This window comes from Streptomyces sp. OfavH-34-F, from assembly GCF_022347745.1.
Taxonomy (GTDB): Bacteria; Actinomycetota; Actinomycetes; order Streptomycetales; family Streptomycetaceae; genus Streptomyces.
This window is the reverse complement of the sequence record NZ_JAKRGC010000001.1, coordinates 1-56676: the sequence shown is the minus strand read 5'-3', so window position 1 is coordinate 56676 and position 56676 is coordinate 1. Positions and strand designations below refer to the sequence as shown.

General features: G+C 70.2%; 58 protein-coding genes and 1 pseudogene (1 of these 59 only partly in view). 12 read left to right on the top strand and 47 right to left on the bottom strand.

What is annotated here, in order from left to right:
* Both MHW47_RS00285 and MHW47_RS00280 read left to right on the top strand, forming a co-directional pair.
* Window positions 1–1041, top strand: partial view of an MFS transporter gene (locus tag MHW47_RS00285; protein WP_239220526.1) — the 3' portion only. 330 nt of this gene lie to the left of the window's left edge; only the last 1041 of its 1371 coding nucleotides appear in the window; its start codon lies beyond the left edge, outside the window; it ends in the stop codon at window positions 1039–1041.
* Between the two features lie 359 nt (window positions 1042–1400).
* Entirely contained in the window at window positions 1401–2354 is a 954-nt protein-coding gene (locus tag MHW47_RS00280; protein WP_239220525.1) for a recombinase family protein, read from the top strand.
* A gap of 144 nt (window positions 2355–2498) precedes the next feature.
* Here MHW47_RS00280 and MHW47_RS35640 read toward each other — a convergent pair whose 3' ends face one another.
* The 6 genes from MHW47_RS35640 to MHW47_RS00255 all read right to left on the bottom strand — a co-directional run bounded on the left by MHW47_RS35640 (window position 2499) and on the right by MHW47_RS00255 (window position 6026).
* Complete coding sequence (locus MHW47_RS35640) at window positions 2499–2621, bottom strand: hypothetical protein (RefSeq protein ID WP_275448668.1); 123 nt, start codon at window positions 2619–2621, stop codon at window positions 2499–2501.
* Between the two features lie 868 nt (window positions 2622–3489).
* Window positions 3490–4074: a hypothetical protein gene (locus MHW47_RS00275; protein ID WP_239220524.1), complete on the bottom strand. Its 585-nt coding sequence runs from the start codon at window positions 4072–4074 to the stop codon at window positions 3490–3492.
* Window positions 4071–4493, bottom strand: coding sequence for a hypothetical protein (locus tag MHW47_RS00270; protein WP_239220523.1), 423 nt, complete (start codon window positions 4491–4493; stop codon window positions 4071–4073). Before MHW47_RS00270 ends, MHW47_RS00275 begins: the two co-directional genes overlap by 4 nt.
* 132 nt (window positions 4494–4625) lie before the next feature.
* A complete protein-coding gene (locus MHW47_RS00265; RefSeq protein WP_239220522.1) occupies window positions 4626–5282 on the bottom strand; it encodes a hypothetical protein in 657 nt (218 codons plus the stop codon).
* 32 nt (window positions 5283–5314) lie between these two features.
* The gene (locus MHW47_RS00260) at window positions 5315–5794 is read right to left on the bottom strand and encodes a hypothetical protein (protein ID WP_239220521.1); all 480 of its coding nucleotides are present in this window, start codon (window positions 5792–5794) and stop codon (window positions 5315–5317) included.
* A 28-nt stretch (window positions 5795–5822) separates the two neighbouring features.
* Window positions 5823–6026 carry a hypothetical protein gene (locus MHW47_RS00255; protein WP_239220520.1) on the bottom strand — a complete coding sequence of 68 codons (204 nt, stop codon included), beginning with the start codon at window positions 6024–6026 and terminating at the stop codon, window positions 5823–5825.
* Between the two features lie 292 nt (window positions 6027–6318).
* On the opposite strand from MHW47_RS00255, the gene MHW47_RS00250 reads away from it, so the two are divergent.
* The 8 genes from MHW47_RS00250 to MHW47_RS00215 all read left to right on the top strand — a co-directional run bounded on the left by MHW47_RS00250 (window position 6319) and on the right by MHW47_RS00215 (window position 15100).
* Window positions 6319–7053: a hypothetical protein gene (locus MHW47_RS00250; RefSeq protein WP_239220519.1), complete on the top strand. Its 735-nt coding sequence runs from the start codon at window positions 6319–6321 to the stop codon at window positions 7051–7053.
* A gap of 41 nt (window positions 7054–7094) precedes the next feature.
* Window positions 7095–7793: a GNAT family N-acetyltransferase gene (locus MHW47_RS00245; protein WP_239220518.1), complete on the top strand. Its 699-nt coding sequence runs from the start codon at window positions 7095–7097 to the stop codon at window positions 7791–7793.
* A gap of 56 nt (window positions 7794–7849) precedes the next feature.
* Window positions 7850–8023, top strand: a complete 174-nt coding sequence (locus tag MHW47_RS00240) for a hypothetical protein (RefSeq protein WP_239220517.1) — start codon at window positions 7850–7852, stop codon at window positions 8021–8023.
* Window positions 8024–8120: 97 nt separating this feature from the next.
* On the top strand, window positions 8121–8456 hold the full coding sequence (locus MHW47_RS00235) for a hypothetical protein (protein WP_239220516.1): 336 nt from the start codon (window positions 8121–8123) through the stop codon (window positions 8454–8456).
* A gap of 987 nt (window positions 8457–9443) precedes the next feature.
* Window positions 9444–11861, top strand: a complete 2418-nt coding sequence (locus tag MHW47_RS00230; protein WP_239220515.1) for a transcriptional regulator — start codon at window positions 9444–9446, stop codon at window positions 11859–11861.
* 5 nt (window positions 11862–11866) lie between these two features.
* Window positions 11867–12439, top strand: coding sequence for a terminal protein TpgA1 (locus MHW47_RS00225; RefSeq protein WP_239220514.1), 573 nt, complete (start codon window positions 11867–11869; stop codon window positions 12437–12439).
* Between the two features lie 37 nt (window positions 12440–12476).
* Complete coding sequence (locus tag MHW47_RS00220; RefSeq protein WP_239220513.1) at window positions 12477–12656, top strand: hypothetical protein; 180 nt, start codon at window positions 12477–12479, stop codon at window positions 12654–12656.
* A 62-nt stretch (window positions 12657–12718) separates the two neighbouring features.
* Window positions 12719–15100 (top strand): DEAD/DEAH box helicase, encoded by a 2382-nt coding sequence (locus MHW47_RS00215; RefSeq protein WP_239220512.1) that lies wholly within the window; start codon window positions 12719–12721, stop codon window positions 15098–15100.
* Between the two features lie 30 nt (window positions 15101–15130).
* Here the strand turns inward: MHW47_RS00215 and MHW47_RS00210 are convergent, their stop codons facing one another.
* The 27 genes from MHW47_RS00210 to MHW47_RS00080 form a co-directional block, all read right to left on the bottom strand.
* On the bottom strand, window positions 15131–15667 hold the full coding sequence (locus tag MHW47_RS00210) for a hypothetical protein (RefSeq protein WP_239220511.1): 537 nt from the start codon (window positions 15665–15667) through the stop codon (window positions 15131–15133).
* Window positions 15668–15922: 255 nt separating this feature from the next.
* On the bottom strand, window positions 15923–19627 hold the full coding sequence (locus MHW47_RS00205) for a LysM peptidoglycan-binding domain-containing protein (protein WP_239220510.1): 3705 nt from the start codon (window positions 19625–19627) through the stop codon (window positions 15923–15925).
* An 8-nt stretch (window positions 19628–19635) separates the two neighbouring features.
* The gene (locus MHW47_RS00200) at window positions 19636–20091 is read right to left on the bottom strand and encodes a pilus assembly protein TadG-related protein (RefSeq protein WP_239220509.1); all 456 of its coding nucleotides are present in this window, start codon (window positions 20089–20091) and stop codon (window positions 19636–19638) included.
* Window positions 20088–20534: a TadE/TadG family type IV pilus assembly protein gene (locus MHW47_RS00195; RefSeq protein WP_239220508.1), complete on the bottom strand. Its 447-nt coding sequence runs from the start codon at window positions 20532–20534 to the stop codon at window positions 20088–20090. The genes MHW47_RS00200 and MHW47_RS00195 overlap by 4 nt, the downstream gene beginning before the upstream one ends.
* Complete coding sequence (locus MHW47_RS00190) at window positions 20531–20938, bottom strand: TadE/TadG family type IV pilus assembly protein (RefSeq protein ID WP_239220507.1); 408 nt, start codon at window positions 20936–20938, stop codon at window positions 20531–20533. The genes MHW47_RS00195 and MHW47_RS00190 overlap by 4 nt, the downstream gene beginning before the upstream one ends.
* Window positions 20939–21169, bottom strand: a complete 231-nt coding sequence (locus MHW47_RS00185; protein WP_239220506.1) for a hypothetical protein — start codon at window positions 21167–21169, stop codon at window positions 20939–20941.
* Window positions 21170–21195: 26 nt separating this feature from the next.
* The gene (locus tag MHW47_RS00180; protein ID WP_239220505.1) at window positions 21196–22092 is read right to left on the bottom strand and encodes a hypothetical protein; all 897 of its coding nucleotides are present in this window, start codon (window positions 22090–22092) and stop codon (window positions 21196–21198) included.
* Entirely contained in the window at window positions 22089–22982 is an 894-nt protein-coding gene (locus MHW47_RS00175) for a type II secretion system F family protein (RefSeq protein WP_239220504.1), read from the bottom strand. Before MHW47_RS00175 ends, MHW47_RS00180 begins: the two co-directional genes overlap by 4 nt.
* Window positions 22982–24520, bottom strand: coding sequence for a CpaF family protein (locus MHW47_RS00170; protein WP_239220503.1), 1539 nt, complete (start codon window positions 24518–24520; stop codon window positions 22982–22984). Before MHW47_RS00170 ends, MHW47_RS00175 begins: the two co-directional genes overlap by 1 nt.
* Window positions 24507–25361 (bottom strand): hypothetical protein, encoded by an 855-nt coding sequence (locus MHW47_RS00165; protein ID WP_239220502.1) that lies wholly within the window; start codon window positions 25359–25361, stop codon window positions 24507–24509. Before MHW47_RS00165 ends, MHW47_RS00170 begins: the two co-directional genes overlap by 14 nt.
* A 1-nt stretch (window position 25362) precedes the next feature.
* The gene (locus MHW47_RS00160; RefSeq protein WP_239220501.1) at window positions 25363–26049 is read right to left on the bottom strand and encodes an SAF domain-containing protein; all 687 of its coding nucleotides are present in this window, start codon (window positions 26047–26049) and stop codon (window positions 25363–25365) included.
* Between the two features lie 28 nt (window positions 26050–26077).
* On the bottom strand, window positions 26078–27073 hold the full coding sequence (locus MHW47_RS00155; RefSeq protein ID WP_239220500.1) for a hypothetical protein: 996 nt from the start codon (window positions 27071–27073) through the stop codon (window positions 26078–26080).
* Window positions 27067–27582 (bottom strand): hypothetical protein, encoded by a 516-nt coding sequence (locus MHW47_RS00150; RefSeq protein ID WP_239220499.1) that lies wholly within the window; start codon window positions 27580–27582, stop codon window positions 27067–27069. Before MHW47_RS00150 ends, MHW47_RS00155 begins: the two co-directional genes overlap by 7 nt.
* A gap of 213 nt (window positions 27583–27795) precedes the next feature.
* The gene (locus MHW47_RS00145) at window positions 27796–28260 is read right to left on the bottom strand and encodes a helix-turn-helix domain-containing protein (protein ID WP_239220498.1); all 465 of its coding nucleotides are present in this window, start codon (window positions 28258–28260) and stop codon (window positions 27796–27798) included.
* 876 nt (window positions 28261–29136) lie between these two features.
* The gene (locus tag MHW47_RS00140; RefSeq protein ID WP_239220497.1) at window positions 29137–30159 is read right to left on the bottom strand and encodes a hypothetical protein; all 1023 of its coding nucleotides are present in this window, start codon (window positions 30157–30159) and stop codon (window positions 29137–29139) included.
* Window positions 30156–30899, bottom strand: coding sequence for an HNH endonuclease family protein (locus tag MHW47_RS00135; RefSeq protein ID WP_239220496.1), 744 nt, complete (start codon window positions 30897–30899; stop codon window positions 30156–30158). Before MHW47_RS00135 ends, MHW47_RS00140 begins: the two co-directional genes overlap by 4 nt.
* Before the next feature lie 140 nt (window positions 30900–31039).
* Window positions 31040–32035: a hypothetical protein gene (locus MHW47_RS00130; protein WP_239220495.1), complete on the bottom strand. Its 996-nt coding sequence runs from the start codon at window positions 32033–32035 to the stop codon at window positions 31040–31042.
* A 97-nt stretch (window positions 32036–32132) separates the two neighbouring features.
* A complete protein-coding gene (locus MHW47_RS00125; protein WP_239220494.1) occupies window positions 32133–32648 on the bottom strand; it encodes a hypothetical protein in 516 nt (171 codons plus the stop codon).
* Window positions 32645–32866, bottom strand: coding sequence for a hypothetical protein (locus MHW47_RS00120; RefSeq protein WP_239220493.1), 222 nt, complete (start codon window positions 32864–32866; stop codon window positions 32645–32647). Before MHW47_RS00120 ends, MHW47_RS00125 begins: the two co-directional genes overlap by 4 nt.
* A complete protein-coding gene (locus tag MHW47_RS00115) occupies window positions 32863–33330 on the bottom strand; it encodes a hypothetical protein (RefSeq protein ID WP_239220492.1) in 468 nt (155 codons plus the stop codon). The genes MHW47_RS00120 and MHW47_RS00115 overlap by 4 nt, the downstream gene beginning before the upstream one ends.
* Before the next feature lie 83 nt (window positions 33331–33413).
* Window positions 33414–34559, bottom strand: a complete 1146-nt coding sequence (locus MHW47_RS00110) for a hypothetical protein (RefSeq protein WP_239220491.1) — start codon at window positions 34557–34559, stop codon at window positions 33414–33416.
* Between the two features lie 125 nt (window positions 34560–34684).
* Window positions 34685–35062: a hypothetical protein gene (locus MHW47_RS00105; protein ID WP_239220490.1), complete on the bottom strand. Its 378-nt coding sequence runs from the start codon at window positions 35060–35062 to the stop codon at window positions 34685–34687.
* 78 nt (window positions 35063–35140) lie between these two features.
* On the bottom strand, window positions 35141–37213 hold the full coding sequence (gene ligA, locus MHW47_RS00100) for an NAD-dependent DNA ligase LigA (RefSeq protein ID WP_239220489.1): 2073 nt from the start codon (window positions 37211–37213) through the stop codon (window positions 35141–35143).
* 882 nt (window positions 37214–38095) lie between these two features.
* Window positions 38096–38371: a hypothetical protein gene (locus MHW47_RS00095; protein WP_239220488.1), complete on the bottom strand. Its 276-nt coding sequence runs from the start codon at window positions 38369–38371 to the stop codon at window positions 38096–38098.
* Between the two features lie 390 nt (window positions 38372–38761).
* The gene (locus tag MHW47_RS00090) at window positions 38762–39157 is read right to left on the bottom strand and encodes a hypothetical protein (RefSeq protein ID WP_239220487.1); all 396 of its coding nucleotides are present in this window, start codon (window positions 39155–39157) and stop codon (window positions 38762–38764) included.
* A 77-nt stretch (window positions 39158–39234) separates the two neighbouring features.
* Complete coding sequence (locus MHW47_RS00085; protein ID WP_239220486.1) at window positions 39235–39708, bottom strand: hypothetical protein; 474 nt, start codon at window positions 39706–39708, stop codon at window positions 39235–39237.
* Between the two features lie 152 nt (window positions 39709–39860).
* Complete coding sequence (locus MHW47_RS00080) at window positions 39861–40148, bottom strand: hypothetical protein (RefSeq protein ID WP_239220485.1); 288 nt, start codon at window positions 40146–40148, stop codon at window positions 39861–39863.
* A gap of 340 nt (window positions 40149–40488) precedes the next feature.
* Between MHW47_RS00080 and MHW47_RS00075 the strand changes: the two genes are divergently transcribed.
* Both MHW47_RS00075 and MHW47_RS00070 read left to right on the top strand, forming a co-directional pair.
* Window positions 40489–40707, top strand: coding sequence for a hypothetical protein (locus tag MHW47_RS00075; RefSeq protein WP_239220484.1), 219 nt, complete (start codon window positions 40489–40491; stop codon window positions 40705–40707).
* 834 nt (window positions 40708–41541) lie between these two features.
* Window positions 41542–42993: a hypothetical protein gene (locus MHW47_RS00070; RefSeq protein ID WP_239220483.1), complete on the top strand. Its 1452-nt coding sequence runs from the start codon at window positions 41542–41544 to the stop codon at window positions 42991–42993.
* A 191-nt stretch (window positions 42994–43184) separates the two neighbouring features.
* Here MHW47_RS00070 and MHW47_RS00065 read toward each other — a convergent pair whose 3' ends face one another.
* The 14 genes and pseudogenes from MHW47_RS00065 to MHW47_RS00005 form a co-directional block, all read right to left on the bottom strand.
* Window positions 43185–44750: a serine/threonine-protein kinase gene (locus MHW47_RS00065; protein WP_239220482.1), complete on the bottom strand. Its 1566-nt coding sequence runs from the start codon at window positions 44748–44750 to the stop codon at window positions 43185–43187.
* Window positions 44751–44844: 94 nt separating this feature from the next.
* Window positions 44845–45423 carry a hypothetical protein gene (locus MHW47_RS00060; protein ID WP_239220481.1) on the bottom strand — a complete coding sequence of 193 codons (579 nt, stop codon included), beginning with the start codon at window positions 45421–45423 and terminating at the stop codon, window positions 44845–44847.
* Complete coding sequence (locus MHW47_RS00055) at window positions 45420–48011, bottom strand: site-specific integrase (protein ID WP_239220480.1); 2592 nt, start codon at window positions 48009–48011, stop codon at window positions 45420–45422. Before MHW47_RS00055 ends, MHW47_RS00060 begins: the two co-directional genes overlap by 4 nt.
* Window positions 48008–49165 carry a site-specific integrase gene (locus tag MHW47_RS00050; RefSeq protein WP_239220479.1) on the bottom strand — a complete coding sequence of 386 codons (1158 nt, stop codon included), beginning with the start codon at window positions 49163–49165 and terminating at the stop codon, window positions 48008–48010. The genes MHW47_RS00055 and MHW47_RS00050 overlap by 4 nt, the downstream gene beginning before the upstream one ends.
* Window positions 49166–49308: 143 nt before the next feature.
* Window positions 49309–49692 (bottom strand): hypothetical protein, encoded by a 384-nt coding sequence (locus MHW47_RS00045; RefSeq protein ID WP_239220478.1) that lies wholly within the window; start codon window positions 49690–49692, stop codon window positions 49309–49311.
* Between the two features lie 36 nt (window positions 49693–49728).
* The gene (locus MHW47_RS00040) at window positions 49729–50844 is read right to left on the bottom strand and encodes a DUF6884 domain-containing protein (RefSeq protein WP_239220477.1); all 1116 of its coding nucleotides are present in this window, start codon (window positions 50842–50844) and stop codon (window positions 49729–49731) included.
* The gene (locus tag MHW47_RS00035; RefSeq protein ID WP_239220476.1) at window positions 50841–51305 is read right to left on the bottom strand and encodes a hypothetical protein; all 465 of its coding nucleotides are present in this window, start codon (window positions 51303–51305) and stop codon (window positions 50841–50843) included. The genes MHW47_RS00040 and MHW47_RS00035 overlap by 4 nt, the downstream gene beginning before the upstream one ends.
* Window positions 51306–51402: 97 nt before the next feature.
* Window positions 51403–52383 (bottom strand): DUF4007 family protein, encoded by a 981-nt coding sequence (locus tag MHW47_RS00030; protein ID WP_239220475.1) that lies wholly within the window; start codon window positions 52381–52383, stop codon window positions 51403–51405.
* A 69-nt stretch (window positions 52384–52452) separates the two neighbouring features.
* Window positions 52453–52704, bottom strand: coding sequence for a hypothetical protein (locus tag MHW47_RS00025; protein ID WP_239220474.1), 252 nt, complete (start codon window positions 52702–52704; stop codon window positions 52453–52455).
* Window positions 52705–53391: 687 nt separating this feature from the next.
* Complete coding sequence (locus MHW47_RS00020) at window positions 53392–53787, bottom strand: hypothetical protein (RefSeq protein WP_239220473.1); 396 nt, start codon at window positions 53785–53787, stop codon at window positions 53392–53394.
* Between the two features lie 177 nt (window positions 53788–53964).
* Window positions 53965–54165 (bottom strand): annotated as a pseudogene (locus tag MHW47_RS36040) (PH domain-containing protein); the annotation flags it as partial.
* A gap of 11 nt (window positions 54166–54176) precedes the next feature.
* Window positions 54177–54335 (bottom strand): hypothetical protein, encoded by a 159-nt coding sequence (locus tag MHW47_RS00015; RefSeq protein WP_239220472.1) that lies wholly within the window; start codon window positions 54333–54335, stop codon window positions 54177–54179.
* Between the two features lie 111 nt (window positions 54336–54446).
* A complete protein-coding gene (locus MHW47_RS00010; RefSeq protein ID WP_239220471.1) occupies window positions 54447–54635 on the bottom strand; it encodes a hypothetical protein in 189 nt (62 codons plus the stop codon).
* Window positions 54636–55200: 565 nt separating this feature from the next.
* The gene (locus MHW47_RS00005) at window positions 55201–55782 is read right to left on the bottom strand and encodes a hypothetical protein (RefSeq protein WP_239220470.1); all 582 of its coding nucleotides are present in this window, start codon (window positions 55780–55782) and stop codon (window positions 55201–55203) included.
* Between the last annotated feature and the right edge of the window lie 894 nt (window positions 55783–56676).

Here is a 56676-nt window from a genome sequence, read left to right as displayed (position 1 = left end):
ACCGTGCTGATCGCGGCCCGCCTCGTCAAGGGCGTCACCGCCGCCTTCACCGCCCCTGCGGCCCTGTCGATCCTGCTGCACACCTACGACGACGAAGCCAAGCGGCACAAGGCCCTCGGGGCGTTCCTGTCGATCTCGGCGATCGGTTTCACCGGCGGCCTGGTCCTCGGCGGCCTGATGGCGGCCGGCACCTGGCGGCTGGTCCTGCTCGTGCCCGCCGTTCTCGCACTGGTCCTGCTCATCCTGGCCCCCATGGTCATCCCCCGCCCCGAGGCGCAGGCCGAGCGCCAGCGCGTCGACGTACTCGGGGCGCTGACGGTCACCGCAGCCCTGATGGCCCTGGTCTACGGTGTGTCCATGAGCTCCAGCCACGGCTGGGGCAGCGGCCTCACGATCGGCTCCCTCGCGGCGGCCGCCGTTTTGGGGACTGCCTTCGTCCAGATGCAGCGGGTGCGCCGCTCTCCGCTCGTCCCGCTGGCGATCTTCCGCAGGCCCGGCCTCGCCCGCGGCAACATCACCATCCTCCTGCTCCAGGGCAGCTACATCGCCTGGCAGTTCGTCGCCACGCTCTACCTCCAGAACGCCCACGGCTGGTCGCCCCTCGAAGTGGGGCTCATCTTCGCGCCGGGCGGATTCCTGACCCTGCTGACCGCGCAGCGCTGGGCCGGCCAGGTCATGCGGCACGGCGCCTGGCCGATCGCGACCGCGGGCATGGTCCTCATGCTCGTCGGCATCCTGTGGACGGAGACCCTCGGATCGCTCGACAGCATCCTGGTCTTCGGCGTCGCCACCGTCCTCATGGGGCTGGGCTTCCCCATGAGCTACGTCGGCGCGAACATCAGCGCGATCGCCGGAGCCCGCCCCAGGAACACGGCCTCGCCTCCGGCCTGTTCATCGCCTCCGCCCAGGTGGGCAGCGGAGTCATCCTCGGCATCGTGGCCACCGTCTTCGGACACGCCGTCCATGCCGACGTGGCGGACTACCGCGCCGGGCTCGCCGTCGCCCTCGCCGCCGCGGTCCTGGCCACTGTGGCCTGCCTGACCGGACTGCGCCGAGGCACCGCCATGAACCAGGCGTCCCAGGTACCCGACACAGTTGACGCCTGACGACGGTGCACCGGCCGGCCCTGGCAACGCCTGGACAGCCCGATACAGGCGCGCTACGGCACACCTGCAAGAGGCCGGCTGAACCTCACCCCCGCCGAACAACCCGCATCCGCACTCCACTGCGACGAGAGGCCCCGCCCACGGCGGGGCCTCTCGCAAACGACCTTTTCCGGGAGCAAGATCGGAAACGGCAGCCAGAGCCGGTCCGGATGCCCGATCGGTTCTCAGAACACGTTCTCACTCAAGTGGCGGCGGACGCCTGTTCTGGGAATGGTTTGTGAGAGAATTTCGGGCGTGACGGACCCTCAGGACACCATCGAGAGCGACGCCGACGACGTCGAGCGCCACGACTGCCCGCGCTGCGGCGTCCAGCCCGGCTCGCCCTGCCGCTCGCGCTCGGGCGCGGTCGCGGGGATCTACCACACCGGCCGATTCAAGAAGGTCGCCCGACTCGCCAAGCTGCTGCGGGTGCCGACCCCCGCCGACCGCGGCCCCGGCCAGCCCTGGCGGCCCGGCACCCCGCCGCCGGCCGCGCCCGAGACGGACACCCCGGGCGCGGACATCCGCATCGGGTACGCCCGCTGCAGCCACCTCACCCAGGAACTGCAGTCGCAGCTCGACGCGCTCAGCGCACATGGCATCCCCCGGGACAAGATCTTCTCCGAGAAGATCAGCACCCGGATCCGAGTCCGCCCCCAGTTCGAGGCCGCCCTCACCCTCGCGCGCGAGATCAAGGCCCACGCCCCGCACTGCCGGGTGCTGTTCACCGTCTACGAGATGAAGCGGCTCGGCCGCGACGCCGCCGAGCTCACCGCGCTGGCCGACCACCTGACCGCCCACGGCCTGGTCCTGGAGATGCTCGCCGGCCCGCTGCCCGGCATCTACGACCCGTCCGGGCCGGGCCGGATGCTCTTCGGGTTCTTCGCCGCGATGGCCGAGACCGAGCGCGAGAGCATCCGCGAGGCCACCCTCGAAGGGCTCGACGCCGCGGCCCGCAAGGGCAAGCACGGCGGCCGGCCGCCCGTCATCACCGACGACATGCTGCACACCGTGCTGCGGCGCCGGGCGGCGGGCGAGTCCGTCGAGCAGATCCGGCCCGACCTGATCATCCCCACCGGCAAGCGCAAGGGGCAGAACCCCGGCCTGGCCAGCATCTACCGGGCGCTGGCCGAGCACGAGAAGCGCCAGGCGTACCCCGAAGCCGTCGCCCAGGCCGAAGCCGACTTCGCGGCTCGCCGAACCGGCTGACGACGGATCGGCCTACAAGATCATCTCAATGTGGGTTTTGCAGGCACCTTGGCCGGACCCCCGGCACACTGCCCGTCACGGCCTGCTCGCTTTCACGCAGTCCGGAAGGTCCGGCCCGCAGGCCGGAGTGCGAGCGTGGACGGGTCAGTGCAGGCTGACCACGCGCACGGCCCTGCCCGAGGCGAGCGCGTCCACCGGCGACGTGACGGCTGGCGCGCCGGCGTCGGGCACGAGGGTGAAGCCGCTGCGGCGCAGGGCGTCGTGCACTCGGGACGGGATCTCCTTGGCGCCCGGCCGCTCCCGGGCGCCACGGTGACCTTGAGGACCACGTCCCCGTCGACGAGCCACGCCTCGACCTCGGGGAGTTGGGGCGGCCCCGGCCCGGTCTCCGAACTGGCTCACTCCCGATCTGCGTGACCATCCGCTCCTCCTGCATCCACGCCTTGCCCAGGCGAACCGCTTCGCCGAGCTCGGCGGTCAGCAGCACGTCCCGGACCTGGTTCGCGCAGCGCCGCAGATGGGCGCTGGCGATCTGTGCGGTGAGGGTGTCGCCGGTCAGGACCAAGCCGTTTCGGCCATCTCGTCCAGCCGCTGGTCGGCCGCCCAGTGGGCGCCGTTCCAGGTGTCGTGCTCGGAGAAGCCCGGCACGCCGTTGCCGCACCACGCCGCGGCCCACCGCTCGCCGCCCGGCTCCCGCCCGGTTGTCGGCGTCCCAGCCCCTGCCGACTGCCGCGTCGGCGAACACGGTCTCGGCCAGGGCCCGGTGGAAGGCGTACTCGGCCTCCAGCGCCAGCGGGTACCCGTAGCTGACCGCCGCGGGCTCGGCGGTGCGGCTCACCGCGATGTACCCGTCCCCGTGGTTGCGCACCTCGTAGGTGACGCCGCCTCACAGTGCCTGGAAGGGCCGGCGGCGCGTGTCGCGCCACAGCGGGGCGTCCTCCAGGCCAGGGATGTCCCCGGCGGGCAGTACCTGGGCGAACGGAACGGGCAAGGCCACCTCCCCATACGCACGGAAGGTGAATATGCAGTTACACACGGCGAGGGATAGTGTTCACTCAGGCGCTCACTTCCGGCGTGGTGAGCTGACCCGACCGACCCGACCGACCCGACCGACCCGACCGGACAGGCGGGTGCGCTAGAGGACGCTGATGAGGACCGGCTGCCCGGACGGCAGGCGGCCGCGGCCGTCGATCCCGAATGGGTCGCCGGGCCCGGTGCGCAGGGCGGTGACGCCGGTCGCGGCCGTGGACATCGCCGCGACGGGGTCGCCGGCACTGTCCACGAGCAGCTGTACCGCTAACCGCCGGGCGTCGTCGGTGATCTCCAGCCCGATAACGTCGACGGGAAGGTCGGCCAGGGTCTGCGCCCAGGGCAGCAGGGAACGAAGGAGCGCGGCGGTGGCCGCCGTCGACGTGGTCCGCGCCGGCTGGTGCCGCCCCAGGGTGGGATGCGTACCAGCGACCAGCATCATTCCGTCAGGCAGGTCAGCGGTGAGGGTGTAGGTGTAGGCGTCGGTCCCGAGTTCGCAGAGCACCGGGGCGGTGCCGGTGGCGGCGGCCAGCCGGTCCACGCTGGCGCGCTGGTCGGCCATCGTGGTGAACTCCGCGAAGGCGAGCTGGACGTCCCGGCCGGAGAGCGCGACGCGTACGGGTTCCAGCGGGCCAGCGTCGTCCAGCAGGGCGGCGGCCGCGCTCAGCAGCTCGGTGAGGTCCGGACTCATGCTCGGTATTGTCGCCGGTCCGACGAGGCCGCCACCAGGCGATCCCAGGATTTCGCCACGGGCCCGGCCGCGGGTGTGGCGGCGTTCCGTGCTGCGAGAGGGGACGGCCCCGTCTCGACGTTGGCGCGGGGGCTGACCTGCTCCTTGCCTTGCCTCTCGGCGTACATGGTGCCCACGTTGAAGCCTTGAGCCCAGATGATCGCCAGCAGACCACGGAGAGTGTCTTCAGGCGTCGAGCTGTCTGCCACTCCTCGCAGCGTGGCTTCGGCATCCAGCGACTGGGTCATGGCGTCGGCTACGAGCTTGATCGTCTCGGGGCTGGCCGGGCCGCCCGCCCAGGCGGCCCCTTCCTGGAGGAGCTGACGGTACTGGAGAGCAATCTCCGCGATCTCAGCGGCTTGATCGAGTTCGCTGGTCATGGATCTCTTCCGGATTCGGTCGTCACCCGGAGCAACCGCTGATGGGAGCAGTCACATCGTAATCGCGCTAATCGAGACCGTCTTGGTCAACTGAAGCAGCACTCGTTGGCGATCCTTCACCATGGTCCTGGTCTAGCCGGTGACATCGACCTGCAGGTCGATGCACGGAACGTATGCGTAGCGGTCGTCGATTTCCAGGTCGCGGGCTTCTTCGGGCAATGATCCGAAGGTGACCCCCGCTTCCCTCAGTTCGTCGACGATCTGGTCCAGGTCGAGCTCGCCCTGCGGGAAGCAGCGCCAGAGGCGGGCCAGTTCATCCGGCACGTCGGGCGTGCGGTAGCCGGGGTCGTCGAACAGGTGGACCGGCGTTCCCTGTGCGGTGACCGCGCGGCGGAGGGTGAAGCTGTCGTCCTCCTCGATGTGCATCACCATGTATGCGGCCCGCGGGAACAGCGTGCGCAGCAGCGCGGTGAACTCCTGCTCCACGGCGAGGGCCTGTGTGTTGAGCCAGTTCTTGATCGCTTGCATCCGCGCGTAGCCGCCGGCCGCGTAGCCGGCGCCGGGGCTCTCCACGGTGTCTTCGGCTTCCTGTGCCATCAGGGCGTGTGCGCGGGAGGCGAGTTCGCGCTGCCGGGTGCTGAGGTCGTCGTCATCTCCGTAGACGGCTTCGGCCGCCGTACGTACGAGGCCCTCCAGTTCGAGGGGGGTGAACGAGGCGCTGATTCCGATCAGTTCGACCAGCTCGACGGTGGCCGGGCCAGAGTGCGGCTGGCCGGGGGTGGTGGTCATGGGCGGATTCTCCAGAGGGTTGGCGGGAGGGGTCAGGTGTCCTGGACGGTCAGGAGCAGCGGGGGGCGGCCGTAGCACCGGGTGAGGGCGTCCGCGACGGTGCGGCCCTCGGCGGTGAGGTCCTGTGGTGTGGCGTTCCAGAACCCGGCGAAGCAGTCGGCGATCGGCGTTTCCGGCGCGGCGCCGGGAGCGCGCAGCGCCCAGCTCGCCCCAGTGGTTCCCAGCAGCAGCACGCCCAGGAGGTCGTCGGACCGCGGCGCGAGCTCGGTGTCGTGGTCGTCGAAGTCGGGGAACGCGGTGCGCCACGGCGCGAGCTCGCCGACGGGCTCCTCCTTCTGCACGGCGTGCAGGAGAAGCCCGCGGGAGCACACCACCATCGGGTCGTCGCCAGCTTCCGGCCACACGGCGTAGACGCTGGTGCCACAGCCGCCGTAGCTGTCCAGGTGGGTGGGCCAGGCGATCAGGGAGCCGGTCATGGCGGTGCGGTCCATCCGCCGCCAGTGGGTCGTCACAGCAGTCCTCCGGGGGTGACGGGGCGGATCATGGGCGGGTGTGGCCGACGAGGACAGCCGAGGACGCCGCTCTCGTGCCGTCGGGGTCGGTGACCCCCTGGTCGGTGCAGAAGTCGGCGGCTGCCCGGAGCGCCGCGAGCTCGGGCAGTGGGCCGCCCGCCTCCCCCTCTCGTGGTGCCGGTCGAGGGCTCGTGCCGTCCGGGGACGGGGAGTCGCTGTTGTTGTCGTGCATCAGGGGTTTCTCAAGGGGTGAGCCCGTCACCGGAGCCACGAAGAGGACCGGGGTGCGCGGCGGCAGAGCCGGAGAGAATGAGTGTCCACCGAGCCAGCGTGTTGCTTAACGATATGAATGTGTGCCTAGTTGGTCAAGCCTGTGCGGCATTGCTTAAAACTATGAGTTCGCATAGTGTGTGTATGTCGCCGAACGCGGCGGCCCCCGGTCGCCACCGACGGACTTCCCCGCGCTGCCTGTCCCGGACTGCCGCGCCCCGTATTCCTGATTCCTCCCGAGGAGCTGACGCCCCGTGAAGCGAAGCATGCGCCGCCACATAGAGGCCGCCATCAACCAGACGTGGAACCCGCGCCGCTCGGAGCGCCGTGGACAGGTCGCCGTCGTGCTCTCCTTCCCCGAGGACGCCTTCGCCGGCGCACCCCGCTGGAGCCCCGGCCCCGACTTCACCCCCACCGCCGGCGAGTATGCGTGGCTGCGCGACAACGGCGACGGCACCAGCACGGCCGTGGTCGCCGGAGTGGGCCCCAAGGAACTGCCTGGTCTGGACGGCGGCGAGTGGGCCGACCCGGAGGTCTGGACGGCGACCGCGCCCAACGACAGCATCTTCATGGACAGCGGCGCCATGTGGGACAAGCCCCACCGGATCACCTGGCTTCTCCGGGAGCCCCGCGCGGTCGTGCACCGCGAGCTCTACAGCACCCACCCGTCAGCCGATGTGCACGCGTACTGGGAGACCTTCGAGGAGCGGTGGGGGTTTTTCCCTGGGCGGATGCACCGGGGTGAGTTCCCGTTCGCCGACCGTCGCCGGTTCGTGGTGCTGCACACCGAGCCGGGAGTCGCGGCCCTCCCCAGCGAGGTGCAACTACTGGACGTCGCAGTCACGCTGATGCGGACCTTCGGGGCGAGGGCACGGGCGTACGCCTACGACCCGCAGCGCCGCAACACCCGCGACCCGATGAACACCGTGTCCGACTACACGCTCTCTTCCGTACTCCGCTGCCGGGAACGGCCCGCCGCCCGCCGCTGATCCGCCGATATCGTCGCCCCGCCCGCCAGGAGTCCTCTGCCATGCCCCCGTTTGTCCCCCTCCGCCTCTCGCCCTCCGGCGGTGCCGCCTTCTTGATCCGTGAAGCCGGGCTTGCCGACACCGGCGCCTTCATGGCGGTGATCGCCCACGCCGACCCGGCCAACCCCGACCCCTTCGGCCTGGCGCGCGCCATCTTGGCCTCACGGCCCATGCCGCCCCTGTCCCACCTCCGGAACCTTGCCCTGGTGGCGGAGGACATCACCACCGGCGCGGTCGTCGGCGCGCTGCTCGGCGGCCCGCCCCGGTGGCTGTTCACCCACCCCGGCATCGACCGGGTCTCACTGCGGGAAACCCTGACCACTCGCCTGGGCATGATCTACGGGTTCGCCGTGCACCCCGCACACCGACACCAGGGCATCGGCGCAGCTCTTCTTCGCGTCGCCGAACAGCGCTTCACCCAGAACCGGTACGGCCTGGTGACGCTCGATCACCAACCCGTCCTTGACGCCTTCTACCGGCGCCGGGGCTACACCGTCGACGACGCTCTCCTGGTCCACCTTCCCCAGCAGCGCCTCATCGGCATGACCGTGGACGACACCCGCATGTCCGCCAAGCCGCTGCACCCTGCCGTCCGCCTTGCCGACGTCCCCGGAGCCCCGCACCGGATCATCACCGGCCTCCTGCCCGGCGCCTCGCTGCCCGCCCACGCCCGATTCGAAGGCAACCGCCTCCAGTACTGACCCACCGGGCCCGGCCGCGCGCCGGCCGGGCCGGTGGTCGATCCGAGGAACCTCACGTGCCCCACCTGCACATCGCCGAGCGCTGCATCCACAGCGACACCGAGCGCACCCTGTGCGACCACAAAGTCCTCTGGAGCAGCTACCGGGTCCGCCAAGTGCCGTGCGACCCCTCGTTCTGCCAGAACGCGCGCCGTACCCAGGACCGACAGAACCACGGCCAGGGGTGCTGAACCGACGGCCCGAGACCTGGCTTCCAGGGTCGGGCCTCCCCGGCCCCGGCCTCCCAGGTCTTCCCACGCCCGCCTCCGTCCCACGAACAGGAGCACCGTGCCCCGCTTCCGCTTCCACCACCACGGCAGCCCCGACTCCTACGACACCGCGCTGATCTCGGCCTGGACCGCCTTCTGCGACCTTCACCACATCTCCCCGGCCCCCCGCCGCCCCAGCGGAGACGCGGCCCTGGACGCCTGGAACGCCTCCATCGACTACCGTGAACGCCCGCTGGCGCAGATGACCACAGTCCGCCTCCCCGCGCCGCTGGGCCGACTGCGCCCCGGCCGGTACCGGTACCTCGCCGTGAAGTACTGGCGGAAGAACCCGACCCGCCTGTGGTGGCTCGGCCACGTCTGGGACGAGCTGCGCGACGACTGGCTCGGCCGATGAACACGACCACGCTGCACGAGTCCTCAGCGTCCTTGGTGCCGGGGCCGTCCGCCCGCAGGTCGCCCGCGCTGGCGGACGGCCCCGCGGGCGAGCATCTGCTGCTGTGGACGAGCGGGGCGCAGTTCCCCGGCGAGCTACTGCCGGGGGAGTCCGCGGTCGCGTTCGAGGGTGAGGTGGCCCGGGAGCGGGATGACTTCGAGGTCACCAGCGTTCACGGTCACGGGTACCGGCTGACGCGGTCGTGCGGCTGGCGTATCGCGCGGATGCCGTTCGCGTTCTCGGCGTCCAATGGGGGCTACTGCTGGATCGGCATGGACCCGACTTTGGAGCAGGCCCTGGAGCTCGCGGCCGACTACCCGTGGGGCTGGGAGACGAGAACCGACGGGTCGCTGCCGGAGAGCCCGAAACCGGCGGTCGGGCGCCTCCGGCCGTTTGGAGTGCGCGGCATGGTGCCTCACCCGTCAGGGCTTCGACGACGTGCCCACCGACCGGCTGGAGGTCGTGCGCTCGTACTGGAGAGCCGGGACACCGACTGTGCCACCGGCGGCCCGAACCATCTGGGCTCGTGCAACGGACCCGCAGTTCCTCGTCCGCGTGCACGGCCCGGACACGGCCGTGCTGGGCACGGTGGTGCTGTGCACGCAGCGCCTTGGCAACCGGCTGGGCGGGCTGGCCGGCTACTACCCGCCCTTGCTGCTGACCGCCGTGGTCCAGCAGACCTCCGGCCGGTCCTGGCCGGAGATGCCAGGAACGGCTCGCCGAACTGACCGGGGACCTGGTGGCCCGCGCGGTCGACCGCGGCCTGCCCGTCCGGGACGTGGCACAGGCCCTGCGGGAGGAGGCCCCCACCGTAGGGGAGCGCCGCCCAGACGGCACGCGCCAACCGGTACGCGCGCCGGGCCGAACCGATCGCGCAGACCGTCGCCGCAGAGACCGACTGTCAGTCCGTTGCACTAGAGTCACGTTAGTTTCGCAGGGAGAGGTGGCATGACCGACACCGACAGCGCCGTCGCGGACAGCGCCGTCATCGACGCGCTGATGCTGGAACTGAGCGCCGAGCCCATCCCGCCGCTGCCCGTGCCGGCCGAGCGCATCCGGCTGCGCGAGGCCCTGGGATGGGGCAAGCAGCAACTCGCCGCGTACCTCACGGTCAAGCGGGAGACGATCTGGGCGTGGGAGAAGCCCGACGCCCCGACGCCTCGCGGCGCGAAGGGCCAGAAGTACGCCCGGCTGCTGGAGGCCGCCCGCCGGTACGCGGCTCCGGACCCAATCGTGGAGGACCTGCTCCCCGTACTGTCCCCGGACGCCCCGCCGGAGGGGTTCACCCTGGAGGAACCGCCCGAGCTCGACGACCCGCACCCCACCTTCACGGCCGCCCCGCCCACCGGACCGGTGCCCTTCGACGACCCGGACGGCTATGTCATGCTGCCCGAGGGCGGCACGAGGCGCTGCGTGCGCTGCGGCCGGCCCACCACCTTCCTGTTCAACGGCGAGCCCCGCCACCTGTACACCGCAGCCTCTGCGGCAGTCGCTCCCCCCTGCTGGCAGTCCGTCGCCCCCACGCCGGCCCTCGCCGCGGCCCCGCCCCCGGCCGCTGACGCTGCGCCCGCATCCGCGGAGCCGTCCCTCACCCCGGCATCGCCCGCCGCCGGGCCGGCTGCGCCCGCCCCGGTCCGCCGCGTCCACGCGCGGGTCTGCGACGACACCTTCACCGACGGCCCCCTCGCCGTCCTGGAAGCCGCAGACGGCCAGCTGGTCGCGCACCTGATCGACGGCCGCACTCTGGAGTGCCGCGCGAAGACCATCACCGCGCTGGCCGCGTGGACACTGGACAAGACCCGTATCGGCACGCCGAAGCTGCACCGCCACGGATTCGACACCGATCCGCTGATCGTTCTGACCGCCGGAGCCGCCGAGCACTTCGGGCTGCCCGCCGAGCTGGACGATCAGGAGGAACTGCGCCTGGACAAGTCGCACAAGGTCGTCAAGCAGATCACGAAGGCCGGATGGGAAGTCCCCTACTGGGGCTTCGGCCCGTGGCCGAGGGTCTTCCAACGCGTCGAGGGCGGCCGCCGCTCGGTGCAATTTGCCGTTCTGCCGTGGAACGCGCTGGAGCGCCGGGTCTGGGAGAACACGGCAAAGCTGCCCGCCGCCGAGATCGCCCGGGTCCTCGGCCTCTACGCCCAGCGGGTCATCACCCCCCGCGGGACCGTCGGCGTCAACAGCCTCGAGCTCATGACCGCGCTGAGGAACCCCACCCGAGCGGTGAAGAACGAAGACACCGGCGAGTGGGAGTCCGGCCCCAACCCCGGTGCGCTGCAGGGGCCGGTCGACCCCGCGCCTCCGGAGCCCCCCGAGGAGCACCCCCTTGTCCACCAGCTCTATCCCAACGGCCGGCCGGAGTCTGAGACGCTGGACGAAGAGGCGTGCCAGTGGGTACGGCCCTTCCACCTGATCACGGCCGAGGAACGCGCCATGCCCCTGGTGGTCGGCCTCGACCTGATCACCGCGTTCCTGGCCGCCGCCAACAACATCCGGGTGGGCCTGGGCCCGGCCGTCTACGTGGAGAACCCTCGCTTCGACAAGGAAATGCCCGGCTCCTGGTATGTCGACCTGTCCCACATCACGATCAATGAGCGGTTTCCCAACCTCCTGGACGAGCATCTCCCCAACCCGTTCACCCCCAGCGGGCAGCGCCCCACCGGGCCCGGCTGGTACGCGACGCCCACCGTGGCGTACGCCTACGAACTGGGTTTCCCCGTCCAGCCGCTCAAGGCGTACATCCGCCCCGACAACGGCCTGTACCTGACCCCCTGGTACGAGCACCTGCGCGACGCGTACATGGCCACCATGTCCGACCTCGGTGTGCGCGGCGCGCCCAAGGGCCAGGTCCTGGACGAGCGCGCGTACCTGGAGGCGATGGCCCGCCACAAGGACGGTGACCCGCTGCTGGTCGTGCTGCTCGCTGCGATCAAGGCGACGGCCAAGTCCGGCATCGGCAAGCTCCGCGAGCGGCCCCAGGGCTCCTCGTACGTCGAGGGCGAGTCCTGGGCGGCCCTCAAGCGCGCTCTGTGGCGCCCCGACATCCGCGCGGCCGTGCTCTCCCGCGCGCGGATCAACATGCACCGCAAAATGGTCAAGATGGCCCAGTACACCAGCCTGTACCCGTTGGCCGTGCTGACCGACTGCGTCGTCTACGCCTCCCCTGGCCCCTCGCCGCTCGACATCCTGCCGCACACCGCAGACGGCAAGCCCGCCAAGAGCACCTTCCAGCTCGGCCCGAACCCCGGCTTCGTCAAGCACCAGGGCACCGAGACGATGGCCTGGGCGCTGGAACAGCTCAAGGAAGGCACCAACATCGCCAACTACATCGGGGGCGGCAACTCCGTCCTGGACGGGGAGTGATCCGCGTGGGCACGATCGCCGACTCGCTCGACGCCGCCTTCGCCAGCGCTGTCTCCAAGCCCATGCCCAAGTCCGTCGGCGCTCGCGTACGGTTCCTGCTCTCCAAGGAGAAGGCCGACAGCAAGACCGAGGCCGCCCGCAAGCTCGCCGAGAAGCTCGACTGCCACCCACGCACCATCGAGCGGTACCGCGACGACAAGACCAAAAACCCCAACCCCGAGATCGCCGACCGGATCGAGAAGCTGACCCGGCAGCTGTGGCAGCCCAAGGTCCGTGCCGACCGGGCGAAGAAGGCCGCCACCACCGGCGGAATCCGCGTGTCGCTGCGCGGCCGTTTCGGCTTCACCGCGGCCCCCGGCACCACGAACGACCCCCGGCAGCGGCGCATCACCAAGACGCTCCCCGCCGAGTACGCCGCCGCCCTGTTCGACGCCCGCCAGGCCGGAGCCAACGAGGACGACCTCGCCCAGATCGTCGCCGACGGTCTCGCCGAGGTGTACTTCACCGACGGCGGCACCCGCGCCGCCGGCCTGTCCGTCACCCTGGACGACCTGGACTACCTCACCATCCGGTACTGACCGGACCACACCCAGGAGAAAGAGGGGGAAGCATCCCGTGAACGCCGAGCACCGTACGACGACGTCCCAAGAGATCGAGGTCGCCCAAGACGCCGGGCTGCGGCCCATCGTGGTCGTGGAGGACGAGATGGACGTCGTCCAGCGCCGGGCGCAGGAGGAAGCCGACCAACGCCACGCCGAACTGCGCCGGTTGGTGGAACAGCCTCGACGCCCGTAAACGCCGCCCACCCGGTGGCGACGCCACCTCAGCCCCGCACGCCTGGAAGGAGAACCCACCCCGTGGCCACCGCCACCCTCACACCCCCGGCACGGCCGCGTCTTCGCCTGCGCCCGCACCAGGCCCGTGCCGTGCACAGCGCGGCCACCGCCCTGCGCCACGGCCCCCGCACCACCGTGATCTCCGCGTGCGGCACCGGCAAGACGGTCATCGCCGCCCGTGTCGCCCGCGAGATTGTCCGGCACGGACACCAGCTAGTGCTTGTGCCGACCGTCGAACTGCTCGGCCAGACCATCGCCGAGTGGCGTGAGGCCGGCCACGAAGGCCCGGTCATGGCCATGTGCCACCGCCGGCCCAAGGTGCCCGGCGAGCACATCCCCGCCAGCACCCACCCCGGCTTCCTGGCCGCCTGGGTCCAGGACAACCCCGACGGCACCGTGTTCGGCCTCTACCAGTCCCTCGACAAGATCCAGAAGGCGCACCGCAAGTTCCGCCTGGGGCCGTGGGCGCTGATCAGTGCGGACGAGGCCCACCGGACCAGCGGCTACATCAACAAGAGCTGGGCCGCAGTCCACCACGACCGGCTTGTGCCCGCAGGCCGCCGCGCCTACTACACCGCGACCCCGAGGATCTGGTCGGCCGGAGACGCCGACGACCCCGAGCTCGTCGCCTCCATGGAGGACCCCGCCCTCTACGGCGAGACCAGCTTTCGTCTCCCGTTGGCGGAGGCGATCGACATAGAGCTGCTGGCCGACTACCGCGTCGTCGTACTGGAAGTCCACGAGAAGGACCTGCGCGCCCGCCTCGGCCTGGCCGAGAACGCCGACGCGGCCGAACTGCGCCGCGCCGCCGTGCAGGTCGCGGTCCTGCGCGCGATGGCGCAGCTCGACCTCAAGCGGGTCGTCAGCTTCCACCACCGTGTCGCCGACGCCCACGATTTTGCCGACACCTTCCAGGCAACCGCCCGGCACCTGGCCGCGCTCGACGACTCCGGCACCACCTTCCCCGACCCCGACAGCCTGTGGGCGGCCGGCATCGACGGGCTGATGAGCGTCGACGTCCGCCACGCGCTGCTCGGCAAGTTCGACGGACGCCCCGAGGACGGCACCGCCCCCTACCCGCGCACCCTCATCGCCAACGCGCGCCTGCTCGGCGAAGGCGTCAACATCCCCGCGATCGACTGCGTAGTGTTCGCCGACGTCAAAGACAGCATCGTCGACACCGTCCAGGCCGTCGGCCGCGCCCTGCGACAGAAGCCCGGCGCCGGCAAGAAGGCCACCATCCTGGTCCCACTTTTCGTCGCTCCGCAGCAGGACCCGGACGACCTGCTCAACTCGCCGGTCTACAAGCCGTTGTGGAAGGTCCTCCAGGCTCTCCGAGCACACGACGACCGGCTCGCCGACCGCCTGGCGGTCCCGCAAACCCACACCGAACGCGCCCCGGACCAGGACGAACCGGAAGCCGAGACCACCGAAGAGCCGCGGCTGGTCATGGACCGGGAGTTCCCCGACGACACCCTCGCCCTCGCACTGCGCCTGCGCGTGCTCCACCCCCGCGAGGCCGCCTGGCAGCGCGGCATGGCCGCAGCCGAGCGGTACTTCGCCGAGCACGGCCACCTGGACGTGCCCCAGCTGTACGACGACGAGACCGGCTTCGCCCTGGGCCGGTGGATCAACTACGCCCGGCAGATGTACGCGGGCAAGCGCCTGAGCCCGCTGCGGATCAAGGCGCTCGAAGCGATCGGCATGATCTGGGACCTGCGCAAGCAGGCCACCGAACGCGGCCTGGCCCACGCTCGCCTCTACGTCGAGCATCACGGGCACCTCGCAGTGCCCGCCGACGAGATGATCGGCGACTACGCCTTCGGCCGCTGGCTCGTCAACCGCCGGCGCAGCGCCCGCGACCGCGCCGCCCGGGGCTTGGAACCCGACCCGGTCGAGGTGGCGCTGAGCGACCTCTACCCCTGGTGGAATCCCGTGTGGCCGATCACCTGGCAGCGCGAGTACGTCACCGCCCTGCGCTACCAGCAGGCCGGCGTGGCCCTGGAGGACCTGCCGCGGGACTTCGTCACCGACGACACCGAGCCGCTGGGTGAGTGGATTTACCAGCAGGCCATCGCCTTCGACCAACTGCATCCCGACCAGGTTCAGCTCCTCCTCCAGATCGGCATCGCCGCCGTCGAGCCGGTCCAGGCGGCGCTGGCGCCGACCGGCCGGCAACTACGCCAGCAGCGCCAGCTCGACGACGGTCTGGCCGCCGTCGCGGCCTTCCGTGCGCAGCACGGACACGACGTGCCGATCCGGCAGCGCGACACGGTCGTCATAGACGGCGAGGTCGTGAGGGTGGGCCAGTTCATCAACAACCTCCGCAAACGTCTGGACCGGCTCACCCCCGAGCAGCTGGAACAGGTCACCGCAGCCGGGCTGGTTCCGGCCGCCGCATGACGCCGACGGGCCGTGCGAGGCGCCCGGAAGTCACATCTCCGAGCTCAGCCGGCGCAGGATCTCGTCCCGCTCGGCCGGGCTCAGGCCCACGCCGGGGTCGTACGTCCCCGGTGGAGGGACGTCGAGGATGACTGGCACGTAATCGGAGCTGTCCCGCCATGGTCCTTCCAGTGAGGATCGCGCATCCAAGTCCAGGACCCGGATGCGCAAGCTCTCGAACGGGGCGTCAGGGTCCGCAGGGGTCCGCGCGTGATCAAACCCGGTCCCGATCATGGTCTTGTCGGATCCCCCCCCCGGTGCGCCGGGCACTACGGAGCTTCGGCGTGGCGCCGTCTCGTCGCGGTCGGGCGCTGGTGCCGGACCAGAGGAGCCGAGCGGCGTGCTCAGCAGGCGCACCGCTTCCTGGCGGCCGGCTTTGTGCAGCACAGCGGGCAGGAGCCCGCGGACGGCGGCTTCTTCGACGCGCTGCAGAGCCTGCTGATAGGTGCAGCCGGCGGCGTCCCGCAGGGCTTTGGCAAGCTGCTGGCGGTTTCTGCTGTTGGCCTTGGCGCGGCGCGGCGGTGTCACGTCAGTCTCCCGGCTCCCTGGGATGCTGACGTCCCACCACGTCGTACGCCAAGGGGCTAGGGATCGTCGGTCGCCGAACCTGCCTCGCCTCCCGCGCGGCAGCACGGTTCACCATGCGGTGGAAGGTGGGCTCCGCCGCGGTACGTACAGGGAGGCGCCGCTCCAGTGCACCGATCGGCCGGGCACGGCGGCTCGTTGCGGAGACGGATGTACCGAACCCCTACGAGCCGCCGGCCGGACATGGCCTGGTGCTGGTCAGGCGGACGCGATGCGGTTCGCGTCCATCAAGGCGTTGATCAAGGCCACCGTCTCGGGGGCGGAGTCGCAGCCACTTTCGACCGCGATGCGCGTCAACTGGTGAGCCGTCCGTTCCAGCCCCTGACGGTCACCGGTCTCGCTGTAGATGGTGAACAGATCCCGGTACAGCAGTTCGCTCATCTGGTCGCAGACCAGGCCGCGGGAGGCTGCGGCGAGCGCCGCGCGGTAGTCGCGCACCGCCAGGCGCCGGGTGGCGAGCTCGTGGGCCACGTCCGTGGTCGCGGAGATCATCTCCTGGATGTCGTACTCCGCCCACGCGTACTTGCTCTGGTCGATGTCGCTGAACGGCCTTCCGCGTACGAGCGAGAGGGCGTTGGCCAGGGCCGTGTCGGCGTCGGCGTTGGAGGAGTGCATCCCCTCCTGGTAGTACGCCTGGAACTGCTGCCAGTCACTGGTGACTTGGTGGTTGAAGGCGTACACGCCCTCGCTGATCGGCGGCAGGTAGGCGCCGCACGGATCCTCGGCCGGTAGCAGGGGATCGCGGCCGAGCCAGGCCCGCAGCTTGGAGATGTTGGTGTTGCGGGTGTCGGCGCGCACCCGCTGGCCGGGCCAGATCGCTTCATCGAGCTCGTGGCGGGACTTGCCCGGGTGCAGGGCGAGCCACGCGGCGATCTCGGTCAGCCCATTGCGCCGGTTGCTCTCGACCTTGCCGAGCGTGCTGATCACGTCGACGGGGCCCAGGACGCGAATCTGCGGAGCGGACGGCGGGTCCGGCGGCGTGTTCAGAGCCGCCAGCACTCCGGAGGTGACCGCCGTGACCCGGGCGGCCGGACGTTCCACGGGAGCGGGAGGGGGAGCAAGCTGCGGGTTGGGTGAGCTGCCCAGTGTCGCCGGCGACAGTGCGGAGCCCTCCTCTTCCGGCTGCTCGGCGGTGAGTTCGTCGAATCCGGCTGCCTCGTCCACGGGGTCCTCCCCCTGCTCGTACTCGCCGGCGTCCTCCTCCGGGGCGTCGCGTTCGTCGAGGACTTCCTGAAGCGTCTCGTCGAAGAGGTCCTCGGAACGTGGCTCCCGCGCGGTGCCGATCTCATCGTCGTCACTGCCGCCGTGCTGCTGTTCCGGGCCGTTGCCGTCGAAGAAGCCGTCCTCGGCGCCGGTGACCGACGGGGCCAGCGCACTGAAGCTGGGAACCGCCGTGATGAAGGAGGAGCTCACCGGGCTCACGGCCACCTGGACGGCCGGCGCAGCCTGGGGCTCGCCGGTCTGCTGTGTGCCGTCCTCCTCGGGAAGGCCGTCTTCGACGGGTGCCACCTCGGGGGTGGCCTGGGCCAGAGCGGAGTCGCCCTGCGGGGTGACCGGCGCCGGGCCGTTCTGGACAGCGGTGCCGTAAGGGGAGTGTGTCCAAGCCGGCGCGGCGACATCGTCGGTGCGGGCTGCCGTGGCGAGCAGCTGGATCAGCGGGTCGTACGCCTCGTCCTCGAGGCGTTGCAGGGTGACCGTGAGGTCCAGGCCAGGCAACTGCACTGCAGTGCCCGGTGCGGCCGGGAGTGTCCAGGCGCCGGGGACCTCGAGTTCGCCTTCGGCCTCGGTGACGACGGCGGTCGCGGTCCGGGGCCGGGAGCAGAGCAGATCGGTGAGGGCGTCTGCCTCTTCTCCGGCGGGCCCCGCGGGTGTGATCAGCACCTTGGGAACCCAGGTGTCGCCGCCGTCCTCGACCAGACGGGCCTGGTCCAGGCTGTCCAGGCCGCCGGCGGCAAGCGCGCCGCGCTGGAGGGCGTCGTGGGCGCGCAGTTCCGGCAGGGCGTGAGCCAGGTCCCGCTGGTGCTCGACCCGGATGGGGAAGACACCGACGAGCTCTTCGCCCAGGCCGGCCAGGATGACCGTGGCGTCGTCGGACAGGCCGGAGGAGGCCAGTTCGACCGCCATGCCGAGCATGACGGCGCGGATGTCCGCGTCGGCGCCGCTCAGGCGCAGCGCGCCGACGGACTCAAGGTTGACGAGAACCGGTTCCTGCTCCTCGGTCTCGCCGAGGCTGACCAGCGCGGGGTAGGGGGGCGTGATGTCGCGGGCCTGCTCCGCGTCCAGGAGGTGCGCGCCGCGGGCGGGGCACCACCACCGGTCGGGGTTCTCTTCCATCTCGGAGAACGGGGCGATCTCCGGGGTTGGTGCCGATAGGTGCAGTTCCAGGCCGCGCGGCGTGACCCGGATGGCGTCCAGCTGGGGAAGCGGCTGGCCGGTCTTGGCGCAGTTGGCCGCTAGGGTGCGCAGCGCGAGGTCGACGAGGCCGAGACCGTTGGTGTCGGAGGCGACGCGGAGCTGCTTTTCCACGTCGGCCGGCACCGTGGCCTGCTGCGGCAGCGGGATGCGGCGCCTCGGTCGGCGACGGCGCTGCTGGAGGGCTCGCCGTCCGCCGAGCACGGCCAGGACGGCGGCGGCGAAGAGGCTGGTGACGGCTATGGCGGTGGAGGCGACGGAGGAGTCGCTGCTGGTGTCCTCGGCCGGGGTGTGGGGCTGCGGGGTCTGCGGACGGGCGGCCTCCAGTCGGTTGGGGGTCGCCGTGGCGTCCGGTGTCGCGGTGTCCCTCGGGCCCGTGGTGGGGTTGGCCTTCGGCGTGCTGCTCCGCTCCGAGCCGGAGTCTGTGCTGGGTGCGCCGGTGGATGCTCCAGCGTCCTGGTCGGACTGCCCGTGCTGCGCCTCCTGGCCAGCATGGCCGTCGTCCTTCTCCTGGTCGGCGGAGTGACTGTCCTGCTGGTCAGCGGCGGGGGAGTCCGGGGCGGCGGTTCCCCCGGTGTCCTGTTGCGGGGCGGCGGTGTGCGGCAGCTGGAGTTCCCAGCCCGGGTAGATCTTGTCCGGGTCGCTCAGGGTCCGGCCGTCCGGCTGTCGCTGGCCCTCGTTGAGCTCGGCGATCTGCGGGTACTTGCTGGCGTCGCCGAGTTCCGTCTCGGCGATGGAGGAGAGCGTCTCGCCCGGCTTGACCTGGTGCTCCCGGTTGGCAGGGTTCCAGTCCCTGGGCATCGTCAGCTTCCAGCCCGGCCGGAGGGCGCTGCGGGTGGAGAACTTCGTTCCGTCGACCATGGTCTTGCCGTCGTTGGCCGTGGCGATCTCCCGCCATCGGGAGGCGTCCCCGAGCTGTTTGAGGGCGATCTTCGACAGGCTGTCGCGGGCCTGGACGGTGTAGGTGCCCGCGTACTGGTCGGCGGTGCGGGCGGTGGCCGCCGAGGTGTCAGAGGCGGTGGCCGCCTTCACGGTGGCCGGTGCAGTGGCGGCGGTCGGAGCGTGGGTGACGGCCGGTGCGGCGGAGACCGGCGCCGCCATCGCGGTCCCGATGGGCAGGAGGATGAGCACGCCGCTGACCAGGGCGCCGGCCATGCGCTGCTGGAAACCGAGGGCAGGCAGGCGCAGGGTGGGGCGCCCGCGTAGCTGGGCCGGAATCTCCAGCAGTGTGCAGAGGGCGAAGGTGGCCCAGCTGATCCAGCCGATCGCCATGATGACGGCGAAGAACGGGGCGCCGAGCTCGTGGCTGGTCAGCAGGGAGGTGACTTCGCCGGGCGAGACGCCGTCCGGCAGGAGCACACCGGTGAGGGCCCACAGCAGTACAGGCAGCCCTGCCAGGAGGGCCAGGAGGACCACCAGGCTGACCAGGCCGCGGACGACATCGACCGCCCGGGGGCGGTGCCGGGCGGTGTGGGGGCGAGTCGGTGTCATGGCGCGGATCATCCCTCCGGGGCGCCGATGCCGTGCAGGAGCTCAGCGCTGGCGTGGCCCTCGACGGGGAGCGAGGACTGGCCGATGACCTGCAAGAAGATCGTCTTGTGCTGGATGGTGACGTGGACGTTGATGGTCTTGCCGTCGCCGCTGGTGGTGACCGTGCCGCGGACGCCGGCGGCGTTGAGGTATTGGTAGGCGGCCCGCTGCGCGGCCGCAGGGTCGAGCACGACCGCGGTGCCGGCGATGGCCTTGGCGGGGTCGATCGCCTGGCCGCCGGCCCGGGCGGCCTCGGCCGCGATCGCGTCCGCCCGCTCGATGTCGCGGAGCTTCCCGCCGAGGTCGAAGGACAGGCCGAGCATGATGAACATCGGGATGACCATCAGGAGCCACCACATCGACAGCGAGCCGCGGTCGTCGCGGAACCAGTCGAGGCGGGATGCGGTGGAGTCGGTGCTGCTCATCGCTGCCTGTACCTGTCGATCACGGAAGTGAAGCTGGACTTGACGGTCTTGGAGCCGATCGAAAAGCCGAGGTCGTTGAGCTGGACGGTGCAGCTGACGCGCACGGTGACGGCACCGTAGGCGCCCAGCGGAGCGCTGAAGCCGGAAGTGTCCACGGTGACGCTGGTCCGGGCGCACTTGAGCTTCTGGTCCGACAGGGCGACCTGGGCGGCCGATCGGGCGTTGGCCTGCGCCTCACCGGCGGTGCGGGCGATGGAGGCTTCGCGCGCGGCCGCCGCCGCCGAGGAGTCGACGGCGTTGCTGGCCGTGACGATGCGCCCCGCCACGAACGCGATCGCGAGGAACAGGATCGCGGCGGGAACCCACATCACAAACTCGATGGCGATGCTGCCCCGGTCGTCGCCCCCCAGGGGCCGGCGCGGCTGCCGTCGGCTGCTGGTCACGGGCTGGTCCACCTCTCTACCGGGCCGGTGGCGCGTTCGATGATGCTGATGTTGAGCCCGATCAGGGACGGCGCCTTGGCGGTGACGGTGAACACGACTCGCTCCGCGTTGGAACCCGCCGTGCTCACCCGGGGACCGCGCAGCGTCCCGCCGACGCGCCGGAAGACCGCGTCGGCCCGCGCGATTCCGTCCTCGGTGCCGCTTCCATAGGCGCGGGCACCGGAAACGGCCTCCCGCGCCGCGGTGGTGGCGGCCTGCTTGGCGAAGTACACGTTGCAGGTGTCGACGACCATGAGGATCAGCAGCAGCGCGGCGGGGAAGCAGATCAGCATCTGCAGACTCGCGTCACCGTCGTCCTCCCGCCACCGCTGCTGGATACGACGGGCGAGAGCCCGAAGAGCCATTTACAGGCCCTTCATGTCGTCGAGCTTGGACTGGCCGAGAACCTTGAAAGCCGCGATGGCTATCGCCGCGAAGGCCACGATGCCGACGATCCACATGATCGTGGAGATGTTGTTGTCGCCGCGGTCGCCCTCCTCGCGGGCGTCGGCGAACTTCTGCTCGGCCGCTGACAGGACGTGTGCGAGCGCGGTGTACGCGGTGACCGCCATGCGCAGAGCGGGAGAGGTCTTCATGGTGAGGTGCTCCTTGTGAGTGCGGTTCAGACGAGGAAGATGCGGACTACGGAGGGGAAGCCGAAGAAGACGAGCAAGATCATGGAGAGCAAGGTCACCGGGACGATCAGGCTCTCGGAGGCTGCGTTCGCCCGGGCCTGCTCGGCGGCGGCCTGCTCGTCGGCCAGGGACTCCGCGCGGCTGCGCAAGGTGCTGTAGATCGCCGCGCCGTCTGTGCCGGCGCTGGCCACGATGTCGGCGATGTCGCCGGCTGCAGGTACGTCGAGTTCGTCGGCGATGTGGCGCAGCCCGTCCCAGGCGGGCGCCCGGTCCAGGCGGGCACGGACCAGGGCGGCCTGGATCCGGCGGAAGACCCAGCCGTTGCCGACCTCGGCCGGCCGCTCCAGGGTGTCCTGGGCGCCGGAGCTGGAGATCCGCTCCATGGCGGCGAGTTCCATGTAGGCCATGACCGCCTGGGATGCTTCCGCGCGGGCCTGGGTGGCGCGCTTGGCCAGCTGGGCGTCGGGCAGGAACCACAGGCCGACACCTGCGGCGATGCCGGCCAGTCCGGTGAGGACGAAGGGCAGGTCGATGCCGGCCAGGGTGAGGACCAGAGAGAAGAACGACGGCAGGATCAGCCCGACGACGAAGTGCAGGGCCTTGCTGCCGAAGAACTCTCCGATCGTGTCGCCTACGAGGTTGAGGTTCTTGGTCGGGACGCTGACGCCGGGCCAGTCCCGTACCCGCTCCGCGACCCGGTCGCCGACGCGCTCGAGCAGCGGGCGCTTGTCGTCGCGGCGACGTACGGCAGCCTGGGGCCTTCCGTGCAGCCGCTCCAGGGCCGGGCCGAGCGCCGGGCCGGAGGGCAGCAGTTCGCGGATCAGGAAGAACAGGCCCAGGCCGATGCCGGCGCCGGCCAGCAGGGCGATGGTGAGCTGGTTCATCGCGCGACCTCCGTGAAGACCGGGTCGGTGTGCGAACCGGCGGACTTCTCGTCGTACTCCATGAAGCCGGGCAGGGGCTTGTCCATCCCCAGGCGGCTCATCCACCAGAACAGCGCGACGACGGCGGCCATCAAGATGACCAGCACGAGCATCCCCAGCGGGGTGCCGTACGGCTCGATGTAGGACTTGTTGAAGGAGAACCCGACGATCACCACCAGGGTGATCGCGCAGATCCAGCGGGTGGTGGTGCGGTGCTTGGCCCGGTCCGCTTCGACGTCGCGCCGGCGGCGCACCACATTGGAGGTCCGTGCCGCCAGGTCGGACAGGACGTCCGCCAGGCCGGGGCCGCGGTCCTTCATGCGCAGCAGCAGCGCTGCGGAGACGAGGTCGGCCCGCGGGTCGCCGATCGCGCGGGCGAACGCCGTCAGCGCGTCACCCGTCGGGATCCGCGACTGAAGGCGCACGTTCAGGTCCGCCACTTCGCGCTCGATCGGCCGGGGTGCGGTGCGGACCGACACCGCGATCGACTCCTCGATGCCGGTACCGGTGCGCACCAGGTCGGACAGTCGCTTGGTCCACTGCGCGAGCGCGTCCAGCCGTTCGATCTGCTCGTTGGCGGCCTTGTTGGGGTTGACGAGCCATGGCAGGAAGAACACGGCGCCGGCGACCAGCAGGGCGGAGGGCAGCCAGCCGGAGACCAGCCAGGTCAGCATGCCGGCGATGGCGGCGCCACCCATCTGCATCTGCCGCATCCTCCTGGACTTCGGCGGCAGCTCGTGCTTGACCTTGACCGGACGGGCGGACACCTCGGTGCCGCGCACGCCCGCCACGAACAAGGCGATCCCGCCGAAAAGGAACAGTGCGGCGAAGCCGGCGATCAACACGCCCATCAGGCCACCGCCGTCCGCTTCATGTCCAGCGGCCCGCCCCAGCTGCCGTTCTCCTCGCACAGCCACGCCGGGTTGAACCCGGCGCGCACCAGGTCGTCCAGGCAGGACGGGTTCACCCCGGTCGGCACGGCGCGGGGGTCTCCGGACCCGGACCGGGGAGCGAAGATCTTGTTGGTGGAGGGCAGGCCGCTCTCGCTGGCCTCGCCGGTGACCTCCAGGATCTGCTCGACGAAGCGCACCTTCTTCCCGCCGATGCGGGTCTCGTCGATCATCTTGACGTGGACGACGAAGTCCAGCGCTGCGCCGGCGATCAGGTAGGCCAACTCCTGCGTCATCCCGTCGCCGTGCTGGATGCACAGCTGGGCGATGCGCGCGAACACGCCCTCGGCCTTGCGACTGTGGATCGTGCAGAGCGAGCCGCCCTCACCGGCGGACATCGCCTGGAGCATGGGAACGATCTCGCGTGAGCGGACCTCTCCGACGATCATGCGGCGCAGCATCATACGCAGCGAGGGAGCGATCAGGTCCGCGATCTCGATCTCGCCGACCTCGCGGCCGTCGACGCGTTCGCCGTTGCCCTCCCGGGACTCCATCGGTACGACCTGCTTGAGGTGCCCGACCTCGTGCAGGAAGAGCTCGTACTCGGTCTCCAGCGTGCCCACCCGCTCCTGCGGGTCGACCTCGCGCGCCAGCGCGATGATCATCGTGGTCTTGCCGACGCCCTGAGTGCCGGAGATCATGATGTTCTTCTCCGCGGCCATGGCGGCCTTGAGGAAGTGCATCATCCCGGGGTCGATGGTGCCGTAGGTGACCAGGTCCTCCAGCGTGACGGAGCGGATCCGCTGCTTTCGGATAGTCACGTACGGCCGCGGGGTGACCTCGGTCATTGCCTGCAGACGCGAGGTGTCCGACAGGCGCAGGGCCAGGGTCGGCGACGCCTTGGAGAGGCTGCGCTCACCGGCGCCGTGGCGGCGGGCGAGCATCTGGAGGAACTCGACGAGTTCCTCGTCGCTCTCCGCGATCGGCTCGACCTTCTGGCGGGGACGGTCGGTGTAGTCGATCCACACGTCGTCGCAGCCGTTGATCAGGACGTTCTCGACCCTCTCGTCGTCCAGGTAGGGCTGGAGGCGCCCGTGGGCGAACTGGGCGTCGAAGACCGCCTGGGCCAAGCTCGTCTCGTCGGACTCGGCCGGCGAGATCTGCCGGGCGGCAGCGAAGTCCGCCGCCCACCGGGCGACGAGTTCGTTGATGATCTCCCAGCCGCGTTGCTCGGACTCGTCGGCGGGCATGTCCCGCTTGTTGGATTCCTTGTACGCCTGGAACTCCGGTGCCATCTGCCGGCTGAGTTCCTCGCGCAGGCTGGTGACGGTCTCCCAGTCCCACAGCGACCTGCGTGCGACAACGGGGCCGTCCCCGGACGGCGCCGACGGCGCGGCCGGCGCCACGAGCCCGGGCGAGTTGGTGCATCCCTCGACGGGGGCCTGGTGGGGCAGGTGCGAGACCTGGCCCGGTGCGTACAGGGGCTTACCGCGCTGCATTGACGGCTCCCTTCATTCGGTCGAGGACGGTCTGCGGGCGCAGCGCGGGGGCGAGGAGCCGCTGCCGCTCCTGCATGGCCAGACCCCGTAGCTGCTCCGACATGGCTCGCGCTTCGCGCAGGAGCGCGGACCGGCCGAAGTACCGCCCCCCGTCGCCGCCGTGGGAGAGGATCTGAGCGGCTCTGGGGTCGTGGGGGAGCGTGGCGAAGATGGGCAGTTCCAGTTGCTCGGCGATGTCCCGCGGACGGAAGTTGCCCTCCTCGATCACGACCAGGCCGAGGCGGCCGCTGTCGCGGCCGCGGTCCTCGAGCGCGGCGCGCAGCGCCTCGACCCGGGGCTTGGCGGCGCTGGCCGACCGCAGGGTGCGGCGCACGACGACGGCGACGATGTCCGCGGAGCGGGCCAGGGCGCTGGCTGATCCAGTGGCCCCCGAGCGGCCGAGGTCCACCAGGACGTCGTATCCGGGGTCCTGGCTCTGCAGTTGGTCGAAGAGCAGGCCGAGGCGCTGCCAGACCTGGCTCAGACCGGCGGCCTGAGCAGGGTTGGACAGGCCCGGCAGCAGCAGTCGGTCCTGGTTGTCCTTGTCGGACACGTCGATCAGCTGGTACCAGAAGTCCTGGTCAAGCTGGCGACGGCGGTGGGCCACTTCCAGGTTGTGCAGGCCGTATTCGCCCAGGAGCCGCGACTCGAGGTAGCCGGCGGCGATCGAGCCGCCGTCGGGGTCGCACTCGGCCAGGATGGCGCGGCGGCCGTCGGTCAGGGGCCAGGTCAGCAGGGCGGCGAGCGCGGTCGCTGTCACTCCGGGGCCGCCGCTGGCGCCGGAGAAGGCGATGACGGCCATGTCAGTTCCCCGTCGGGACGACGACGAGGGAGGCTTCGCCGTTCGCGGACCACTGGGCGAGGGTGGCGCCGTCCAGGGCGCTGACCGCGAGGTCCACCACCCGGTCGCCGCTGTTGTCGGCCTTGCCGACCTCGATGACGACGGCGTGCACTGTGGTGTCCTTGCTGCCGCCGGCCGGGTCGCTGTCGGCGCCGTTGTTCTTGGGCGTGTGGACGACGTTGACCTTCTGGCCGGGGCTCACGGTGCTGGCGGGAATCTGCGCGGTGGAGAGTGAGACGCCCACCAGCTCCTGGCCCTGCTTGATCAGTGGCTGGTCGCTGATGGCCTGGCTGGTGAGCAGGCTGCCCTTGGTCAGGCCGACCGTGGTGCGCTTGCCGATCACCTTCTTGATCTGGCTGGCCGGCACGGGGTGGAGGACGGGGTCGGTGGCGATCCGGGCCTCGACGAGGTCGTCGGCGGTGAGCTGCGCGCCCATCGGCACGTCGTGTGCGATGGCGACGACGGGCTCCCGGTCGCCGGTCGCCATGTACAGCCAGGCGTTCGCGCCGACTCCCACGGCGATCAGCGCGACGGCCATGGCAATGAAGCCGGGCCGACGCCGGCGCACGACCGGTTGGCGGACGATCGACTTGGGGGCAGGCCTCTGCTGGTCGGTGCTTTCAGGGGCGGGCCCCGTGGTGGTGCTCATCTGGGCTTTCCTTACGTGTGCGGGCGGGTCACGGCTTGGCGACGACCTGGGCCTCGCCGATGGCCAGTTGCACGCCTCCGGAGGCGCGGGTGGTGGTGATGTCGCCTTGTTGTCCGCCGCCTTGCCAGTGCACGGTCCAGGTGGTGACCGCGCTCACGGAGAAGGTGTTGCCGGGCCGGCCACTGGAGGTCTTGGTGTACCGGTAGCCGCAGGTGGGTGAGGAACTGCCCCCGTACGACGCCTCGTAGGGAGTGCCGGCGTTGGTGCACGTCTCACTGCCACCGTCACCCATCGTGTAGACGATCTTCTTCACGTTGGCGATGGCGGTGACCGTGAGGCCGCCCGCCGAGGCGCTCGCCGAGACGGGGCCCCAGGTCCGTGCGGTCTTCACGTTCCAGATCCATACAGGCATGCCGACGATGCCGGTCTTCCCAGCACCGGGGGCCGTGCCGATCTGCGCGCCGAGCAGCCGCATCTTCTTGATGGCCTCCTGCGCCAGCTCCTCGGGGGAGGGGCCTCCGCCGAAGCCCGGCGGGGGGTTCTGGCTCCAGGTCGAGCCACCCATCAGCTCACGTCCCAGGCCAGGGCAGGTGACGTTGTAGACCTTGCCCTTGGCCCGCGCGGCCGGGTCAGAGGGTGCGGCGGTGCCCCACTCCCAGTCCTCGGCATCCTCCTTGGGCTGCGGGTCGAGGATCTTCCAGTAGCACTGGTCCTGGAAGTTGAACCAGCCCATGCCCGGGTCGTGGCAGGGAACTTCGCCGATCTCCTTGCCGTTGGGGTCCTTCGCGCGGATGTAGCACTTGGCGGACCCGCCGCCACCGCCTCCCCCACCTCCTCCGCCGCCGGTTTCGCCGTTCCCGCCCCCGCCTCCTCCGCCGACGTGAATGTCGCAGTCGGGGACGAGGTCGGGGCAGGTGACTCCGCCGCCATCGCCGTCGGCGCTGGCGGTGCCGACGGGCACGGTGAGCGCGATCAGCGGGGCGAGGAGCGCACCGATCAGCGGCCAGGCGCGTCGGGTCAGCACGTGCTGTCCTTGTCGATCGTCGCGTCGACGATCATCCACCTACCGCTGCCGTAGTAGGCCTTCGAGGTCTGCACGTGCCGGCGGTTGCTGCCGTCGAGGTCGGACTTCTTGCCGGTCTTGGCGTTCTCCGGGACGAACTTCGAGCTGTCGACGCAGTCCACGATGGTCGCGGACTTGGGGGAGGTGTCCAGCGACAGGTCGGTGACCTTGGGGGACAGGATCGGTGCGCCCTTCACTACCAGGTCGTTGCGCTGGTAGTACTGCGCGGCCAGCTTGACCTTCGTCAGGGCCTTGTCAGCGGCGTACTTCTCCAGCTTCGACCCCTTGGAGCTGCCGGAGTTGTAGATCTTCGTCTGTTCCGCCCACATGCCGCGGTAGGCGGTGAGGACCTGCTCCTTGGCGGCGGCCTGCGGATCGAGCGAGGGGGAAGCCGAGGTCTTCGAGGGCGAGGGGGACGCGGTCGCCGTGGCACTGCCGCCGCCCGACCCGCAGCCGGCCAGCACTGCCACGGCGACCGCGGCTGCCGAAACACAGACCGCGGCCCGGCGTATCCGAGCACTGTTTGAAGGTGCCACTGGCATATCCCCTCGTGTAAGTGGCGATCAGAATGCGAAAAGAGGCGTACGAAACTGATGGGCAGTTAGATATTCGCCCTTGTGCGTGCACATGCCGTCAAGCGGATAGGGAGCCTAAGCCGCTGGCCACATGGCCGTCACATCCATTTACCGGCGGCCGCGAAGACCACGGGCGCGCGTCGCGGCGTCCAGCGCCCGCAGCAACTGCTCGACCGTGACCTTCAACAGTTCTGCGGCAGGGCGGAGCTTGGACTCCTCCAGTGAGGACAAGCCCCGCTCGATCCTCGACCACCGGGCCTGGGCGATGCCCAGCCGACTTGCGAGGGCTTGCTGACTCCAGCCGGCGAGCAGCCGCAGCCGTGCCACGTCGGCCGACGAGGCACCCCGAACCAGCAGCGTCTCCAGAGAGACACCCAGGGCGGCGGCTAGAGCCCGGAGCGTGGTCAACTGGGGCTTTCGCCTGCCCTGTTCGTACTGGCTGACGTGCGGCCCGGCGACCTTCGCCCCGTACGGCCGCGTCTTCGCGGCCAGTTCGTCCTGTGACAGGCGTGCCGCGGTGCGCAGACGGCGCAGGGCTGCGCCGCTGAAGGCTGCTACTCCGCGACTTGTCACCGTACTCCGTTGTGCTGTGGTCGTCGGGAGTGCCGTCTGGGTGCCCCCCGCCGGCCAGGGCGGTGCTGCGGATCGAGCCGGCAGGGAGGGGTGCGGCGGCGGGTGAGGGGGAGACCGTCTTGTGCGCAACCCCCGCGTCGCCCCGCGATTCTCCGCAAGGAATCTCGGCGGGAGAATATCCGGGGTTCAGCGTGTTCTTGATATGCACACGCCCCCTCCCCGTGCCCGCATTCGCATGCGGGGTAGTGCCCGTTCCGTGACTGAATCCGACCGGTAACTTATCTGAATCTTGCACGTGCTTTTCAGGCCGTCAAGATCCATTCCGGCGATGATCTTGGTTTTTGTGGATCTTTGCCCGTTATACGTCGATGTGGCGCTGACCTGGGATTCTTCCCTCCGTGTGGCCCGCTGAGGCCTTCCCGCGATCGACGGTCGCCTCCTCAGAGTGCCCATGGGAGCAGTGTTTTCAGTCATGCCGAAGGGCCTCCGCCGGCCTCTCGGAGCGGCACCCGGAGCTACGACCCGACTCCGGCACGCTGTGGCGCGAATCACGGGCCATCACCCCGGGCTGTCGCTTCGGGTCGCGTCCTCGGACGGCCGGGAACGGCACCGTGAAGGAGGCCGAGTCCCGCCATGAACGCGATGAACAGGCGCCAGAACGCGACGATTCCGCATCCGAGTCCTCCCACCACGCTGAGCACCACGATCGGTCGGCCCCAGGGGCTCGGCAGATACGGGGCGGTCACCGCGGTCCCCAGAAGACTGATGGTCAAGATCGCCCACATCACCCCTCGGGCCACCGACGACGCCGCCAGGCGGGCCCGCTGTGCGACGACAGGGTCACGGCGCCCGCCTCCCTCCGGGGCGGCCCAGCTCTCAGCGGCCTTCATGCCGCACCTCCTGCACCGTCAGGGGGCCGGCGACGCGCCCGACGGTGTGCTGAGCATGTCGCAGGCCGGCCGCCAACACGTCCAGCTCCTCGGTGATCTCGTCGCCGGAAGACATCGCCTCCTCGACCAGCCGGGAGCGCCGGTTGCCGCGGTAGGCGCCCGGCGGACCGGCGAAGTCCTCGTCCGCTGCATCCAGCTCGGTCAACGTGCCCTCCAGCCGCTCCTGCTCCGCCAGGGCGTGGACCGAGGCCCTGTGCAGGCGCAGGTATGCGGCCTCGTACACCTCGACGACCTCGAGTTCGGCCCCGTGCCCGTCAGCGGCCAGGACCAGTCCGAGCCCGTCCCACAGGAACCGGTGTCCAACGCGGGCCGCGCGCCGCAACTCGGCGATGTCCGCCGCGGCCGCCGCCGAGGAGACCGCCTGCTGGAGTGCGAGCAGGCGGTGGACCCGGCCAGCGTGCGGGACCGCCGCGTCCAGGATCCGGACGTGCCGACGCGTGGCGAGCGCCAACACGGCTGGAACTCCCCAGGCCAGCGCGATGCCGGCGGCGCCCGCGACGAGCAGGAACGTTCCGGCTGCCATGTACTCGTCCAGGACGGGGGTGAGGAGCAGTACGGCGGCCACGAGCAGGGCCAGGCAGGACACGCTCACGGCGACGGGCAGGTCGGCGGCGCCCAGCTGTCTGACCGTCGGCGCCGGGCGGCGCCCAGGGACCGTCCGGGCCGCGACAGCTCGCCAGCTCTTCCTCCCCTCCGGCGCGAACACCCCGATCTCAGCGGGGAAGGCGTCGTCGAACCGAAGCTCCGTCTGGATCGGGTACCCCCAGCGGATCCACCCCCACGGTGTCCGCTCCACGGTCCGCACCGCTTCTGGTGGCTGGAAAGCGGCACCGAGCGGTTCCGCGCCGGCCGTCTGGTAGCGGGCGGCCCGCTCGGTCTCGCTGCGCCAGCGCTCCATGTCGCCGCCGAACGGGCGCGGCCGGAGACCATCTGGGATCTCCTCGTTCACGTGGACGCCCCCTCGCCTGGCAGCGCGGGTCCGGGGCAACCACCCAGAACACGGCGCAGCGCGTCCTTCTCCGGCGGCGTCACCCAGAGCCGGTACTTCGTCTTGACCTCGACCTGGCGCATCGCGTAGCCGCAGCGGATCTCCTTATTCGGCGGCAACCAGGTCGCGGCGTCCCCGTCCCTCTTCGCCCCGTTCGTCGGACCGTCGACCGCGGCGAGATTGAGCGGGTCGTTCGCCAGGTTCAGCCGCTCGGCCGCGGACAGCTGCTGGGCCCCGGTCTGCCAGCTGAGGCTCAGCGGGACGATGTGGTCGATCTGCACCGCGAGCGAGGTCTCGACACCTCGGGTGAAGGCGATGGCGGTGGCGGTGTACGGGTCGTGGAGCACCCCCGAGACAACGGTGCACGGCCCGTCGCGGACTACGTCGGACAGGTCGCGGGCGAGGACGTCGTCCCTCGTCGAGCAGCCGTTATGGCTGTCCGGTGCGGTGCTGTCGTCGCTCCAGGCCGGACCGAACTGGTCGCGGCTGTAACCCGTCTTGGGTGCTCTGTCCTTGACGGGCAGCTCGTCGAGCGCCTTGAGCGCGGGTGTGGCCGACATCAGGGGGCCGGCGGCTGCCGGATAGGTCGTGGGCACGGCCTTGGGGGTGGCCTCGACGATGTCCATGGGCGTGCAGGCGGCGAGAGTGGCGGTTGCCGTGAAGGCGGCGCCGGCTGCTGTGAGGCAAAGACGGTGGGACACAGAAGTGGTGCTCCTTGTCGGTCGGAGGTGTGCGACATCCCTAGAGGTGCCGCACGGCGTGTTCGTGTGACTGCTCCGGCCCCACCGGTTCGAGTTTGTCCGGCCCACCACAACCCTTGGTGCGCCGGACGATCGCACCGTCAGCTGACGGTGCCGCTGAAGGTGATGCGCTCGCCCTGGTCGACAGCCTCGACGGTGACCGGACCGGGGACAGCGGTCGCGGGGAGGGAGAAGTGCACGGTGACGGTGGCCGGGCGCGCGGGGGCGATCGGCGCGTCGGGGTAGTCCAGAGCCGGGGTGAGGGATGCTGCGTCCTTCAGGCCGGCGCCGGTCATCACCCGCAGGGTGATTCCCGCGCCGGTCCGCGGCCGGGAGTCGCTGCTGACGACGGTGAGGTCGGCCGTCGCCGGTCGTGTGCCGTTCTTGGCCGGTCCGAGGGTGATCGCCGAGACCCGTACGCGGTCGGGCGACCATGCGCCGAAGGGGAGGACCGCGCTGGCGGAGGCTGCTTCGGTGTCGTCGGACTCCGGCGGGCCAGCGTCTTCGGCGGCCCTCACCTTCCCGGGGAGGGTGCCTTCGAAGAAAAGGTTGTCGGCCTCCGCCATCCCCTGCTGTGTGGCTTCGGCGGTCACGGTGACCCGCTGGCCGCGGCTCTGCGGGGGAATGGCGACACCGACCTCGGCGGTGAACGCGGCGCCCGGAGCCTCCCGGACCACCGCGTCGCGGGCCGGCAGTCCGGTCAGGACCGCGTCCTTGACCGGGGTGGCCTGGCGACCGAGAGGTCCGTAGCGCACGGTGAGCGCGGTATCGGGCAGCTGCGCGATCCGGCCGCTGGTGTTGGTGAACCGCGCCTGGGTGCGCACCACGACCCAGCCGGCCGGCACAGGCTCGGCGGAGGCGCCCGTGCTGGTCTCCGTGAAGGGCGCCAGCTCCAGGTTCCATCCCTGCGCCGCGACGGGGACGGAGCTCCCCAGCGGGGTGACGCCGGCGGGCAGCGCGTCCGGCGCGGCGGTGCCGACCGCCGACGCCCTGCCGGGCGTTCTGCCAGCGCCGTCCGAGGCGTGGCCGACGCAGCCCGCCGACAGCGTCGCGATCGCCACCATGATGACGGCGGCCAGTCCCCGTGTGCTGCGCATGGCTCTTCCCCTTGGTCACGGCGCGGGTTCGCGCCTCTGCACGGGGATCATGCCAAAACAGCTTCTGGCCGCTCGGTGACGTGGATCGGGGGCGGGTTCAGACATGGCTCAGCTCGGGGAACAGGCCGCCGAGCGGCCGGGTCCAGCCGGCGGGGACGAGGAGTGCGACGTAGCAGAAGACGTACGCGCCGCTGTGGAAGGCGACACGCAACCCGTACGGGATCGAGCCGTTCGACGAGCTGAGCGGCGTTACCGCCTGGACGAGGGGGTCCTGGCGCGCGGTCAGGGCGTCGATGAGGTGCAGTTCGACGGCGGCCAGCGCCGTACTGCCCGTGGTCGGCAGCGGTGCCGAGCGCTGCCGGAGCGGCGGAGCACCCTGCGCGGGACGGCGTTCGTCCGGTGGCTGGCCGGCCACGATCTGGAGGTAGACCTGAACCCCGGTGGGCAGTGTCAGCCGCAGCCCGTACCGGCTGTGCGTGCAGCCGGACTCTTCGAAGGTCGCCACCGGCCCCTCGTCGGCGCCGTCATGGCTGAGGCAGGCGCGGAGGAGGTTCTGGAATCCTGCCGCCTCCCAGGGCTTCGGCCGGAGTTTTCGCTGGGCAGCGCTGGTCACTGTGCGCTCCGGCTCTTCGCGCACGTTGCGTCGTGGTCGGTGACCATGCTGGCGAGCGTGGGGAGCAGATCGCCGTGTTCGGCATCGCAGAGCCGCTCGCCGCACTGTGTGTGGACGAGTTCGAGGTCCTGCTTGGCGGCGTCGTCGGGACCGAGCAGCGGATAGTCGTCCCAGACGGGTTCTCGCCGCGCGGTTTGGATGGTGTCGTTGACGGTCACGACGGGTGCGCCTCCTCGTACGACGCCAGCGCACTCAGGACCGCTGTGCCGAGGGCCTTCGTGCCGGGACCGGCCAGCCACTCGCGGACAGTCATTTCTTCGGGCGCGTCCGCGAGCTGGCTGATGAGTTCCGGCACGGAGATACGGGGTGTGCCCTCGGAGTCACAGCCGGCCCCGAAGGTGCCGACTCCGGGGACGTGCGCGACGAAGCGCCCGTCATCCTCGCCTACCGGGTGCTGCCACAGCTTGAAGACGGCGCTGGGCGCCCGCTGGAGGAGAGCCGTCGAAAGGTCGTATGCACCGCTGAGCGGCGTCTCGTCGATGCCGTAGCGCCGGCCGAGGACCAGCCCGTGGGTGCTTGATCCAAGGTCCAAGTCCTCCTCCTTCATTACCTCCAGGACGGCCTTGGCCTCACTCTCGTGGACGGAGTAGACGAACATCTGCAGTGGTGAGCTTTCGGACATGGTGTCCTCCCGATGACGTTGAGTGGCTGTGCGGTGGGACGGGGTCGGGCCGAGGCTGTCGGCCCGACCCCCGGGTCAGACGATCAGGCCGCGAGTCCGGCTTCCGGGCGGCGGCGGTTCTTCAGCCCGCGTCTGCGCAGCGGGTCGTGGCGCTGCTCGTCCACGGGGACCACGGTGGTGATCGGGTCCGTGTCGTCGGCGAGCAACTCCAGGCGGACCCAGTAGGGCATCACCCAGCGGGTGGTCACACCCTGGCGTGCCCGGCCGATGCGGAACCGGCGGAAGTGGCCGCACCGCTGGTGGGGTGCCTGCTGGACACCGGAGGGGATGCCGTCGCCCTCCTGGATGCGGCCTGCCACCCTGCGCGCCGCGTGCAGCGCGGGACCGACCCGCCATCCGACCTCGACGAAGAACGGGTCGCGGTTCTTGGCGACGGGCCTGCGCCTCTTCTTCGCCTTTGACGGCTTGACGACGGGCGGCTCCGCCAAGTCCCGGTTGTCGCAGCAGAGATAGATCAGGACGCTCAGGGCCGGACGGAGAAGTTCCTCGAACAGTGCGTACGCGGCGCGCTTGTCCCGCGCCCGGCTCCAGTGAGCCTCCGCCCTGGCGGCCGCGAAGTCCACGGCCTGGGCCACGGTGAACTTCTCCAGACCGGTGGGGATGTTCATGCGTATGTGGGTCTGCCCGCGTACCTCCCACGTCTCCTCGTCGAGGAGATCGATCACGAAGAGCAGGCCGAGACCTTCGATGTCCTCGTCGGTGTAGGTCTGCTGCTCGGGCACCTGGTTGTAACCGTAGAGGTAGAAGCCGCGCACCAGGCCGTCCGACCCCTTGTAGCGCACCGGCCAGGGGTCCGGGAGCACGATCAGCGGGTTGATGTGGGGGAGGTGGCTGAAGATGCTTCCGGGCAGGGTGTCCGAGGTCGAGCGGTACAGCTCGGCGGCCAGGTGTTCGTTGAGGTCGTAGGTCACTCGGCCGCGCCGGGCCCACATGCGGTAGATCCCGACGTGGCTTGCGATGTCGATCAGGTCGGCTTGTTCCGCGACGGTCAGGCCGGGGGGCGGGGTGTGCCTCAGGGTGACGGGCCGTCCGGTGGAAAGCTGGTCGAGCTTCGGGGCCAGCCACAGGTGGTTGCGGCGCAGATCGCTTTCGCGGCTGGTCAGTTCCTCGACGAAGGTCTCACTGATGTCGCGGCTCTTCAGAGCACGTGAATGACGGCTGTTCATCATGGCTTCCCTGTTCCTCGGACGGTTCACCGGAGGTCCAGCCGGTGGGCGGCGGCCTGGGGCCGCCGGGCGGATGCGCCGCACCGGCTATGCCTCAACCATAGGCGAACTCATAGAATTAAGCAATGTTAGGGGGTGGCGGGGATCGGCACGAGGAAGAACTCCTGCCCGTCGTCCGCGACGACGCGCAGCGGCCGGTCGGGAAGGGCCGAGAAGACCGCCGCCGCGATCACTGCCGCGCTGGTGCTGCTGTCCAGCGGCGGGGCCAGGGCGCAGCGGATGGCGGCCAGGGTGTCGGCGGACAGGGGCGACTTCAACGGCGCGCCCTTGGCCGTCTCCGCGCACTGTGCGAGCTGGTCGTCGCCTGCCTCGGCGTCCAGCCCTCGCCGGCGGGCGATGGCAGCCACCGCCGTCGCGAGCGCCGCGCGGTTGTGCTGACGGCACAGCTCTCCGGACGTCCCCGGCGGGTGCAGGTGGCGGGCCGTGCCGATCGAGGTCTTCTTCACTGGGATCTCCGTGGTGAGCGGCGGGCGGAAGCCGGCGGGCGGGCCGGGTGCGTCTGCCCCGGCCCCGCCCGCAGTCGGTCACAGGTAGGCGCTGATCATCTCGGCGAACTTGTCGGGGCCGATGACGCTCACCCCCAGTGCTTCCGCTTTTGCCTTCTTCGAGCCGGCCTTCTCCCCGGCGACCACCAGGCTCGTGCTCTTGGAGACGCTGGACCCTGCACGCCCGCCCGCCCGCTCGATCAGTTCGTTCATCCCGGAGCGCGACAGGGTCTCCAGGCGCCCGGTCATCGCGCCTGTGGCGACGACAGTCAGTCCCGCCAGTGGCGGTGTCGTGTCCCCGGCCGAGCCGGGGGCGACGGCCGCGGCTGCCGGGATGTTCCTGTCCGGCTCGGTCAGGTTGACGCCCGCTGCGCCGAGCTTGGCGATCACCGGCTCCAGCTCGGCCAGCTCGCCGATCACTAGGGCCGACTTCTCCGCACCAATTCCCTCGACCTGGCACAGCTCGGCGGCCGACGCCGCCTGGATGGCCGCCATACTGCCGAAGTGGGCGGCGAGCCGCCGCGACATGCTGCGCCCCGTTCCCCGGACCCCCAGCGCGCAGAAGACGCGGGAGAGGGGCTGCTGCTTCGCTGTCTCGATGCGCTCCAGGAGCTTGGCGGCCGTCTTCTCGCTGCCGGTCGCCTCGATGAGCTGGCCCCGGGTGAGAGTGAACAGGTCAGCGACGTCCTGGACCGCTTCCTGTTCCACCAGCCGTGCGACGATCTTCGGTCCGATGCCTTCGATGTGGAGGACGTCGCGCTGTACCGCGTACGTGATGGACGCGGGGAGGTTGCACCCGCGACCCTTCAGGCACCGCCAGCGCTCCTGGCTCGTGTCGATCTCACCCGCGCAGTTCGGGCAGAGGGTGGGCAGCTCGATCGGCTTCTCCTCACCCGTGCGGGCGGACACCACGGGGCCGAGGATCTGCGGGATGACGTCGCCGGCCCTGCGGACTACGACGCGGTCGCCGATGCGCAGTCCCAGCTTGGTGATCATGCTGGGGTTGTGGAGCGTCGCGAACTGCACGCTCACGCCTTCGATATCGACCGGCAGCACCTCCCCCCGGGGAGCGAGATTGCCGGTGCGCCCCGTCGTCCAGGTGGCGGCGGTCAGCGTCGAAGTGACCTCCAGGGAGGGCAGCTTGTACGCGATCGCCCACAGCGGCGCGCGGGAGTTGGAGCCTGCGGCAGCCTGGTCGCCGGGGTGGTCGGCCTTGATGACGACGCCGTCGATCCCGACGTCCAGGGCTGACCGCTGATCGGCAACCTTCTCGACGTACGCCTGGACGTCCTTCAGCAGCGGGGAGGTCAGCGTGCCGACGGGGGTGTCGCCCGCCGTCTGGATCCCGAGGCTGCCCAGCTCCTTCATCAGATCGGTGTGCGTCATCGCCTCCCGGATCGGCCGGTCGGGCCGGTCGTCCGTGGTGGACAGCAGACCGTAGCCGTAGAAGGAGAGCGGGATGACGTAGTCCCGCCCGGTCGCACGCAGTGAGCCGGAGGCGGCGTTGCGGGGGCTGGAGAACGGTGCGCCACCGTGGGTAGTGCGGATGCGGTTGGCCTCCTCGAAGCGGGACTGGAGAAGGACGACCTCACCCCGGACCTCGACCGAGACCGGCGTGCTCAGTTCGGCCGGCAGGCCGTCGATCGTGCCGATGGCGTGGGAGACGTCGTCTCCGGTCGTGCCGGTGCCCCGGGTGACGAGCCGGACGAGCTTGCCGTCGCGGTAGTGCGCCGCGATGGCAAGGCCGTCCATCTTCGGGCTGGCGTGCAGACCTCGCGGTGACGCCCCCAGGCGCTTGCCCAGGGACTTCGCCCACCCGGCCAGCTCCTCGGCGTCGTAGACGTTGCCGAGGGAAAGCATCGGCGTCGCGTGCACGACCATGCCCTCCGTCAGCGCCCCGGCGGCCACCTTGCCGGTGGGCGAGTCCGCGGAGAGGTGGTCGGGATGCTGCTGCTCGTACGCCGCGATGTCGCTCACGAGGCGGTCGAACGTCGCGTCGTCCAGCGGCGAGTCACCGCCTCCGTAGTAGGCGGCGGCAGCGTTCCGCGCCTCTTCGACGGCGAGGAGGTAGGCGCTGCGGTCAGGCAGGAGTACGGGGGAAGGGCTCGGCATGATTCTTGATCCTTCTGGCTGATGGCGGCGCCGCCGCCGCTCGTTCGGTGCACGGCACCGCAGCGCGATGTCCGGATGGGATGACGTCGGTGTCAAGGGCCGAGAAGTTGGCACTTCGGAACCGACCGACGTCTGGATAATACACAGAGCCATAGTATTAAGCAATGTGTGGGCTGACTGTCATCTTCGCTCCGGTGTGTGGTTGTAGGGAGCGGCCGGAAATGAGAGCGTGTCGGCCCACTTGATAGTGCACTTGATAGCGGCGGCCACCTACTTGATAGTGCGCAGGTCAGCGGCTTGGCCGGACCCTGGCCGCTGGTGCCAGAAGGCCGCTCACTCCCAGACGCGAAGCAAGTGGAGGAGGATCTGGGCGCATGTGTCGAGCACCCTCGCGGCGCATGAGAGCGGGTTCCTCCAGGTCAGGGCGGTAGCTGTCCGCGAGGTTTCGCAACCATGCGGCGCGAGACTGCCAGGTTGTCGCGAGTTCGTTCATGGCCAGTTGGTGCGGGCCGTCGGCTGTGGCCGAGACCTCAAGGAGGTCGCGAGCGCAGTGGTTGAGCGTTACGGCCCGCCGGTGCATGCGGACGACCGAGCGGAAACGGGGGTGGTACTTGGCGGCGAGGTCCCGCAGTGAGGCTGCACTGCGGGTCCATGCTGCCGCAAGGGCGTCGGCATTCGCCGCGTCCACGCCCGCTTCGGTGATCTCGCACGGATTCCTACAGTGGTGACCACCCGCGGCGCAAGGCGCGCCGGCGGGCTGTCTCCCGGGGCACCCCCAGCGCCGGGCGGTGGGTCACCGAGTGGTCCGGCCGATGCCCGTACGAGAACCGATGCCCCCGGCAGCCGGGTGCTGCGCGCCCCGGTCGTGTTGGCGCGCGGGAGCTACCGTGCGGACCGCTCGGTGTCGGCGAGGCAGCGCAGGACGGTGACGTGATGGTCGGCCAGGACCTGGGCGTACGCGCCCGTATCGCGCACGTAGCGGGTCACCTCGGGGTCGTCAATGTGCTGAGCGGTCCAGCAGAGCATGTGGTTGCGGCCCGAGGTGCGGGGATCGGAGCAGATCTTGCGGGCATCAGCCTCGCTCATGCGCCACAGCACCCGTCGATATGCCGGCCCCCCGTTCCTGGAGACGATGAAGACGATCACGTCTCCCTGCATGTGCACTCCTCTCGGGCTGTCCGCCCGTGGCTGATCCGCCGGCGCCGAGCAGGTCGGACGCCCGGTGGCGGGTGGGGCAGTGGTGGGCTCGTAGCCTTCTGCGGCGTCCACGAGGCAGCCGTCCTCAGCGCGGACGAACTCCTCGTAGGCGCTGAACTGCGCGCTGGTGGGTGTCTACGTCGAACTCGCACGCCCAACCTGTCCCAGCACCGGGGGCGTTTCGTACGGCGGCCTCGATGGAGTCCTGGTCGCCGGCCGTGACGTGGAGGGAATTGGTGAACGTATCGCCGAGCCAGCGGCCGATCAGAAGGGTGGACATCTCGTTCCTGCGGGGAGAGCGGCCCGGCGGGGCCGGGCCGCTTGACGGGCGGGTGGCTGGTCGCGCTCGCGTCAGGCGTACGGGTCGGCCTGAACGAGTGCCGCGGTGTCGGGGTCGTAGACCGCACCGTGGAAGGTCAGTTCGGCGACAGGGGCGTGGCGCTTGTCATCGAATCGCGTGTAGGGGAGGTCCTGCCCGCGTTCCAGGAGCAGGCGGGCGAATTCGGCGTCAACGCTCTCAGGGTAGACGCGCTTGTCGGGTGCGAGTTCGGCCACGTTCCATGTAGGGCTCGCCAGGTGACTCACTACGCTGTTCGTGGACCTCCTGTAGACGAGGACGTGGATGTTCGCCCCGTCGAGATAGCAGTGCCAGGTGCCCTTGTCTGAGGTGAAGCCGTAGGCCAGCGTGCGCTCGGGCCCGTGAATCTCGTGCACGCTGAGCGTGCGCCGCTCGTTTCGAGTGCTCAACAGCTGCTCGTACTTGTCACGTTGCACTGAATGGTCCTTCGCTTTGCATAAGGGTTGGGCCGGGCGGGGCGGTCGCGTCAGGCGGGCAGCGGGACGAACAGGACGGGACAGGGAGTGCCGTAGGGCTGTTCGTCGTCGCTGATCTCGACCAGGGCGTCCGCCACGAACGTCCGCTCGAAGCCGGGGGCCTCGACGGTGACGTCGGGACCGTAGTGGAGCGTCGCCCCGTAGGTGTTCCACGCCGGACCGTCGTTGTAGCCGTTGGTCACGATGATCGTGACCGCGCTGGGCATCGCGTGCACCGCGCTGTCCTCGAAGAACTCGACCAGGGCGTCTTGGAGAACGGTACGCAGCTCGGCCGGAACGTGGGGGAACACGTTATGGGCGGGGCCTCGCCGGGCGGCGGGGAAGACCGCGCGCAGCTCGGCGGCAAGCTCCGGGGGAAGGGTTGCGGACGCCACGGCGCCGAACGCGCGCTTCAGGTCCTCCCCGGCGGCGCGGAGCACGGCGTCCTGAGCGGCACGGTCGGCGTCGGGCAAGGTCTTGTGCATGGTTGCGCTCCTGGTCGGGAGTCGGGGGCCGATCTTGGAAGGCGTGTGGCGAGCGAGGGCGCAGCGGGCCCGCGCGGCGGCCCGGGCGCGCCCGGGGCTCCGGCAGAGAGCGAGGTCTGCGAAGTGCTGTTCTGGGTCGTACGGGGTGTCGTTCACGCAGCGCGGTGCCGGGCGGCTCGCACTGCTGCGATGAACGCGTCACGGCCGGACCAGTAGGAGGCGAAGAATGTCTCACTATTGGACTTCAGCTGCGCCGTCAGCTGCTCGGTCAGGCTCTCCGTCCAGATCTGCGCTGCATCGGCGAGCCAGTCGGCGGCAGGGCCGGCATTCGCGACCTCGCTGGCGTACCCGCCCTTGAGGAAGGCGGCGTACACGCGCACCTTGCGGGTGACGGGCAGCCGGTAGGTGCGGCCGTTGTCCAGTGCCACTTCGATCGTCATGAACGCGGTCCTCTGAGTCGCTGTGACCGTTCCCTCGGCGATGTGGTCCTGGACGGGGTGATCGCCGTACACCTGGAAGCTGACGGGGTATCCCGGAGCGAGAGCGGACGCGGGGGCGGCTATGTACGACATGACGCTCCTGAAAGCGAAGGATGCGGGCGGGTGGGGGGGTGTCCCACTGGAGGTCGGGCGACCTCGCCGGGCGATACCCTCAACCATAAATGAACTCATAGAATTAAGCAACATTCTTAGGGTAGGGCAACGCGCCGAGGCCGATGACAGTGCGCGTCCGTTCGGCTCTCGTACGGCCCACAGGTAGGGCGTAGCGGTGAGTCCCCGGGTGCCGCGAGCTCCTGGCCCCGATCTGCTCCAGCGCGGTGCGCAGCCAGGTGCGCCGGTCGGCTCCCGCAGGGCGCTGCGGGAGCCCAGCGCGCGGATGCGCCGCTCGAACCCGTCGGCGCCACGGTCGCCGGCAACGAACTTCGCGATCGACCGCGCCGGAAGCACCTGGCCGTCCGGCAAGACGGTGACCGTCCGCGCCGTGCTGCGGCCCGTGTAAGTCGCGGAAAGCGCCTGGTAGATGACCCCTAGGTGCCCACCCGGGGCCCCTGCTGTGCGCCCGTCCGGCAGGGTGCGAAGCCGTGCGACAGGGTCCGCGTAGGTGACGACTCCGCGCACTCCGTGGCCGGCGGCCAGACGGAGTGCCGCCGCAACCGCGAAGCTCTCCCCGTTGCTCGCCACCGAGGGGGACAAGCACACCCTGGACATCTCCAGGGCCTCCGAGTACGGCTCCTTCTATGCATCGGAAGGTGGCATCCTCCCAGGTCGCGTCATGTGTGATCTGTGAGTCGATGCGTTGAGCGACTGGGGCGTCGGGCCCTCCGGCTTGCGCGGGCCGGTGTTCGTCACCCGCCGTTGCCCCGGCCCGGGCAAGGTGCTCTCCGCCAAGGGCGCTGCGCGTCCGGTTCGAGGTCGAGAGCGAACCCGGCGGGGAACCCTGAACGGCAGCGTCCCCGTCGGCGTCAAGAGGTGCTGGACGGGGACTACGAGCCGCAGCCCCTCCCGTGGGACGTCCTGGAGCCCGCAGACCTTCCGCGCCTGGTCTCCAGCCTCCCCGCAGACTGAGACGCATGGGTGCGCCCGCCCCTCTGGCGTGACCGGCCCCGGCCCCTGGGACGCCCGCCTCCCGGAGCACGCAGGTACTCTCCCGTAGACCTCGAACGCGTCGGCGGCGACCGTACTGGCTGCCGCCGGGCTTGAGGATCGGCCTCCCAGCGCCGGACTGGCGTCGCTGTCCAGAACGGAGGCGCCGGCAGCGGGAGGCGGTGGTTTCGCCGGCGTCGTCCGACACCAGGGTGTTCGTGGTGACTGCGCCTGCCACTACGGTGATCGCATGGCACCCTCCGCTGCCCCGAGCGGGCTCGTCGCTGTCCACGTCGCCGTCCGGAACCCCGCTGAGTTCCCCGAGCCGCATCCGGACGCGCATGAAACCCTCCGCGACCAGTGGGTGGCCGCTCACAAGTACGACGGCATCACCTGGGAGAGGGCTGGCGCCGATCCTCGGTGGCTCGGGACGGACACCAGCACCTGCGCCGCGGCCATCAACCCGAGCATCTTCGGCGGGCGGGGTGCGGACGAGTTCAGGAGATTCCTCGACGGCGCCGCCTCGCGCGGGGAGACGGCCCTGATCATCGCCACGATCGGCGACGCGGACAGCGAGCCGCGCAACTCGGTCTTCGGTGCCGACGTCGCCCACGTGTACTTCTGCGGCTTTGACGGTTCGATCGCCGGCAAGCGCCTCGGGTCCGGTTCGGAGATTGCTCTGGTCCCGGGCCTCGATGCGGTCGACAAGGACCTCGCGCTCCGGATCCGCAACAGCTCCGGTGAAGGCCCCTGGTGGGCGATGGCCCCGCGGTCCCTGGCGGCGGAGGGGCTGTCAGGAACCATCGTCTACGAGCCGGAGGGTGAGCTCGTCCCCATCATGGTGGACACCCTCGGTGATCCGGTGGTGGCTCGTTGGATGCCCAGCGACGGCAAGCAGATCTGGTACATCCTTCCGGACGGGATCAACTGGAACACGGTGGTCGGCTGGCTCGTCGAGCGAGCTCTGCCCGCGCATGTCCCAGGCGCTCTTCGCCGGGTCCGCTCCCCGCATAGCCTCGACCCCGACCTGGAGACCACCGCCGAATCCTCGGCCCGGCTGGCGCTGGAAGAACTTGAACACCACTACGCCTCCGAGAAGGCCCGGCTTCACGTCGAGCAGAAGCGCGCGAAGGAGGCGGCCGAGCCGATACGGTCAGGACTGCTGTTCGGCACCGGCAGTGAACTGGTCGACGCCGTCGCGGCCGTTCTGCGCGCGGCTGGCTTCGACGTCACCGACCTGGACAAGGAACTGGGCACGAAGTCCGCGGACCTGCTTGCCATCTGGGGTGAGGATGCACGCCTCGTCGAAGTGAAGTCCGAAGGCGGCCAGGCCAAGGAAGCGCTGGTGGCCGATCTAGAGCGCCATCTGAGCACCTGGCCGCAGCTGCGCCCGCACCAGCCGGTCACCCGCGGAACCCTGGTCGTCAACCACCAGCGCAAGCTCGACCCGGCGCAACGTACGCCGGCGGTGTACGGGCGGCGCGAGTTCGTAGCCACACTCCAGCACCCCGTCATTTCCGCCACCGCCCTCTTCGGCTGGTGGCGGACCGAAGACTGGGAAGCCGTGCGTGCTGCCGTGCTCGGGCAGCAGAACCACAGCACCGAGCCGAACGGCCTCGCGCTGACGAAGCCTGAAAATGCCGCGCGGCGGCGCAGCCCCTGGTCCCGCCTGCGCCGCTCCGCCGACCCGACCGACACCTGACGTGCGATCAGCGGGGACAGAGCGAATTGGCACTGCACGTGCTACCCAACACGGTTGTGCCCAGTCCTGGCCGGCGGCATCATGATTTTCATGCTGCAAATTAGGAGCAGGTGAAGGACGATTCAGCGGCGACCTCGCAAGGCGGTGTAAGGGCAGAACATGTATCGAAGCCGGTTGAGAAAGGCTCCCCGTCAGTCCCTATTGATCTCGTCCAGGATCGCGCCAAGTCCGCTCCGAAGAACAGGGTGGAGAGTCTTGACCACCGTCTCACCGAAGGTCCACTCAACACTCCGAGAATCGGCCATTCGGATTCCTTCGAGCGCGGCTACGGCATCTTCGTCCGTGCGGATGCTCTGCAGGATCGCGACGGCAACATCCCTGACATGCCAACGATTATGGTTGGCTCCCAGAATCGTGACCCCTCGAACCGATTCTCGCAGGATGGTCGGATCTCCGGTGTCCACGGCGGCCCGACGCGCGAAGTTCGCAAGGCCGTCGCACATCTCGAAATTGAACGACCTCTCCAAGCGCTTAGTGAAGGCTTGAAAAACCCCGGTGAAACCGGCGCGGTTTTGCTTCCACCACCACTTGATCGAATCCGATGGCAGGGCGGCGATGGCCCAGGAGAACTCCAGCATGTCGTCGGGGTCGCTGAAGTCCAGTTCGTCGGCCCAGCGGATGAACTCATCGAGGGCGGCTACGTCCGCGACGCGTCCAGCCTTGAGCCGGGGACGCAGGCGGGTCGCCTTCTCCTCTGCGGTCTCCCACTTGCCGCTCGGAGTCGGGGCGACGGCTGCTTCGATGGCCGCGAGGAGCTGGGCCGCGCTGGCATGCCGCTGGTCGCGGTCTTGAGAGATCGCCCGCTGAACCACTGCCCGCAGCTTCCCGGCCGGCACGACATCATCCACGGGGAATCCGCCGATCAAGAGAGCCTGCATGACCTTCCCGGCCGAATAAATGTCCGCTCGCTCGTCAACGCTTTTCGCATCCCGCCACTGCTCGGGCGAATAATAAAAAAGACTCCCAAAGCCGTCGTCGGTTGACGTGATGGAGGGGGTTTCTTCTTCTACTCGCGCAAAGCCAAAGTCGGCAAGAGCCCAGGCGCCGTCCGGGGTTCTCAAAATATTTGACGGCTTGATGTCGCGATGCAGGACTCCCTGGCTATGGATATAGGAAAGCCCTGCACAGACATCGCGCATAACGGCGGCGACATCCTCAGAGGACATGCCTCCGCTGATTTCATCATCCAGGATTCCTCGGGCTAGCGGCATTGCATACCAAAGCCCCATCCCTTCCTCCTCGCCGCCGGCCAGCAGGGGAATCACATTCGGATGGCGAAGGTCGCCCAGCAGACGAAGCTCGCGCTTAAAACGAGCTACAAAATCAGGGTCCACGGCGCGATCCCGCCTAAGGATCTTAATCGCCACCATGGACTCGTCGCCCGTCTTAGTGAGGTCGCGGGCACCAAATACGGTCGCGAATCCACCGTCATCGATTTTCGCCCCGAGCTCAAATCGGCGCCCCAGCGAACGAGGTTCGCCAGTTGCGGCGGGACGCCCCGCGCTCCTGCGCAACCCGCTATTCGTCCACCGCTTGATGACGTCCAGGTCCCAGACGTCGCCGACGCTCAGCTTTGCCACCGGCGCCGGGAAGTCGGCGCTCTGCCGCAGCTTGGCGACCTGCTGTCGGCTGACACCCAGCTCGGCAGCCACCTCCGCGACACCGCCGAGGCGAGGTGACTCATCATTCGTTGTCATAAGGTCAACCATATCGCAATGGTTTACCTTGTGACGCCTATTGGTTGGGCGGGTTGCGACACTTCTCCCCCGAGTAGCCGGGTGTTCTCCACCATCAGGCGTTGAACGACGTTGCGAAGTGACAGCAGGTCCGCCTCCCCGCGCCGGACGGCTGCCAGAGCCTGGTCCCGCTCCCGGCGCAGTTCCTCGACCTCGGGGTTCGCGTCCAGGGTTGCGACGTGCTCGCCCCGCGCACCGGCCGCAAGATCCCGCACGCGCAGGGCCCGGAGCTCGGCGCGAGCGATGTCGAGTCCCGGCGCAGTGTGGCGTTCTGTTCGAGGAGCATGCGGTTCTCTACCGTCAGCGCGGCTTCCTGCCGAGCCGCGGCGGCGGACACGGCGCGGGGCCGGTCGTCGGCGAGGTGGGCACGGACGGCCTCCGCCTCGGCCTTCAGGTCGCGGTGGCGCTGGAGGTACTGCGGGTTGACCTCGGCTCGCCTGGTGATCTCAGCGTCGGAGAGCGGCGTGCGGGCCCTGCGCATGCCGGTGATGACGTCCAGCACCCGGCGGCGGCACCGCTCGCTGTCGGAGCGGCGCCGGACCGCGGCAGCCTTCCGCCCCGCGTCCAGGACGGCCGAGCGCCCCGAGCCCGGCCCCTCGGGCGTCGTGTCGCTGGACGATGGCCCGGAGCTCACCGCGCCTCCTCGGTCAGCAGGATCGGGTCGACGGTCGGCTGGTCCAGGTGCTGGCGGCCCGCCAGGACTGCGGCGACCGGAATCACGGTCTGGAAGCGGTCCCTGCTTTGCAGCCAGGACTCCACGGTGGCCTTGTCGTCATCGGTCAGGGAGCCGAGGTCGGTCTCGCACTTGGCGATGAGTTCGTCGAGCTGGACGAGCTCCTGGCGCAGGAGCTCCACGTTGGCCCTGCTCAAGGGGCCCGGGACGAGCACGCTGCCATAGGCGGCCTCCAGCCGTAGGAGCTGCTCGGCCTTCGCGTCGCGTACCTGGCGCAGCTCGGGCAGCTGGGTGAAGTCGGTGGCGAAGAACTTGCAGGAGAAGCAGCGGTAGTACACCGGGCAGCCCCGGCCGTCGGCGCGGACGTTGTTCATCTCGTGGCAGGCCCCGCCCGGGACGGGCACCGAGCCGACTCCGGCCCGGATACGGTCGGCGAGGTCGTCGCCGCCGCTGCGGACGCGCAGCCGGCCGCCGGTGATGTCGAACTGGTACTTCGCCGCGATGGCGCGCACCGCGTCCACCCGGCGCGGGTGGGAGACCCGGTAGTAGACCTGCGTGGTGGACGGATCTTGATGGGCCATCAGGACTTGCAGGATCTCCATCGGCACGCCGGCGTCGGCGCGCAGCTGGGCGTACGTGTGCCGAAACGCGTAGGGGAAGACGCGGGTGCGGTCGAAGTCGTGGTCGTGCTCGTAGACCAGGCGGTCGACGGCTTCCATCCACACCTCCAGCCAGTAGCCGGGTGAGCTGCTGTCGTACGGGCGCTCGCCCAGCCGGTTGGAGCGCGACAGGCGCGGGGTGGGGAACAGCAGCATCCGGTCCGAGTGCGGCTTGCCGTCTGGGCCGAACCACTGGGGGTAGGTCCGGCGCAGGTAGTCCTGGCGCCGGGTGATGACCTCGACGTCGGTGGGGTGCAGCGGCAGCTTATGGCGGCGGCGGACCTTCTGCATCCAGTAGACGAGGAACGGGTAGCGGCGCCGCTGGACGCTGCCGTCGGCCGCCTCGATGTCCATGTCGTACACCACGCAGTCGAACTCCAGGTGCCGGACCTCCCAAGGGCGCCGGCCGATCCGCAGGGAGAGCTCGGTGAAGTCCCGCGCGGTGCCGTCCGGCAGCAGGGCGAGGTTCTCCTCGCCCATCAGCTGCAGGTACACCGCCTCGGGCAGGGCGTCCTGGGAGCGGCCCTCCATCTCGCTGTCGGTGTCGTCGCGGTCCGGGTACGGCGGCACGTCGCTCGCCAGCAGGTGCACCCCGGCGGCGTCGTTCGCGGCCAGCCACGCACGCTCCTGGTCCAGGACCGCGCGCAGCGTGTGCACCAGGCCCCAGTGCCGTTGGGGGGTGACCAGCAGCGGTCCCCCACCTGCGGTCGATGGCAGCAGCCGTTCGCCGATGACGGTCCGCCGCGGGTCGCCGGCGTCGGTCCTCTGGTAGTCGGCCGAGTCGCGGGCCCGCTGAGCCAGCCACCGCAGGTAGCTCGTGATGCCGGCCCGGCCCACCGCGGCCGGCTGGCGGCCCTCGCCCGGCAGGGTGCGCAGGAACATCGCGAACCACCGGGCCGCGTAGCCGACCAGCCGCAGCCGCTGCGCGGAGACACCGGACGCGGCGAGCTGCAGCACGTGCTGCTGGGCGACGTGGAGCAGCCACGGCGCGTGCACGTCGCTGAGATCGACGGTCCCGCCGGAGAACCGGGGGTTCAGCACGTCGAGCCGGATCACCGCGCGCCGGTGTTCCGACTCACGGTCGGCGTGCCGAAGTTGGACGGACCTGCGCCACAAGCGCAGGCAGGTCGTGCTCTGCCCCTTCGCGGGCAGGTCGGCCGCCAGGAGGTCGGTCACCGAGTGGTCCGCGAGCCAGCGGATGCCGGACTTGACCTGGGAGGGGCTGATGCGGCCGCCCTGCCGCAGCTGGCCCTCGTAGCCGAGCAGGACCTGGGCGCGCACCACCTCGTTGAGTTCCGCCAGGGGGACGATGCCCATCGTGGTGTAGACCGCCGGCGCGGTGCGCGCCCACCGCGTCAGATCAGGTCTGCCGGCCACGGACCACTGCCGCTGGTGCGGCGTGCACAGCCTGGTACCCCTCGTGTTGGCCCAGCGTGAGCAGACCCGCACTGCGCACTCGCCCAGCCCGGGGCGCGGCTGCGGGCCGGTTGCCAGGTACTCCGTGACCGTCAGGCCCGAAGCCGCCCGGGCACCGGCGCAGCTCTTGCACAGCCCGCTCGCCTCGGCCGGCCGCGGGCAGCCGACCGAGCACCGCGTCTCGCCGTACACGCGGCGGGCCGGCGGCGCCGGGGTGCTGGCGCACCAGGAGGCGATGTCCCCGGGAGAGCCGGCCGCCCGCCAGGCCGCCGAACACCGGTGGCACAGCCAGGGCGAGCACTCGACGGGCCGGTCGCAGTTCGGGTGGACGCAGGACTGCAGGGTGTGCCAGTCCGCGCCGAGCGGGAAGTGCAGCTCAAGCGCCGCCCGGTCTAGGCCGTGCTCGGCGAGGTACAGCCAGTCGGGCGCGGCCGTCGGGGCGGCCGGCGGCGCGGCCGGTGCCGGGCTGGTCATGAGTGCCCGAAGAGCTGGTCGGAGACCGCCCGGGCCGCGGCCGCCACTTTCGTTTCCGGGACGGACCGGTAGACGTCCTGGCTGGTGACGTCGCTGTGGCCGAGCAGGCGCTGGAGGACGTCCCGCGCGATGTCGAGGTCCGCAGCGGTCTCGCCGAAGGTGTGCCGGAGCATGTGCGGATGCAGGTGCCGCAGCCCGGCCCGCGCGGAGAGATCGGAGAGCAGGTCCTGGATCCGCCGCGGGCTCAGCGCGTCACCGCCGGGGTCACCCGTCGGGCCGGGGAAGGTGACGAAGGCCCAGGGGCTCGTGCCGGCTCGCCGGATGGAGAGGCGCTCGCGCATCCAGTCGGCGTAGAGCATCTCCACCGCGCCCGGCACGGGCACGATGACCATGCCGCGGTTCTTGTTGGCCGCGCCCTTCGGATGCCCGCCGCGTTTCCTCAGATGGATGTGCGGGCCCAGGACGTAGGAGCAGCCGGGCGCGGTCCGGCCGACCGGGACGAAGTGGATGTCCTCGCGCATCAAGGACACGAGTTGGCCGACCCGAAGTGCGCAGCAGGCCGTGATCGCCACCATGCACCTGTCCCGGGCGGTGTCCGTCGCCAGCAGGAGGCTGGTGAACTCCTCGTGGGTGGCGGCGGGCGCACGCGCCGATGAGTGGCTCGGCCGGGCGTCCACGCGGATTCGTGGCCTGACCGCGACCAGTCCGCGGCCCGTCTCGGCCGAGACGGTCGTGAACAGTGCGCTGAAAGCCTCGGCCTCAAGGAGCCCGAGGTCGGCCAGGTGGAGGTAGAAACCGTGGATGGCGGCCAGAGCCGGAGCGAGGGTGGCCTCTTCGGGAAGCTGGCCCTTCGCCCGGCCGCTGCTTGCTCGCGGAGTCGTCCGCAGGTGCATCACGTACATCGCCATCCGAAGAGCGGCGTCATTCCGGGAGAGGCCACGCTCTTCGGACCAGACGTGGAGCCGCTTCAAGTGGCCCGCGTAGGTCTTGGTGGTCGATTCCTCGCAGGACCGCCCGAATCGCAGGTGACGGAGATGGTCGTCGACGTCGCCGACCACGGTCAAGGTGGGGCCGGCCAGCACTGTCCAGTAGGCGAGCTCGTCGCTCACTGCGACGCGCACGATCTCCGCATGTATCGGTGTCGTGGTGACCACAGCGTGACCGTAGCCGAGCGACCACCCCGCCTGACCAGTAGCGCCAATCTCATGACATCCAGGGCATTCATCAGCTAAGGGACTGAACTATGGCGCCGCCTCGGTTCTCTCCCTGTCGGTCAACACACGGATCCGAGGTTGTCTTACTCGACCCCTGACGTCGATGAGTACGAGTGAGTCGACGCAGTATCACGGCGCGCAGAAGGCTCCAGCGAGGGGAAGACATTGGTCAAGGCCCGGCGGCTCATCGGCACGCCGAGGACGACGACGCCCACCAGCAGGCCGCCGCCGACCTCATGGCCGACCTCCGTCCCTGCGGGCTCGAGATCCACCAGCCCGTACCGGTGCACCGTCGACGGCCATCCCGACAGGTAGTGATTCGCCTGAATATACGCACGGGCAGGCGCCTCGGCCAGCTCGACCACCTCGTAACGACGTCGGTCGAACCCTCCCTGCGACACATGGCGCCAGGTCGGCACGCGGCCGCTCCACCGCTGCGTCCAGCCATCGGCGCGACCGGCGGCCATGTCTTCCCACCGCTCGGGGCCGGGTCCGGGCGGCGCTCACCGCTGCCGCTCGGCGTCGGCACGCGCGGCGAGGCGGATCTGAGAGAGGCGCTGCTTCATCTCCCCGATCCCGGCAGCGCCAGCGAGCGGGGCCTGCAACCCGGGCCACGACGGTCGCGCAAGCTGGACGTACTTGCCGCCGGCCAGCACCGTCACCTCCGCCGACTCGATGCCCCGTTCCCGGACCTGCGCCTGCACGAGTTCCGCGCTGACGCTTCCGGGGTCGCCCACCGTGATGTCGTACGGGTCGATCTCCGTGGACAGGTCCAGGAGCCCGTGCGCGGCGGAAAGGATGTATTGGCGGCCGCCGTCCAGGAGCAGGGCTTTGGCGGCCTCCCGGCAGGAGCCATGGAAGGGCCCCACGTACATCGCCCCTGCCGGAACGCGTCGATCTTGCTTGGATTTTCCGCAGCCCACCACGACGATCCGGTACGGGCCCGCGCCTTCCGCCCGTGCCCGCACCCAGCCTGCCTCGGTCAGGGCGCCGCCCCAGATGTCGAGTGCGTCCCGCGTCACTTCTCGGCCACGCAGGATGTCCCGCCTCTGGTCGAGGCCGACGTAGCCGGCCTTCGCGAGGGAGACCAGGGTCCGCAGGTTGACGGCCTGGGGCAACAGCCCGAGCGGATCCCTGGCGCCGGCGAGGAGGGCGTGGCTCTGCGCGGTGGTGATGCGCGGGAGGGAGGAGCGGGGTCGGTCCGGGGCGGTCGAGGCGGTTTCGGTAACGGTGTTGGCGTGATGGTGCTCGGTAGTCATCGTCTTTCCTCGTGATCGCTTGGTGCCCGGCTGGAGGTCGGCCCACCGGGCGGGCAGGTTGGTCTCGCCGCCGTCTTCGCGACGCTGGTCCTCCGTGTCGGCGGCGCGGACACGCGCCCGGTGCCACTGATCGGCTGTGTGTCCGCTGGGCCGCTGGCACCGTGTCCGGGGCCCGGCGTGGCATGTGGGGCAGGTCAGCGCGGCGGGGCATGTGTCGCCGAGGTCGTCGCCGTCGCAGAACGCGCAGGGCCGGCGCGCGGCTGGCAGGGTCCGTCCGGCGGCGTCGACGAGGAGCCCAGCCACGCGCCAGGCGCGGCTCGTGGCGATGTCCGGGGGCGGCCCGAAGGGCTGGTGCCTCACGGCGCGCTTCCTTCGGGTTCCGGCTCCGCGCGTACGAAGACTCCGTTCTCCGGCCAGATGGCGATGATCTTGTGATAGCTCAGGAAGTCCTGCACGAACGTGCCGGGTGCGGTGGTGAGCAGCAGTGCGCGGCGGTGCCGGGGGAAGAGCCGCGCGCAGTCGCTGATCACCCCCAACGCGGCGATGAGCGCGAGGTAGTGGGTGCGGTGCCAGGCCATCACCAGCTCGTCGGTGGTGGCGTCGACGAGGTCGGTGGACGCCAGTTCCGGAGCGGTGACGACGCGATGGCGCACCACGCGGTGTCCCTCGGCCTCCAGGTGGGCGAGATAGGCGCTCAGGACCGTGTTCTCCAGGCGGTCGGCTTCCTCGTCGGGGGCCCGGCCGGGTTGAGGCCGGGCGGGATCGCAGGGGCCGAGGTAGGCGAGGTGGGGGCGGTCGGTGAACACGTGCAGGTACTCCAAAGGGGCGGGTGGTCCTGCCGGGCTGCGGCCGCCGTGACGCGGCGGAGGCTGACCGGCGGCGAGCCGGTGTCGTGGGCAAAGGCGCTGGCGCTGGCGGTCAGATGCCGCGAGGTCCGCTTGGCCGGTGGAAGAAGCCCGCCAGGACTTGGTCGGCCAGGACCGCAGGGGGCGCGTCGTAGGCCAGAAGCATCTCGCCCGCCCCCGACTCCACGACGGAGACGGCCGGGTGGCGGGAGGCCGCGCGCTCCAGCGCCCGGCGCAGCGCGCCGCCGTCCAGGAGCATGATCCGCCCGGGTCCGCTAGCCAGTCGGGCTACCGCGATGCTGCCGGGGGTGGCTGTGTCGCGGGCCGCGAAGTCGAGGCACGCGTAGAGCAGGACGGCGGCCGGGGCAGACCGGCCCGCTCCCGTGACGACGGTGATCTCATGGCTCCGGTCTCCGCGCGGGCGGGACCTCGGCGCCGCGGTGCTCAGCAGCCCGAGATCGCCGAACGGGTTGGTTAGGACGTCCTCCAGGCCGGCGCGAGGCTGGTCGACGGAGCCGACCTGCGGCGCATACATCGTCGCCAGGCAGGCGATGTCACGCCGGACGGTGTCGTCGGCCGGAGACCGCCATCCGCTCCGCACAACGGCACGCTGAATGCTCGAGAGCAGCTCGGCGCGGGTGAACCGGGACAGCCCGTAGACGGCGAACACGTGGTACCAGCTCGGCACGGAACACGGCGTGCCGGTGAGCAGCCACCAGTGGAGCAGCCACAGGCTGGCCCGGTCTTCCAGGTACGGGTCGGCGCCGTTCTCTTCGTCGAGGAGCCAGCGCCCCCGAGTGGTGGGGGCCACCGCCCCGGGCGCTCCTGCGGTGTCATCCTCCACGAGCCCGAAGGCACCGGCCCAGAACCGCATGGAGGCCACCATGCTGGAGCCGACGCCGAGGACGACGGGAGCGTCGGGCCGCTGGAAGACGTGCGGATCTTCCTGGAGAGCGGTGTGCACCTTCAGCAGCCATCCGCGGCGCGGGGGGTAGGTCCGGTGCCGGCCGAACGCCGGGACGCAGCCCGCCAGCGGAGCCTTGTGATTTTGCATGAGGACGTTCACCTCCGGGTGAGGGTGTCCTGCCGCCGGGCGGCAGGACACCAGGGACGGATGGCGGAGTTAGGACGAAGGATCGGTGCGGCCGAAGCCACGAGGGCCGATCGGCCACACCGCGCTCACCTGCTGCCGGTGCAGCAGCTCTGACAGGTCCTTGTCCGGCTGCGCGGGAAGCGCCAGGACCCGGGTCGGCTCCGGAGCGAAGTAGCGTGCGATGTCGTGGAGTTCTCCGATGGCCTCGCGCACGGCAGCACGCGCCTGCGTGGCCGTGGCCACCAGCTCGTTGCGGGTGAGGTCGTACAGGTCGACGACCAACTCCGTGACGGATCCCGCAACCTTGATTCGGTAGCCGGTCAGATCGGCTCGCTCATCGCCGCCTACTCCGAGGAATTCCGAAGGGGCGGCCGATGTGCCAATGCGGCTTCCGCCCGCTGTACTGGCACTCGTAGGGCACCCGCGGATGCCGCCACGGCTCGTCGCGCGCCAGCCTCTCAGCAGCGCTCTGCGCCGCCTCCAGCGACGGGTATCGCCGCTTGTCGAGGCAGGCACGCTTACGGGTTGCGGACACTTTGGTGCGCCGCAGTGCGGACTTGCCCATCAGGTGCAACCTCCCTGCGGCTGCCTGGCCTGCGGTCTCGGGCGGGGCGAGTTCCGCTCCGCCGGCCCGGCCGGACGTGAGGCTAATCGCCGCCGCGCCTCACCGGGCGCCCAAGGGGCGCGAGGTCCCGGCGGTCTCCCGGACTTCCAGCCGTCCATGAGTTTCTTCGGCGCGCGCTATGGGCTGAGGTGGGCCGCGAGCTGCGGCCGGGTACGAACTCCCCGTTGACGCCCCGGAGTCTCCGGAGCGAGGGTCACGCGTAGCAGTTCGGCCAGCCCGGCCCAGTCGTCGGCCGGACCTCCCAGGCGGTACCCGTACATCATGGCTGCGTGATTCTTGATGGCGCCCAAGGCGTGCTCCTTGCTCGTGTTCGGATTGGGGTCGGCGGGACAGGGGGCCCAGGCTCAGGACAGCGCCTTGTAGATGCTCTCCGCCTCCTCGCGAAAGTACTGGCACGCCTCGACGTACATCTCCTGCCGGGCGTTGGACACCTGGGTTCCCATGCCCGCCGTCACGCCGATCGCGACGGTCGTCTCCGCCCGGGCAATCGCGTCCTGAAAGACCAGCGAGGCGTTCCGGAGAGTGCATTCGCCGACGACGGCGGACCACAGCTCGATGAGCCTCTGGCGCAGTTCCAGGCCCTTGAAGACGGCCGAGGCGTTGATGACCGCCGGGTCCATGTTCTGGAACCGGTCCCAGTGCTCGGCGAGCTTCTTCTTCTGGTCCTCGACCGCCCGCTGCGCCCGGCCGGAGAGGCGATCGTGGATCTGGGCGGCGCGCTTGTCGGCGATGGAGGACATTGTGGCTCCCGTGAGTTCGGAGGGGCGAGGTGTTGGTGGTCGGCCCGGAGGCTCGGCCACCAACACCTCAACTATAACCAATCTCATAGCGTTAAGCAAGTGAAGGGCTCTACTTGCGAACCGGGGCAGCAGATCGGCCTGCGTGTCGGACAGGGAGCTGAGGTGAGCACTCTGACTGGATACCGACAAGCGGAGCGAGCACACGCCGAGCCATCGCGCGAGGAACGGGTGGTGAATGTCCGCCTCCTGGGGGTGCGCCGACTCGAACCGCCGGCGTCGGAACAGGATGCCCGTCCGCACGTGCAACGTGTCCGTGGTGAGACGGTAGGAGGTACGCCGCCAGGAGAAGTATCCGTAGCCGGCGGCCAGGAGGGGCACCACGGCGGCGATCAGCGCCAGTAGCCCACCGTGGCCACGAGGGCGGCGCTGGTAACCCACTCGTGCAGGTCGCGGAAGAGGAAGGCGGCGATGCCGGTGGCTGCCACCCACGTTCGGCGCCAGGACGTGATGGGGTGCAGCCGACCCTCCAGCAGCGTTGTCTCCCTCACAGGGCCTCCGCCCTCTCCCAGGCGGCCCAGGACGGGACGTTCCTGATCCGTTCGGCGTCGGTCGCGTCCAGGCCGGGCAGAGGGAAGCGGTGGTAGGCCTGGTCGCGACGGTCACGGAGGCGAGACCCAGGCGCTGCTCAACCGCTGCCAGTGGACAGCGCCGCGCACGGTCGCCGCGCCGGCGGCCGCCCAGGCACTCCAGACCAGCCAGGTCGGGCAGGCCGACCACAGGTGCGGCAGGGCCACCGCGATACCTGCGGCCACTGCGGTGAGCACGGCCGCCCGTGCCGCCGTTGACACGCGCCACAGGACCAGGGCGGTATGGGGCAGCCGGGTGAACGGCACTCCGTCGGGCTGGAACAGGGGATGCGTGGGAGTCGCACCCTGACCGGAAGGGCCGGTCGACGCGCTGGCCTCTTCCGCGGAGCCAGGTGATCTTGCTTGCGCTGGAGTCAATCCCTTCATTCGCGTGGCGGCGCCCAGTGCGGCCGTGAATCCCCGAGGGCCGGTGGTTTCACCCATCTCTGGGTCGTCTGATCCCATCTGGCCTGCGAGAAGACCCTGTTGAAGTCGGGCATGTAGTCGGTCCCGTAGTCGACGGCGTCGGTCCGGGGAGCGACCGGCACCCAGCCTTGACCGGGACGAAGAGCGGCGAACCAGCCGAAGGCCACTGCGGCTTCCTCTCCCGGCAAAAAGCCGGTCCACACGCCCCCTCCGCTGTGGCCATGCCGACCGGGGCAGGAAGTCTGCGGGAGGCCGGTGCGCGGGCAGTGCGTCTCCAGGCAGCCGGCCGCGTGCTCCTCGCCGACCTGCACTCCGCAGTCGATACACGGTTCACCTCGGGAGTACATGAGCTCGGACGGCATCAGCGCGGACCGCCGGAGAGCCAGCCGGAACCAAAGCGGTGTTCAAGAAGGGCGAGCGCCCTCTCGTGCTGGCGGCGAGCGTACGTTCGCTGTTCAGCGGTGTAGGAGAAGGTGAGGGCCAGCTCGTACGGGGACGGGTTGGCCCAGAGCGGGACGATGACCTCGGCGATCTCCCGGGCGGACTCAACCCGGTCCGCGGCGGCATCCTCCGGGATGTTGAACAGCGGTGCGAGAGTGCTCGACGGATACGGGTCCTGGCGCAGCGGCCCTGGAGTGCGGGCCAGCTCCACGGCGCGGCTGCGGAGGTGCTCGGAGGGGCAGGTCCCGTCACGGTCCTCCCGAGAAATCGTCTCTCCGGGGCCACATAGGCGGTCTGCTGCGTCTGCGGAGACCTTGCCCATGCCGTGCACCCTGCGGCAGCTGCTCCCGTCCGAGTCAAATCGCTGGACGACCTCGCCGCCCTGCCACGCGTACCCGGCGCCGAGTACAACCAGGACCTGGTGGAGCGCCTGGGTGCGATCGGGATACGCACAGGGGAAGCTGCGGATGAGATCGGTCAGTGTCTGGTCAACGGTCGCCAAAACAGCACCTCTTGACGCTCTAGACGGGGACAGGGTCCGGGGGGCGCGGCCTCGTGGCCGCGCCGACCGCCGGGCTGAGGAGGAACTGCCGCTACGCGGCAGGGGTGGTGCGGAATTCGACGCATGCGGGGAAGTCGGGCTTGATGTCCGGGCCCCTCCGTCGCTGGGCCTTGACGGCACATTTCGTCCTTGCCGTCCCGTCTCCGACCAGCCGTTCCACCAGGAAGATGCATGATCCGCACCGGGGGACGGGTGTAGTGGTGCCGGGTTCCAACAGGGGCTTGAGGGTGGCCGGGTGAATTCCCCGGTCCAGCTCGATGCGTATGGCTCCACGGCCGATGACGGGCGGCCGGATGGTCGGGGAAGTCATGGGGTTTGCCCTCTCGAAGGGGTACGGAGGCGGGCCGGCGACGGTGTGCGCTTGAGGTCTGGCGGCCCCGAGTAAGTCAACCATAACGGAACTCATAGTGTTAAGCAACTGACTGGCGCGCTTCGGCTCACTTCGATGCCTCGCCGAAGACGATCGAGGAGCAGGCGCTGGTGAACCGCTTGCTCGACCGTCCTCCACACCAGGCCCTGCGAGGGGACTTCGGGCATCCGCGGTTCGCCGCGGTTCCCGCAGATGGTGATGTCGGTGTCCCCCTGCGGGGGGGTGCCCCTATGTAATTGGTCAAGGTCGGAGGCCAGTAGGTTCGGGAGGTCGAGGGTGGGGACCGAGCCGTAGGGGTGGGTATGGGCGATAGTCAGATCACGATCGAGCTCACGGCTGGCTTTAATCACGAGTCCTGACGTCAGTTGTTCACGAGTTTGGGAGTCACCCCGAACCACGGACGGGTGATGTTCACGAGTTTCGACGCCACCGGGGTACTTGCCAGGCCAGCATCGGGAGTGCTC

Coding starts and splice junctions, on each gene's coding strand:
- MHW47_RS00130 (WP_239220495.1), bottom strand. CDS start 32,035: ATGCGCAGCACACGGGGACTGGCCGCCGTCATCATGGTGGCGATCGCG.
- MHW47_RS00270 (WP_239220523.1), bottom strand. CDS start 4,493: ATGACCAGCGAACTCGATCAAGCCGCTGAGATCGCGGAGATTGCTCTC.
- MHW47_RS00160 (WP_239220501.1), bottom strand. CDS start 26,049: ATGAGCACCACCACGGGGCCCGCCCCTGAAAGCACCGACCAGCAGAGG.
- MHW47_RS00190 (WP_239220507.1), bottom strand. CDS start 20,938: ATGGCTCTTCGGGCTCTCGCCCGTCGTATCCAGCAGCGGTGGCGGGAG.
- MHW47_RS00245 (WP_239220518.1), top strand. CDS start 7,095: ATGCCCCCGTTTGTCCCCCTCCGCCTCTCGCCCTCCGGCGGTGCCGCC.
- MHW47_RS00205 (WP_239220510.1), bottom strand. CDS start 19,627: ATGACACCGACTCGCCCCCACACCGCCCGGCACCGCCCCCGGGCGGTC.
- MHW47_RS00045 (WP_239220478.1), bottom strand. CDS start 49,692: ATGGCCGCCGGTCGCGCCGATGGCTGGACGCAGCGGTGGAGCGGCCGC.
- MHW47_RS00020 (WP_239220473.1), bottom strand. CDS start 53,787: ATGTCCTCCATCGCCGACAAGCGCGCCGCCCAGATCCACGATCGCCTC.
- MHW47_RS00110 (WP_239220491.1), bottom strand. CDS start 34,559: ATGATGAACAGCCGTCATTCACGTGCTCTGAAGAGCCGCGACATCAGT.
- MHW47_RS00165 (WP_239220502.1), bottom strand. CDS start 25,361: ATGGCCGTCATCGCCTTCTCCGGCGCCAGCGGCGGCCCCGGAGTGACA.
- MHW47_RS00200 (WP_239220509.1), bottom strand. CDS start 20,091: ATGAGCAGCACCGACTCCACCGCATCCCGCCTCGACTGGTTCCGCGAC.
- MHW47_RS00085 (WP_239220486.1), bottom strand. CDS start 39,708: ATGCACAAGACCTTGCCCGACGCCGACCGTGCCGCTCAGGACGCCGTG.
- MHW47_RS00070 (WP_239220483.1), top strand. CDS start 41,542: ATGGCACCCTCCGCTGCCCCGAGCGGGCTCGTCGCTGTCCACGTCGCC.
- MHW47_RS00175 (WP_239220504.1), bottom strand. CDS start 22,982: ATGGGCGTGTTGATCGCCGGCTTCGCCGCACTGTTCCTTTTCGGCGGG.
- ligA (WP_239220489.1), bottom strand. CDS start 37,213: ATGCCGAGCCCTTCCCCCGTACTCCTGCCTGACCGCAGCGCCTACCTC.
- MHW47_RS00185 (WP_239220506.1), bottom strand. CDS start 21,169: ATGAAGACCTCTCCCGCTCTGCGCATGGCGGTCACCGCGTACACCGCG.
- MHW47_RS00065 (WP_239220482.1), bottom strand. CDS start 44,750: ATGACAACGAATGATGAGTCACCTCGCCTCGGCGGTGTCGCGGAGGTG.
- MHW47_RS00265 (WP_239220522.1), bottom strand. CDS start 5,282: ATGACCACCACCCCCGGCCAGCCGCACTCTGGCCCGGCCACCGTCGAG.
- MHW47_RS00255 (WP_239220520.1), bottom strand. CDS start 6,026: ATGCACGACAACAACAGCGACTCCCCGTCCCCGGACGGCACGAGCCCT.
- MHW47_RS00230 (WP_239220515.1), top strand. CDS start 9,444: ATGACCGACACCGACAGCGCCGTCGCGGACAGCGCCGTCATCGACGCG.
- MHW47_RS00275 (WP_239220524.1), bottom strand. CDS start 4,074: ATGAGTCCGGACCTCACCGAGCTGCTGAGCGCGGCCGCCGCCCTGCTG.
- MHW47_RS00170 (WP_239220503.1), bottom strand. CDS start 24,520: ATGCAGCGCGGTAAGCCCCTGTACGCACCGGGCCAGGTCTCGCACCTG.
- MHW47_RS00180 (WP_239220505.1), bottom strand. CDS start 22,092: ATGAACCAGCTCACCATCGCCCTGCTGGCCGGCGCCGGCATCGGCCTG.
- MHW47_RS00030 (WP_239220475.1), bottom strand. CDS start 52,383: ATGCAAAATCACAAGGCTCCGCTGGCGGGCTGCGTCCCGGCGTTCGGC.
- MHW47_RS00095 (WP_239220488.1), bottom strand. CDS start 38,371: ATGCAGGGAGACGTGATCGTCTTCATCGTCTCCAGGAACGGGGGGCCG.
- MHW47_RS00080 (WP_239220485.1), bottom strand. CDS start 40,148: ATGACGATCGAAGTGGCACTGGACAACGGCCGCACCTACCGGCTGCCC.
- MHW47_RS00055 (WP_239220480.1), bottom strand. CDS start 48,011: ATGACCAGCCCGGCACCGGCCGCGCCGCCGGCCGCCCCGACGGCCGCG.
- MHW47_RS00115 (WP_239220492.1), bottom strand. CDS start 33,330: ATGTCCGAAAGCTCACCACTGCAGATGTTCGTCTACTCCGTCCACGAG.